At 65.5% G+C, this 55396-nt stretch carries 57 protein-coding genes (1 of these 57 running past the window's edge); 29 read left to right on the forward strand and 28 right to left on the reverse strand.

The features are described from left to right. Nucleotides 1–25 precede the first annotated feature (25 nt). Nucleotides 26–613, reverse strand: coding sequence for a cytochrome b (locus QX135_RS21235; RefSeq protein WP_315798815.1), 588 nt, complete (start codon nucleotides 611–613; stop codon nucleotides 26–28). Nucleotides 614–1190: 577 nt separating this feature from the next. On the opposite strand from QX135_RS21235, the gene QX135_RS21240 reads away from it, so the two are divergent. From QX135_RS21240 to QX135_RS21250, 3 genes are all read left to right on the forward strand, one after another. Next, on the forward strand, nucleotides 1191–2747 hold the full coding sequence (locus QX135_RS21240) for an ABC transporter substrate-binding protein (protein WP_315739440.1): 1557 nt from the start codon (nucleotides 1191–1193) through the stop codon (nucleotides 2745–2747). A 187-nt stretch (nucleotides 2748–2934) separates the two neighbouring features. After that, nucleotides 2935–3174, forward strand: coding sequence for a hypothetical protein (locus tag QX135_RS21245; protein ID WP_316182505.1), 240 nt, complete (start codon nucleotides 2935–2937; stop codon nucleotides 3172–3174). Between the two features lie 155 nt (nucleotides 3175–3329). Next, nucleotides 3330–3791, forward strand: a complete 462-nt coding sequence (locus QX135_RS21250) for a hypothetical protein (protein ID WP_315777505.1) — start codon at nucleotides 3330–3332, stop codon at nucleotides 3789–3791. 131 nt (nucleotides 3792–3922) lie between these two features. Here QX135_RS21250 and QX135_RS21255 read toward each other — a convergent pair whose 3' ends face one another. Then, nucleotides 3923–4549 (reverse strand): LysE family translocator, encoded by a 627-nt coding sequence (locus QX135_RS21255; RefSeq protein ID WP_316182503.1) that lies wholly within the window; start codon nucleotides 4547–4549, stop codon nucleotides 3923–3925. A 2235-nt stretch (nucleotides 4550–6784) separates the two neighbouring features. After that, on the reverse strand, nucleotides 6785–8764 hold the full coding sequence (locus tag QX135_RS21260) for a hypothetical protein (protein WP_316182501.1): 1980 nt from the start codon (nucleotides 8762–8764) through the stop codon (nucleotides 6785–6787). 240 nt (nucleotides 8765–9004) lie between these two features. Here QX135_RS21260 and QX135_RS21265 point away from each other — a divergent pair, with 240 nt between their 5' ends. Then, on the forward strand, nucleotides 9005–11317 hold the full coding sequence (locus QX135_RS21265; RefSeq protein ID WP_315755711.1) for an NADP-dependent malic enzyme: 2313 nt from the start codon (nucleotides 9005–9007) through the stop codon (nucleotides 11315–11317). A gap of 148 nt (nucleotides 11318–11465) precedes the next feature. After that, complete coding sequence (locus QX135_RS21270; protein ID WP_315774570.1) at nucleotides 11466–11921, forward strand: DoxX family protein; 456 nt, start codon at nucleotides 11466–11468, stop codon at nucleotides 11919–11921. A gap of 9 nt (nucleotides 11922–11930) precedes the next feature. Here QX135_RS21270 and QX135_RS21275 read toward each other — a convergent pair whose 3' ends face one another. The 4 genes from QX135_RS21275 to QX135_RS21290 form a co-directional block, all read right to left on the reverse strand. Continuing rightward, nucleotides 11931–12491, reverse strand: a complete 561-nt coding sequence (locus QX135_RS21275; protein ID WP_315813667.1) for a dihydrofolate reductase — start codon at nucleotides 12489–12491, stop codon at nucleotides 11931–11933. A 19-nt stretch (nucleotides 12492–12510) separates the two neighbouring features. After that, complete coding sequence (locus QX135_RS21280; RefSeq protein ID WP_315813668.1) at nucleotides 12511–13473, reverse strand: polysaccharide deacetylase family protein; 963 nt, start codon at nucleotides 13471–13473, stop codon at nucleotides 12511–12513. 161 nt (nucleotides 13474–13634) lie between these two features. Beyond that, nucleotides 13635–14210 (reverse strand): glutathione peroxidase, encoded by a 576-nt coding sequence (locus QX135_RS21285; protein WP_315813669.1) that lies wholly within the window; start codon nucleotides 14208–14210, stop codon nucleotides 13635–13637. Between the two features lie 155 nt (nucleotides 14211–14365). Continuing rightward, entirely contained in the window at nucleotides 14366–16153 is a 1788-nt protein-coding gene (locus QX135_RS21290) for a L,D-transpeptidase (RefSeq protein WP_315813670.1), read from the reverse strand. A gap of 226 nt (nucleotides 16154–16379) precedes the next feature. Between QX135_RS21290 and QX135_RS21295 the strand changes: the two genes are divergently transcribed. Continuing rightward, complete coding sequence (locus QX135_RS21295; RefSeq protein WP_315741115.1) at nucleotides 16380–16931, forward strand: CreA family protein; 552 nt, start codon at nucleotides 16380–16382, stop codon at nucleotides 16929–16931. On the opposite strand, the gene QX135_RS21300 is transcribed toward QX135_RS21295, so the two are convergent. After that, entirely contained in the window at nucleotides 16921–17130 is a 210-nt protein-coding gene (locus QX135_RS21300; protein ID WP_315741116.1) for a hypothetical protein, read from the reverse strand. The two genes, QX135_RS21295 and QX135_RS21300, sit on opposite strands and share 11 nt — an antisense overlap. Before the next feature lie 376 nt (nucleotides 17131–17506). Here QX135_RS21300 and QX135_RS21305 point away from each other — a divergent pair, with 376 nt between their 5' ends. Both QX135_RS21305 and QX135_RS21310 read left to right on the forward strand, forming a co-directional pair. After that, entirely contained in the window at nucleotides 17507–17899 is a 393-nt protein-coding gene (locus tag QX135_RS21305) for a hypothetical protein (RefSeq protein ID WP_409999382.1), read from the forward strand. A gap of 339 nt (nucleotides 17900–18238) precedes the next feature. Further along, the gene (locus tag QX135_RS21310) at nucleotides 18239–18625 is read left to right on the forward strand and encodes a hypothetical protein (RefSeq protein ID WP_316234264.1); all 387 of its coding nucleotides are present in this window, start codon (nucleotides 18239–18241) and stop codon (nucleotides 18623–18625) included. A gap of 141 nt (nucleotides 18626–18766) precedes the next feature. On the opposite strand, the gene QX135_RS21315 is transcribed toward QX135_RS21310, so the two are convergent. Continuing rightward, nucleotides 18767–20488 carry a type I secretion system permease/ATPase gene (locus QX135_RS21315; protein ID WP_315813672.1) on the reverse strand — a complete coding sequence of 574 codons (1722 nt, stop codon included), beginning with the start codon at nucleotides 20486–20488 and terminating at the stop codon, nucleotides 18767–18769. 126 nt (nucleotides 20489–20614) lie between these two features. Between QX135_RS21315 and QX135_RS21320 the strand changes: the two genes are divergently transcribed. Beyond that, nucleotides 20615–22351 (forward strand): adenylate/guanylate cyclase domain-containing protein, encoded by a 1737-nt coding sequence (locus QX135_RS21320; protein WP_315813673.1) that lies wholly within the window; start codon nucleotides 20615–20617, stop codon nucleotides 22349–22351. Between the two features lie 11 nt (nucleotides 22352–22362). On the opposite strand, the gene QX135_RS21325 is transcribed toward QX135_RS21320, so the two are convergent. The 3 genes from QX135_RS21325 to QX135_RS21335 all read right to left on the reverse strand — a co-directional run bounded on the left by QX135_RS21325 (nucleotide 22363) and on the right by QX135_RS21335 (nucleotide 24243). Further along, a complete protein-coding gene (locus tag QX135_RS21325; protein WP_315813674.1) occupies nucleotides 22363–23709 on the reverse strand; it encodes an HlyD family type I secretion periplasmic adaptor subunit in 1347 nt (448 codons plus the stop codon). A 112-nt stretch (nucleotides 23710–23821) separates the two neighbouring features. Continuing rightward, nucleotides 23822–24091, reverse strand: coding sequence for a DUF6719 family protein (locus QX135_RS21330; RefSeq protein ID WP_315772245.1), 270 nt, complete (start codon nucleotides 24089–24091; stop codon nucleotides 23822–23824). After that, nucleotides 24091–24243 (reverse strand): hypothetical protein, encoded by a 153-nt coding sequence (locus QX135_RS21335; RefSeq protein WP_315712328.1) that lies wholly within the window; start codon nucleotides 24241–24243, stop codon nucleotides 24091–24093. Before QX135_RS21335 ends, QX135_RS21330 begins: the two co-directional genes overlap by 1 nt. A gap of 146 nt (nucleotides 24244–24389) precedes the next feature. Here QX135_RS21335 and QX135_RS21340 point away from each other — a divergent pair, with 146 nt between their 5' ends. The 3 genes from QX135_RS21340 (at nucleotide 24390) to QX135_RS21350 (ending at nucleotide 26978) form a co-directional block, all read left to right on the forward strand. Further along, nucleotides 24390–25670: an ArgE/DapE family deacylase gene (locus QX135_RS21340; protein ID WP_315813675.1), complete on the forward strand. Its 1281-nt coding sequence runs from the start codon at nucleotides 24390–24392 to the stop codon at nucleotides 25668–25670. A 126-nt stretch (nucleotides 25671–25796) separates the two neighbouring features. Next, a complete protein-coding gene (locus QX135_RS21345) occupies nucleotides 25797–26195 on the forward strand; it encodes a PaaI family thioesterase (protein WP_315755696.1) in 399 nt (132 codons plus the stop codon). Between the two features lie 126 nt (nucleotides 26196–26321). Continuing rightward, entirely contained in the window at nucleotides 26322–26978 is a 657-nt protein-coding gene (locus QX135_RS21350) for an N-acetyltransferase family protein (protein ID WP_409998061.1), read from the forward strand. A gap of 98 nt (nucleotides 26979–27076) precedes the next feature. On the opposite strand, the gene QX135_RS21355 is transcribed toward QX135_RS21350, so the two are convergent. From QX135_RS21355 to QX135_RS21365, 3 genes are all read right to left on the reverse strand, one after another. Further along, the gene (locus QX135_RS21355; RefSeq protein ID WP_172109527.1) at nucleotides 27077–27382 is read right to left on the reverse strand and encodes a hypothetical protein; all 306 of its coding nucleotides are present in this window, start codon (nucleotides 27380–27382) and stop codon (nucleotides 27077–27079) included. Nucleotides 27383–27459: 77 nt separating this feature from the next. Beyond that, nucleotides 27460–28158: a DUF2161 domain-containing phosphodiesterase gene (locus tag QX135_RS21360; RefSeq protein ID WP_315741125.1), complete on the reverse strand. Its 699-nt coding sequence runs from the start codon at nucleotides 28156–28158 to the stop codon at nucleotides 27460–27462. Between the two features lie 95 nt (nucleotides 28159–28253). Next, nucleotides 28254–28934 carry an SDR family oxidoreductase gene (locus QX135_RS21365; RefSeq protein WP_315755694.1) on the reverse strand — a complete coding sequence of 227 codons (681 nt, stop codon included), beginning with the start codon at nucleotides 28932–28934 and terminating at the stop codon, nucleotides 28254–28256. Between the two features lie 71 nt (nucleotides 28935–29005). Between QX135_RS21365 and QX135_RS21370 the strand changes: the two genes are divergently transcribed. Further along, nucleotides 29006–29764, forward strand: coding sequence for an SGNH/GDSL hydrolase family protein (locus tag QX135_RS21370; protein ID WP_315772240.1), 759 nt, complete (start codon nucleotides 29006–29008; stop codon nucleotides 29762–29764). Between the two features lie 91 nt (nucleotides 29765–29855). Next, nucleotides 29856–30074, forward strand: coding sequence for a hypothetical protein (locus QX135_RS21375; protein WP_012044361.1), 219 nt, complete (start codon nucleotides 29856–29858; stop codon nucleotides 30072–30074). Nucleotides 30075–30105: 31 nt separating this feature from the next. Here QX135_RS21375 and QX135_RS21380 read toward each other — a convergent pair whose 3' ends face one another. Together QX135_RS21380 and QX135_RS21385 are read right to left on the reverse strand one after the other, a co-directional pair. After that, nucleotides 30106–30849, reverse strand: coding sequence for a tyrosine-protein phosphatase (locus QX135_RS21380; RefSeq protein ID WP_315741127.1), 744 nt, complete (start codon nucleotides 30847–30849; stop codon nucleotides 30106–30108). A 263-nt stretch (nucleotides 30850–31112) separates the two neighbouring features. Then, nucleotides 31113–31307: a DUF2735 domain-containing protein gene (locus QX135_RS21385; protein WP_315741128.1), complete on the reverse strand. Its 195-nt coding sequence runs from the start codon at nucleotides 31305–31307 to the stop codon at nucleotides 31113–31115. 544 nt (nucleotides 31308–31851) lie between these two features. Between QX135_RS21385 and QX135_RS21390 the strand changes: the two genes are divergently transcribed. From QX135_RS21390 to QX135_RS21400, 3 genes are all read left to right on the forward strand, one after another. Further along, nucleotides 31852–32886: a glutamine synthetase beta-grasp domain-containing protein gene (locus QX135_RS21390; RefSeq protein ID WP_315712320.1), complete on the forward strand. Its 1035-nt coding sequence runs from the start codon at nucleotides 31852–31854 to the stop codon at nucleotides 32884–32886. A 188-nt stretch (nucleotides 32887–33074) separates the two neighbouring features. Further along, the gene (locus tag QX135_RS21395) at nucleotides 33075–33533 is read left to right on the forward strand and encodes a hypothetical protein (RefSeq protein ID WP_316180178.1); all 459 of its coding nucleotides are present in this window, start codon (nucleotides 33075–33077) and stop codon (nucleotides 33531–33533) included. A gap of 102 nt (nucleotides 33534–33635) precedes the next feature. Then, nucleotides 33636–35258 (forward strand): ABC-F family ATP-binding cassette domain-containing protein, encoded by a 1623-nt coding sequence (locus QX135_RS21400; RefSeq protein WP_315774584.1) that lies wholly within the window; start codon nucleotides 33636–33638, stop codon nucleotides 35256–35258. A gap of 58 nt (nucleotides 35259–35316) precedes the next feature. On the opposite strand, the gene QX135_RS21405 is transcribed toward QX135_RS21400, so the two are convergent. From QX135_RS21405 to QX135_RS21415, 3 genes are all read right to left on the reverse strand, one after another. Then, nucleotides 35317–36312: a DUF3592 domain-containing protein gene (locus tag QX135_RS21405; protein ID WP_315741130.1), complete on the reverse strand. Its 996-nt coding sequence runs from the start codon at nucleotides 36310–36312 to the stop codon at nucleotides 35317–35319. Between the two features lie 193 nt (nucleotides 36313–36505). Next, the gene (locus QX135_RS21410; protein WP_315741131.1) at nucleotides 36506–36751 is read right to left on the reverse strand and encodes a hypothetical protein; all 246 of its coding nucleotides are present in this window, start codon (nucleotides 36749–36751) and stop codon (nucleotides 36506–36508) included. Between the two features lie 168 nt (nucleotides 36752–36919). After that, nucleotides 36920–37354: a DUF1810 domain-containing protein gene (locus QX135_RS21415; protein WP_315741132.1), complete on the reverse strand. Its 435-nt coding sequence runs from the start codon at nucleotides 37352–37354 to the stop codon at nucleotides 36920–36922. A gap of 226 nt (nucleotides 37355–37580) precedes the next feature. Here QX135_RS21415 and QX135_RS21420 point away from each other — a divergent pair, with 226 nt between their 5' ends. After that, nucleotides 37581–38624 (forward strand): DUF2778 domain-containing protein, encoded by a 1044-nt coding sequence (locus QX135_RS21420; RefSeq protein WP_315741164.1) that lies wholly within the window; start codon nucleotides 37581–37583, stop codon nucleotides 38622–38624. Between the two features lie 66 nt (nucleotides 38625–38690). Next, on the forward strand, nucleotides 38691–38948 hold the full coding sequence (locus tag QX135_RS21425) for a hypothetical protein (RefSeq protein WP_315712312.1): 258 nt from the start codon (nucleotides 38691–38693) through the stop codon (nucleotides 38946–38948). A 1235-nt stretch (nucleotides 38949–40183) separates the two neighbouring features. On the opposite strand, the gene QX135_RS21430 is transcribed toward QX135_RS21425, so the two are convergent. Next, entirely contained in the window at nucleotides 40184–40642 is a 459-nt protein-coding gene (locus QX135_RS21430; protein WP_315741133.1) for a hypothetical protein, read from the reverse strand. 363 nt (nucleotides 40643–41005) lie between these two features. On the opposite strand from QX135_RS21430, the gene QX135_RS21435 reads away from it, so the two are divergent. The 6 genes from QX135_RS21435 (at nucleotide 41006) to QX135_RS21465 (ending at nucleotide 47234) form a co-directional block, all read left to right on the forward strand. After that, on the forward strand, nucleotides 41006–41242 hold the full coding sequence (locus tag QX135_RS21435; protein WP_315712310.1) for a hypothetical protein: 237 nt from the start codon (nucleotides 41006–41008) through the stop codon (nucleotides 41240–41242). 129 nt (nucleotides 41243–41371) lie between these two features. Continuing rightward, nucleotides 41372–41962: an NAD(P)H-dependent oxidoreductase gene (locus QX135_RS21440; RefSeq protein ID WP_315798487.1), complete on the forward strand. Its 591-nt coding sequence runs from the start codon at nucleotides 41372–41374 to the stop codon at nucleotides 41960–41962. A gap of 699 nt (nucleotides 41963–42661) precedes the next feature. Continuing rightward, the gene (locus tag QX135_RS21450) at nucleotides 42662–43549 is read left to right on the forward strand and encodes a LysR substrate-binding domain-containing protein (protein WP_316180172.1); all 888 of its coding nucleotides are present in this window, start codon (nucleotides 42662–42664) and stop codon (nucleotides 43547–43549) included. 121 nt (nucleotides 43550–43670) lie between these two features. Continuing rightward, nucleotides 43671–44972 (forward strand): 4-aminobutyrate--2-oxoglutarate transaminase, encoded by a 1302-nt coding sequence (gene gabT / locus QX135_RS21455; protein ID WP_316180170.1) that lies wholly within the window; start codon nucleotides 43671–43673, stop codon nucleotides 44970–44972. Between the two features lie 40 nt (nucleotides 44973–45012). Beyond that, a complete protein-coding gene (locus QX135_RS21460; protein ID WP_316180169.1) occupies nucleotides 45013–46311 on the forward strand; it encodes an ArgE/DapE family deacylase in 1299 nt (432 codons plus the stop codon). After that, nucleotides 46308–47234, forward strand: coding sequence for a glyoxylate/hydroxypyruvate reductase A (locus QX135_RS21465; RefSeq protein ID WP_316180195.1), 927 nt, complete (start codon nucleotides 46308–46310; stop codon nucleotides 47232–47234). The genes QX135_RS21460 and QX135_RS21465 overlap by 4 nt, the downstream gene beginning before the upstream one ends. A gap of 13 nt (nucleotides 47235–47247) precedes the next feature. On the opposite strand, the gene QX135_RS21470 is transcribed toward QX135_RS21465, so the two are convergent. Then, nucleotides 47248–47631, reverse strand: a complete 384-nt coding sequence (locus QX135_RS21470; RefSeq protein ID WP_316180168.1) for a hypothetical protein — start codon at nucleotides 47629–47631, stop codon at nucleotides 47248–47250. A gap of 141 nt (nucleotides 47632–47772) precedes the next feature. After that, nucleotides 47773–48006 (reverse strand): DUF6894 family protein, encoded by a 234-nt coding sequence (locus QX135_RS21475; RefSeq protein ID WP_315741140.1) that lies wholly within the window; start codon nucleotides 48004–48006, stop codon nucleotides 47773–47775. Between the two features lie 208 nt (nucleotides 48007–48214). Here QX135_RS21475 and QX135_RS21480 point away from each other — a divergent pair, with 208 nt between their 5' ends. From QX135_RS21480 to QX135_RS21495, 4 genes are all read left to right on the forward strand, one after another. Continuing rightward, nucleotides 48215–48397: a hypothetical protein gene (locus QX135_RS21480; RefSeq protein ID WP_315775288.1), complete on the forward strand. Its 183-nt coding sequence runs from the start codon at nucleotides 48215–48217 to the stop codon at nucleotides 48395–48397. Nucleotides 48398–48618: 221 nt separating this feature from the next. Next, nucleotides 48619–49503 carry a hypothetical protein gene (locus QX135_RS21485; RefSeq protein WP_315741141.1) on the forward strand — a complete coding sequence of 295 codons (885 nt, stop codon included), beginning with the start codon at nucleotides 48619–48621 and terminating at the stop codon, nucleotides 49501–49503. Continuing rightward, on the forward strand, nucleotides 49493–49882 hold the full coding sequence (locus QX135_RS21490) for a cytochrome C (protein ID WP_315813683.1): 390 nt from the start codon (nucleotides 49493–49495) through the stop codon (nucleotides 49880–49882). Before QX135_RS21485 ends, QX135_RS21490 begins: the two co-directional genes overlap by 11 nt. 282 nt (nucleotides 49883–50164) lie before the next feature. Beyond that, nucleotides 50165–51001 (forward strand): HD domain-containing protein, encoded by an 837-nt coding sequence (locus tag QX135_RS21495; RefSeq protein ID WP_315741143.1) that lies wholly within the window; start codon nucleotides 50165–50167, stop codon nucleotides 50999–51001. A 9-nt stretch (nucleotides 51002–51010) separates the two neighbouring features. Here the strand turns inward: QX135_RS21495 and QX135_RS21500 are convergent, their stop codons facing one another. From QX135_RS21500 to QX135_RS21520, 5 genes are all read right to left on the reverse strand, one after another. After that, nucleotides 51011–51685: an HAD family hydrolase gene (locus QX135_RS21500; RefSeq protein WP_316159888.1), complete on the reverse strand. Its 675-nt coding sequence runs from the start codon at nucleotides 51683–51685 to the stop codon at nucleotides 51011–51013. Between the two features lie 200 nt (nucleotides 51686–51885). Then, on the reverse strand, nucleotides 51886–52293 hold the full coding sequence (locus tag QX135_RS21505) for a hypothetical protein (protein WP_315741145.1): 408 nt from the start codon (nucleotides 52291–52293) through the stop codon (nucleotides 51886–51888). 107 nt (nucleotides 52294–52400) lie between these two features. Beyond that, complete coding sequence (locus QX135_RS21510) at nucleotides 52401–52607, reverse strand: hypothetical protein (protein WP_315712292.1); 207 nt, start codon at nucleotides 52605–52607, stop codon at nucleotides 52401–52403. Between the two features lie 133 nt (nucleotides 52608–52740). Next, nucleotides 52741–53631, reverse strand: a complete 891-nt coding sequence (locus QX135_RS21515) for a hypothetical protein (RefSeq protein ID WP_315780539.1) — start codon at nucleotides 53629–53631, stop codon at nucleotides 52741–52743. A 522-nt stretch (nucleotides 53632–54153) separates the two neighbouring features. Beyond that, nucleotides 54154–55396: the 3' portion of a PAS domain S-box protein gene (locus QX135_RS21520; protein ID WP_315741147.1), read on the reverse strand. The gene runs 824 nt beyond the window's last position; the window shows 1243 of its 2067 coding nt (coding positions 825–2067); its start codon lies beyond the right edge, outside the window; the stop codon is at nucleotides 54154–54156.

Genomic DNA, 55396 nt, shown 5'->3' on the forward strand with positions numbered 1-55396 from the left:
GCGGTCGTCACGGGTCGCGCATCGTTCACGCGGCCGAACGGCCCGGCAGCATCCGTGTCAGGACGCCGTCGCGGCGGACGACGTGATGAAACAGCGCGGCCGCGACGTGCAGGGCCACCACGATCCACGCGATCCATTTGCCGACGACATGGTGGATTGCGTCGACCGGCGGCTCGAACGCCTCCCAGGTGATCCCCCAGCGCGTCTCGATCCAGCCGAATAGCGCCGTCTCACGGAAGTTCGGCAGCGCGAACGCTCCGAAGTCGGTGGCGGCATCGGTGCCGATATAGCCGGTCAGCGGCATCAGGATCAGCAGCACGTACAATCCCCAATGCGCCGCGTGCGCGAGCCACGCCTCGGCATGTGATGCATGCGGCTGATCGGGCTGAACGTTGACGAGCCGCCACAGCAGGCGAGGCAGGACGGACAGGCCGACGATCATGCCCAGCACCCAATGGACGTTGAGCACGGGCAAGGCGTCCGGGGACGTGTCATCCATGAACCAGATGACATAGTACACGACGGCATAGGCCGCGATGAAGGCCGCGGCGCCGGTCCAGTGGAAGAGCTTGGCGATCGCACCGAACTCCATCGTCGTATTCTTCCATGGCATCACGAACCTCTTCCCACCGCTATGAGCTGCGATCTGCTGCTATCGCCAAAATCGGCAGCGAGCCAGCGATGGGCCGGCGGGTCAGGACGCTTCTCCCGTCAATTCAGTCTCACCTCGTCGTTATCGGATGCTGAGCTGCGGCATGTCGTCGCCGGTGACTCGAGACTGCGGCGCAAGATGACCCAGCCTTGAAGGCGTCGCCCGGCATTTGATGGTCTCGCGTTAATGCTGGTTAAGACTGCGAACAACTTCATCCGGGCGTCCGATGGCGTCCAGGCGACTCCGGAGGCGCCTCGCGCATCGCGCTGAGCTCTTCGACCGGCCGGTGAAGCCGGTCGCCATGCCCCGCGGCAAACTGTTGATTCTGAGAACTAATCGTTCGTGCCGCCTGTTAGTTCGGCGGGTTGCGCGACGCGGCGCGAAACACGATCGAGCGGTGCGCCCCGCTATGAGTTCCAGGCGACCGCGATCGGCCGAATGGATATTGCGGTGTCATGCAACCTGTCTTTAATAGGAAGCCTGTCTGACTCATGGTGTGAACTTAGCCAACCAATCACAAGAAGACGGATAGTTCAAAATGACCGTTCGCTGGTGTGCGCTCCTTCTCGGAACCTGCTTCTTCGTCCCTGCCGCCTCCGCTGCTCCCATTTCCCCCGATGTCGTTCGTGATCTCGCCGCCCGCGTCGGTCCGGTCGTCGGCCAGGCCGCGACGTGCCGCGAGATCGCCCAGGGGCGCGTCCAGACCATCATCGATCAGTTCAGCGAAGTGATCCGCCAGGGCTCTTCGAACGGCGGCGAGCGCGATGGGCTCATTCGCACCTTCAACAGCTACATCGCCGAGGGCCGCGGCCGGGTCGCGTCCTCGCAGGTGAGCTGTCAGACCGCAGAACGCCAATTGGCGGAGCTGGAGCGGTCGCTCAGCCAGCAGCAGTCGGCGGCTCCGTCGCTGTCCTTCGCGCTGGCGCCCTCGACCGCAGCCGCGTCGACGCAGCCCACGGCCAACCTGCCGCCTCCGCTTCCGCACGGCGTCAGCGACACCGAGATCCGGTTCGGCACCGTCATCCCGTTCTCCGGAGTCCGCAAGGAGTCCGCGCGCCAGATGAAGCTCGGCATCGAGACCGCCTTCAATCGCGCCAACGACGCCGGCGGGATCAACGGCCGCAAGCTGCGGCTGATCGCTGCCGACGACGGCTATGATCCCACGCGGACGCTGGGTGCGATGACGCAGCTCTACGAGAAGGACCAGGTGTTCGGCTATATCGGCAACATGGGCACCGCCAACAACGCGGTGGCGATCCCCTACGCGCTGGAGCGCCGCGCGCTGTTCTTCGCGCCCTACAGCGGCTCCGCCGTCGTCCGCCGCGATCCGCCCGACCGCTACGTCTTCAACTATCGTGCGAGCTATGCCGAAGAGACCGCGGCGATCGTGCGCTACCTGATGAAGGTCAAGCGCATCCCGGCGAAGCAGATCGCCGTATTCGCGCAGAACGACGCCTATGGCGACGACGGCGCCAACGGCGTCGCCAAGGCATTCCGCGCGCTCGGCATCACCGATCCGATCATCCGCTACGGCTTCCCGCGCGGCTCGCTCGACGTCGACGAGGCCGTCGGCAAGCTGAAGGCGCAGACCAAGCCACCGATCAAGGCCGTGATCATGATCGCGACCGACCGCGCGGCGGCGAAATTCATCGAGAAGACCCACGAGGCGGTTCCAGGGCTGATCTACGCCAACATCTCGGCGGTCGGATCGTCGTCGCTCGCCGCCGAGCTGAAGCTGCTCGGCTCGAAATACACCAACGGCGTCATCGTCACGCAGGGCGTTCCATCGGTCGCCGGCTATTCGAGCCTGGTGCTCGACTACAAGACCGCGCTGGAAAAGTACTTCCCCGGCGAGGCGCCGGACTACACCTCGCTCGAGGGCTTCATCTCGGCGAGCATCCTGATCCAGGCGCTGAAGCAGACAACGCCGCTCGAGACCGAGCGACTGGTCGACACGCTGGAGTCGATGCAGAGCATCGACCTCGGGCTCGGCAGCAAGCTCTCCTTCGGACGCGCCGAGCACCAGGCCTCGCACAAGATCTGGGGCACCGCGCTCGACGAGACCGGCACCTACCAGGCGATCGAGCTGGAATGACGGGCGGGGGGCGGCACGACGCAGCCGAGCTTGTCGTCCCCCGTCAGCGCCGCAGTGCAAACGACGTCCCCCCGGCCGGCTTGCGGCCGGCCGGGCGACACGGATCCGACCTCGAGACCATGGTGAGCCGGAACTGTTCGACGGATACTTCATTGACTTGCAGGCGCAACAACCGTGAGCGACCGCAATGTCCATGCGATCACAGATTTCGGCGATGGTCTTCATGATGGTTCAGGCCGTGCTGTTCGGTGCGGGAGTTCTGACGATTCTTCTCACGCCGCTCAGCAATCACGCGATGCTCGCAATGCCGGTCATGATTGCCCTGAGCGTGGTGCTGTCAGCCATTGTCTCGTGGCAGATCGCACCGCGGCTGCGCGCGCGATATTGGCGCCGGCGTGGAATCAACCACGACCTGATCTCGGGCTGACGCCAGAGAGCAACCAGCGACCGCCCTGCTCAGCCTCCCAGCTCTCTTCTGCGTCCGGTTGTCATCTGCTCTGCGGTGCAGCATCGAAAGAACAGGTGTCGTTCGAACCAACGCTGACCCGCACGGTTAGACAGCCTTCTCTTGGAGGATGAACCATGCGCGTTCCGACAGCAGCGACCGTCCTATTGATATCCTCTTGTCTCCTCTCCGCGGGAGCGTCCGCTCAGCAGGCCGACAGCACGCCGGGAGCCGGCCAAACCCAGGCCGTTCCGGTGCAGCCGGAACGTACGCCCCAGCAGTCGGACCGGGCTCGTGAACGCGAGCGCCAGAGTGCCGAAGACACGCGGGTGAACCGCGACTGGACGGCACAGCAGCGCGACGACGACCGCATGGGCATGGATCGCATGGACATGGATCGGATGCGCCAGCACCGCATGGGCCGGATGATGGATCAGGACATGGATCATCGCACCACGGGCCGAAACGCGCGAATGCAGCGCGATGATGACGACATGGATCGTCGCGCGCGCAGCTCCGAGGGGGATCGGCCCTACCGGCGCGTCAAGATCTGCTACGAATACGAGAATGGCGACGAGCTCTGCCGCTATCGCGACTAGCCCGGCAGGGGGTGGCCGCAAAGCGGCGTCGGCTCGTGTGCGCGGGCACGGCCACGCCGGCACGCCGCGGCAACGTGTATGCAACGTGACTTGGCGCCCAACGTGACTTGGCGCCAATGCCAGCCTGGTCGTCAGCTCGTGCGCCGCGCCAGCAACAGCGCGCCACCGAGGCCGCACATGACGGCGCCGGACGCCTGCCGCATCCGCATCACGAGGCTCGGCCGGTGGGCGAGACGATGCCGCGCCTTGGCGGCCCAGAACGTCACGACCAGGTCGACGCTGGTGTTGAGCGTTACCGAGATCAGCCCGAGCACGACGAACTGCGCGCCGACGTGCCCTGCAGGATCGACGAATTGCGGAATGAAGGCGAGGAAGAACGCCGCCGTCTTCGGGTTCAGCGCCTCGACAATGATGCCCTCGCGAAACGCGCGCCGGCTGCCGGTCGGCGTCACCTCGGCCGGCTGGGTGACCCGGGCCTCACGCCAGGTCTTGATGCCGAGCCAGATGAGATAGAAAGCACCGGCGATCTTCAGTGCGGTGAACGCTTCCGCGCTCGCCATCATCAGCGCGGACAGCCCGACCGCGCCGGCGAACACGTGCACGAGGCCACCGAGCCCGAGCCCCACGCTGGACGCCAGCCCCTCGCTCTGCCCGCCGGCTAGCGTGCGCGCCACGATGTAGAAGATGCCGGGGCCGGGCGTCAGCGCGACGACGAGGGCGGCGGAGAGGAACAAGAGGAAGGTGTGCAGGTTGGGCATGCGGCGAATTTCGTGTTACGCCAAGGTCGTGCCTTTTAGGCCAGTTCGACGAGCGGGCGAAGTAGCCCGACGGGGTTTGCTGCTATCGAGGCGGTCTGAGACTGTAGACGGCCCCAAACTACCATCTTCTTTCTATAACACCTCGGATCAAAAGAGCCACGCTGCCTCCTATTGATATCTCACTCGAAGACCTGGCGGCAGCCGGCGCCAGCGCTTCTATCGCGGAGCTGTCACGCTTGGCCTGAAAATACGTTAGGTCAACTTGTAGGCGCGCTTGGTGGTTGTCTGCGTTCTCGGCTACGAGATAAGCTTGCGCCGAAGCCACCGGATCGACGGGCAGGTCCATCCGCCGGGACACCTTTATGAACATAACCAGTAGCGGTCTGAACTACACGTCAGCGTCCTTTGCTCTTGTAGCTGCAGCGTTGTGGCTTTGGTCTGCAAGGATTCCCACTCCGAAATCCGTCCGTCAAATCGACTTCGGCCACATAGCGGCTAACCTCGATAGTGATGTCGAGCCAGAACAGGCGGACGACCTGCAGAAGCTCGCGCTTGCCCTCACCCGGCAGAGCAGACTGAGTTCGGCCGCGGCAACGGCAGCGGCCGTAGCAGCGTTGTTTCAGGCTGCCGCGACTTACCTGGCGGTTGGTCCGTAGGCTCCGGTCGGAGGCAGTTAAAGAGCGATTCCGGTGGACATCCGGTGGACTGTCAGACCTTAAATGAGCCGCGTGCTAAGGTAGATTAGAGAGGCTGAGACAACTGCACGCCATGGGAAAGTCCAAAGGGCCAAGAGTAAAGCCGCGCCCCAAGCAGCCAGATCCCCCGAAAAGCGAGCCGCCGAAACCATCACGTAATTGGCTAAGGCTCTGGGCGAGGCTCAAAAAGGTTTGGAAGCTCCTCGCCGGGGCGGTGGCCGCCGTCTCGGGCGTGCTTGGCATTTACTCCCAGACCATTCCCGAAATCGAACTGCAAGGTCCGGACACGTTACCGTTCGCACTTCCGTATGTTGTCAGGAACCCCAGTTGGCTGCTCAGCATGACCGACGTCGTTCTCTCGTGCAGCCCCAGCCCTGGTGGCTCGCTGCAGATCGGTAATATCATTCTGAACAACAAAACGGATGGCGACATCAAGTTTCAGGATGCCGTGCGCCCCGTGGACATGCGGCCTGGACAGAAATGGTTCTTCCGATGTCCGATCACCAACGCTACTGGGAGTCAGTTTAGAGGTACGATCCATCCACTAGTTGAGTATCGTACTCTCGGGATCCGGAGGACACACGTCGGTCTAGACCAAACGTGGTTTTCGGACGCCAATCCGCCCAGATGGGTTCAAGGCCAAGCACCGCCTCGCTAGATGTCAGTCGTTGACTATTGAGTGATATCCTGCGTCTCTCTGTGGCCGACGGGCAATCCCCGCATCCCCGCCATGCGCAAACTGCCCGTCGTGTTAGTTTGTCGCAATCATTCCGCTTGCACCGTCGGGCAAATCGCCTTCACATTTCCGGCCATCCCGCCTCGATGAAGAGGGACGGTTCGCGGTCGTCACGAGACGTGAGGCGGGGAGGCGGTGGCCGCAGTCTGTCGCAACGCGTGTGAGCGCGCGGACGAACGGCGGGTTGCGGGCGGTCAAGTCGCGTGGTCCTGACACCCCGATGCTGGTGTCAAGCTCGCGCCGATGCCTTCCGGCATTGCGCGAATGACGGGGGCAAACAAGCCGGTCCCCGGGGAGAGCGCGAAGCAGCCGAAAAGCCCACCGCGCAGGGAATGCCGGATGATCGGCAGCACCTGTGGTACCTGCCGCCTGCATTTTTTTTCGCAGGCGGGCCATGGGTGAGGCCTTCACCCGGCATTCCCTGCGCCCTCTTCGAATGGCAGAGGGCCGAACGACCGGACGAACTCGGGCGGAGAAAGCCGCGAGATCGTGGAGGCGCGGGTTGAGTTCATGCGCATGAATCGGCGACATGGTGAGAGCGGACGTCATGGGTCCCGCGCGGTCCTCACCGTCGGCGCCGATGTCAGCCCATGCGGAATCCCTCCGTCGTCATTCCGGGGCGCGCGCAGCGCGAGCCCGGAATCCATACTCCCGAACAGTAGTTGGTGAAGAATGTCGTGCGTTCAGGCGTCTCGATCCTCGCGCAGAGTCGTGACTATGGACTCCGAGCTCGCGCTGCGCGTGCCCCGGAATGACGGAGGAGAGAGGCGGGTACTCGCTCCTCCTTCCACGTCACGGCTCAAGTTACGGCGCGGTCTGCGCCTCGATCTTGAACTGCGCCAGCGCGCTCGGCGGGTCGATGGCGATGAGCTGGGCTAGCTGCAGGGCCGGGACCTTGGCGCGCGGCGAGAGCTTCAGCGTGAAGGTCTGGTGCGGCCGCTCGACGAAGCGGCTGATGGCATCGACGGCACCGGCGACATCGATGTTGTCGGCCGCGACCTGCGCGCCGATTGCCTTGATGCTGTCGACCAGCGCCTTGCGCGCGGCGTCCCGCGTGATCGAATGACCGCGCGCATAATTGGCGACGAGCACGTCGACCGCGCCGAGATCGCGCAGGGTCAATTCCAGCCCGCTGGCCTCGATCTGCGCCGCGGCCGTCGTCGCCTGCTGCAGGTCGATGGTGAACACGTCGCGCGGCACCTGCGACAGCGACATGCTGGCCGAGGCTGCGATGAGGTTGCTGACCTCGAGCTTGAACGGTTGAAGCGCGAACGCGCCCGAGCTCTCGGTCCAGCCGAGGCCGAGATCGGCGTCGAAAGCGGCGGTGTCGATGCCGGCGACCAGAAGCGGCAGCAAGGCCGGATTGGACGCATCGAGCGGTCCTGCCATCTTGGCGACCAGGTGTGCCTGGGTCGGGATGGGACCGACGAACTGGCCCCAGTCGAGGCTGAAATTGTCGATCTGGACCGGCTTGGTGCTCGCCTTGTAGGACGTCGTCAGCGCCTTCAGCTCGATGCCGCCGATCAGCTTGAACAGCGCCAGGGCTTCGGCCGGACCTGGCTTGGCTCCCGGTACGGCGAATTTGGCGGTGTGGCGCAGCAGGCCGCCCATGTCGAAGCGCTTCACGGCGAAGCGGCCGAGCTTGACCGGTCCGTTCGGGGTCCGGCCGTCGAAGCCCTCGAACGCGACGTCGCCCTTGCCGTCGTCGAGGTCGAACCGCGTCAGCGCGACCTTGACCGGGCCGTCGGGCGTCTCGACCGCCAGGCCTTTGACCTCGACGTTCTTGAACAGGACGCCGTCATAGATGCTGGCCACCTTGTCGATGAGGTCCGGCGTCATGGCGCTCGTTCGCGGCGAGGTCGGCGTCAAGGCGGCGACCAGCGCCGGCAGTTGAATGCGCGACGGCCGCACGCCGAACTGGTCCATCGTGAGGCTGTCGATGTGCATGCGCATGCCGAGATCGGACGTGATCTCGTAGAGGCCTGCCCCGGCGACGCCGCTCAGGCGGACGACACGATCGTCGGTGGCGGACTCGGGCGCGAGCAGAGCGACGATGGCGTTGACGTCGATGTCCTTGGTCACGACGTCGAGCATGCGGCCGCGCACCGTCTCGACCTTGCCGTTCGGCGGTTGCGCCGCGGTGCTGAAGGTGACCTCCTGGATCTTGTAGTTGCCGATGCGGCCGCCCTTGATGTCGTCCACCACCAGCCCGGAATAGCCGAACTCGGTCGGCCCGACCGAGGGGCCGCCTTCCATCGTGCCGGTGACCCGCGGCACCGTGGCCGAGGTGGCGCTGATGGTGGCGAGCTGTTGGGCGAGCGCGCGGGAGGTCTCGAGCATGCCGGCGCCGGCCGGGAGCGCGGCGAACCGCGCCGGGCCGGCATAATCCTTCACCAGCAGTTGCGGCAGCTTGTAGCTCAGCCGGAGCGGCGACGGGCCGGGGATCTGGCCGGCCATGGCGATGTCGCTGATCTCGATGCTGGCGGCCGTGACATGCTCGGAATCAGGCTGGCTCAGCCCGGTCGCGGTGATGGTGCCGAGCGTGACGCTGGCCGGCGGCTGGGCGGCGGCCGATTCGAGCTTGACGTCGGCGATGGTCAACTTGCGGCTCCACAGGTCGAAGGCGACCTTGCCATGGGTGGCCGTGGCGCCGCTCTGCCGGATCTGGGCAAAGCTGGCCTCGACCTCGCGCTCGGCGCGGCTCTGGGCGTACCAGGGCACGCCGACGAAGCCGGCGACGGCCAGCGCGGCAGCCGTGAGAATTCCGATCAGGATACGGGTCATTTGATGTGCTCCGCCCAAGGCTTAGGCAGCAAGTGATGATGGTCTCAATGAAATCGATGGAGTAGGGATGTGCTTCTGCGAACTGGGGAATCGCTGGCCCGGGATGCCGGCGAACATGGTTTCGGATGTTGCATGAAAGCCGCCCAACGTGCATCACATGCACTTCCACCGGCCGGAAAAACCGACGTCTGACCGAGACTCAAGAGACCAAAAATCCGGGTCGGAAACGCTGGAGCACGTATGTCGTCGTCCTATTCTGAAGATCTTCGTTCCGCAGCCCTGGCCTATCACCGGCTGCCACGGCCGGGCAAGCTGGAGATCCAGGCTACCAAGCCGCTCGCCAACCAGCGCGACCTGGCGCTGGCCTATTCGCCGGGCGTTGCCGCCGCCTGCACCGAGATCGCCAACAGCCCGGCCGAGGCCGCCACGCTGACCGCGCGCGCCAATCTGGTCGCCGTCGTCTCCAACGGTACCGCCGTGCTCGGCCTCGGCAATATTGGCCCGCTGGCGTCCAAGCCGGTGATGGAGGGCAAGGCGGTCCTGTTCAAGAAATTCGCCGGCATCGACGTATTCGACATCGAGATCGCGGCCGACACGATCGATCGGGTGGTCGAGACGGTCGCGGCGCTGGAGCCGACCTTCGGCGGCATCAACCTCGAGGACATCAAGGGACCGGAGTGCTTCGAGATCGAGGCGCGGCTCAAGGAGCGCATGAAGATCCCGGTCTTCCATGACGACCAGCACGGCACCGCGATCATCGTCGGCGCCGCGATCAAGAATGCGCTGTCGCTGGCCGGCAAGCAACTCTCCGAGGTCAAGATCGTGACGTCGGGCGCCGGCGCCGCCGCGATCGCCTGCCTCAATCTGCTGGTCTCGATGGGCGCGCAGCGCAAGAACATCTGGGTCTGCGACATCGACGGCGTCGTCCATGAGGGCCGCAACACGTTGATGGACCCCTGGAAGGCGGTCTATGCGCAGAAGACCGACAAGCGGACCCTGGCCGAGGTGATCGGCGGCGCGGATATCTTCCTCGGGCTGTCCGCCGGCGGCGTGCTGAAGCCGGAGCTGCTCAAGCAGATGGCCGAGAAACCGCTGATCATGGCGCTGGCCAATCCCAACCCGGAGATCATGCCGGAGGAGGCGCGCGCGGCGCGGCCGGACGCGATGATCTGCACCGGGCGCTCGGACTTCCCGAACCAAGTCAACAACGTTCTCTGCTTCCCGTTCATCTTCCGCGGCGCGCTCGACGTCGGCGCCACCGCCATCAACGAGGCGATGAAGCAGGCGGCGGTCGACGCGATCGCGCAGCTTGCCCAGGACCCGCCGTCGGACGCGGTCAGCCGCGGCTTCGACACCGGCGAGACGCAGGGTTTTGGTCCGGGTTCGCTGATCCCCTCGCCATTCGATCCGCGCCTGATCCTGCGCATTGCGCCGGCGGTGGCGAAGGCGGCGATGGAGTCCGGCGTCGCGACGCGGCCGATCACCAATTTCGACGAGTACACCGCGCTGCTGGAACGTTTTGCGTTCCGCTCCGGCCTGGTCATGAAGCCGGTGTTCGCCAAGGCGAAGACGCAGCCGGTCCGCGTGATCTATGCCGAGGGCGAGGACGAGCGTGTGCTGCGCGCCACCCAGGTGGTGCTGGAGGAGAAGCTGGCGCGGCCGATCCTGGTCGGTCGTCCCAGCGTGGTCGAGGCCCGCATCAAGCGCTTCGGCCTGTCGATCAAGGCCGGGCGTGATTTCGACCTGATCAACCCCGAGGACGATCCGCGCTACCGCTCTTATGTGCAGAGCTACATCGAGATCGCGGGACGGCGCGGCGTGACGCCGGATGCGGCGCGCACGGTGGTGCGTACCAACGCCACGGTCATCGCGGCGCTCGCGGTCGTCAGGGGCGAGGCGGATGCGATGATCTGCGGCGTCGAGGGGCGCTACATGAGCCATCTGCGCCACGTCCGTGAGATCATCGGCTTCATGCCGGGGGTCAGTGACTACGCGGCGCTGGCGCTCACCATCACCAGCAAGGGCGCCTATTTCATCGGCGATACCCAGGTGCGGCCGGATCCCACGGCCGAAGAGCTCGCCGAGATGGCGTCGCTCGCGGCCAACCACGTCACGCGATTCAACATCAAGCCGAAGATTGCCTTCGTCTCGCATTCCGATTTCGGTGGCTACGACACCGAGTCCTCGCGCAAGATGCGGCAGGCGACGGCATTGCTGAAGCAGCATCGTCCCGACCTCGAGGCCGACGGCGAGATGCAGGGCGACACCGCGCTGTCGGCGACCGCGCGCAAGGCGATCCTGCCGCATTCGGATCTCGAAGGCTCGGCCAATGTCCTGATCATGCCGAATCTCGACGCCGCCAACGTCGCCTATCAAATGATCAAGGTGCTGGCGGATGCGGTCCCGGTGGGGCCGATCCTGATCGGCCCGGCGCGCCCGGCGCACATCCTGACGCCGTCGGTGACGGCGCGCGGCATTCTCAACATGACGGCGGTGGCCGCGGTCGAAGCCCAGGAACGGGCGGGGAGGGCGCAGCCGACGCTGTTTGCGTGACGTTGTTGGCGTGATCGAAGTGTGGCGGAATTCGTCCGGTTTCGGTCGTATTCCGCCCGCCTTTATTGTTGAAAAGCGTTCGCGACGTCACATATCCGGCCCGGTGGGCCGACGACACATCGTTTGAAGTTGATCCGTGAGGGCGAGAATGCCGGGTTTCATTACATTCGGGCGCGTTCTGTTCGCCGTGATCTTCATCTACACGGGCGCGACCAAGCTGTTCGGCATTCCCGCCACCGCCGATCTCATCGCCGCCAAGGTCACGATTCCCACGATGCTCGCGCCCTATGCGGCGCAGCTCGAGGCCGCTGCCAGGATGCCGATGCCGCAGATCCTGGCGATCGCGGCCGGCGCGTTCGAGGTGCTCGCCGGCGTGATGATCGCGCTCAATTTTCTCGGGCGTTTCTTCGCGGCTCTGATGATCGTGTTCGTCGGCGCGACCATCTTCTACTTCCATGACTTCTGGAACCAGGCCCCGCCCGACAACGCCAAGACCCTGATCGACGCGCTGAAGAACCTGTCGATCATCGGCGCGCTGTTCATGATCTTCGGCTACGGCAAGGGTCCGAAGGCACCGGAGCAGAGCGCGTATGGAGACATCTAGAGGGGAGCCTCAAGCGGTGCGTTTCCAGGCGGTCACGCTGACGTCGTGGACGGGATCGAGCATCAGCTGATTGGCGGGCGTGTAGCCGTGGGCCGTCAGCACCTGCTGCGGCGAACGGTCGGGACCGATGCCGGGAAAGCACGGCGCGCCGCCGGGCAGGGAGACGTGGGGCGCGAGCGACAGGAAGAAGGTCTCGTAGCGGTCCATGAACATCTCGAACACGACGGGGCCGCCGATCACCGCCACCGTGCCAGAGCCGACGCCCGCGGCTTCACAGGCGGCTTCGAACGAGGCACCCGCCGGATTCCAAAGGGTGGAGAGCGGCTTTTCCGGATCCGGCGCCAGCCCCGCGACCTTGCCGGTCACGACGATGCGCCGGCGCTTCGGCGAATTCGGCTGGTCCTCATAGGAGTTGCGGCCGTGGACGATCAGATCGGCGCCATCGAGGGCCTGGGAAAAGAATGCGGCGTCGCCGGGAAATTTCAGGGCGGGCGGCATCGCATTGCTCGCGTCGGCCAACATCCCGTCGGCCGACACGATCACGTAACCTTCGAGACGAAGCTTGGTCACTGACGAAAGGAATCCTGTCTCATTCGGACACTGTCGTCACAACGCTCGAGACCGGCCGTTGGCTCACCGTCGGCAGCTTCGCGACCTTGCTGAGCTGCTCGTCATATTGCGGCAGCGACTGCACCGGCGCCTTGGCGCGCATCGCGACCACCTTGTAGCCGCCGGCCTTCAGGCGGCGCAGCAGCTCGGGCAGGGCCTCGGCGGTGTGCTTGTGGAAGTCGTGCATCAGGATGATGCCCTTGCCGAGCTTGTCGAGCTTCTTGAAGGTGACGTCGATCACCGCCTGCGCATTGCGCGCCTTGAAGTCGAACGAGTCGAGATCGCAGGAGAAGATGCCGATGTTGCGGGTGCCGAGATAGGTCACGATCTCCGGCGGATGCTGCAATGCCGGGAAGCGGAAGAACGGCGCCGGCGAATTGCCGCCGAGCGCCCATTTCACGGCGCTGATGCCGAGCTCGATCTCTTCCTTGCGTTGATCCTCGGTCAGCTTCTTGTTGGTCAGCGCCGCGTGCGACCAGGTGTGCGTGCCGACCGTGTGGCCGGCATTGTAGACCTGCTTCAGGATCTCCGGATAATAGGTCGCATGCTTGCCGATGATGAAGAAGATGCCGGTGGTGCACTGGTCGGCAAGCGCCTTGAGCACGCTGGGCGTGTTCTCCGGCCATGGGCCGTCGTCGAACGTCAGGACCACTTCATGATCCTTGAGGAAGTCGAGGTCCTTGAAGTGCTCGAAGCCGAATCCCGGACCGCCCGTCGTGTCGATCTCGACGGTGCGGCCGACGCCGAGCGCATCGGGGTTCATGCAGGGTGCGCGCGGCGGCTGCGTCTGGGCGGCCACGGCGGGAACAGGGGCCGGTGCGGGACCAGCAGCAGCCGGGGTCGGCGCCGCCGCCGTGCGCTGCGCCTGCGACCAGGCCGCGCCAGACGTCAACAGCGAAGCCGCCAAAGAACTCGCGAACACCAATCCTGCTGCAATCCGCATCGTGTTTCCTCGGGGTTGTTGCAACGGGAGCGCCAGCGTCGAGAGTCGCTCCGTCATCCGGTTGGGGATACTAGCCCAGCTGCCGGATGGGCGCCAAAAGGAAACGAGGCAAAAACACGGGGGAAGTTGCCGGCTTCCGCCGCATTCCTGCCGAGTGTTGCTCAGCCGTCCGCCAGCAGCCGGGCGACCGCGGTCTTGACCCGCGTATCCGTCGGCTCGACCGAGGAGGCGAACACGTCGGTGATGTAGCCGTCACGGCCGATCAGATATTTGTGAAAGTTCCAGCGCGGCGTCTCCTTGGGCCGCGCCTCGGCGGCCCAGCGGTAGAATGGGTGGGCGTTGGAACCGGTGACCACCGCTTTTGCGGTCATCGGGAAGGTGACGCCGTACTCCTTGTTGGCCAGCTCGGCGATGTCGCCCGCGATGCCGGGCTCCTGGTTGAAGTCGTTGGAGGGGACTGCGATGATCGCTAGCCCGCGCTGATGGAACTCGCTCCACAGCTTCTGGAGGCCGGTGTATTGCGGGGTATAGCCGCACTGGGAGGCCGTGTTGACCACCAGCACCGGCTTGCCCGCGAAATCGGCGAGCCGGATCGGCTCACCGGCCAGCGCGGGGAAGGAGAAGCGATAGGCGGTCATCTTGCTCACCGCATTGTCGGCATGAGCAGCCTGCGACGTGAGCGTCGCGCCCGACAACGAGGCGCCGATGCCGAGAACAACCATCCTGCGATCGATCATTGTGAATCTCCCTGAGCAGAGCCAGCCCCGTCAGCATGAATGTGCCCGCGCTCGACCGGCCGCTGCTTGAACGGCCGCGACGTGGCGCTGGATCAGACTGCGTTCCGGCACGGGATACCCCTGCCGTGGGGCGGAAAGAGGGACGTCGTCGGTCGTCAGCGCAGCGAAAGGATGAACTCCGTGCCCTCGCCGGTTTCGCCCTGGTTGATGCCTTGATCGGAGACGATCAGCGAACTTCCGGTCGACAGGGCTTCGCCGAGCCACGCCATGACGTCGGCGGGAATGGTGATGCGATCGAGCGCCTCGGCTGCGCTGCTCAGCGGAACGACCTGTTTCAGCTCGGCATCGGCGCCCGCGGACCTCTTACCGCGCCGGGCCGCCTTGGCCGCGACATCGGTCGCCGCGGCGCTCCGCGCCGAGGAGGGCAGCGAGACGACCGACCAGCGCATCGTCGCCGGATCGGCCTTGTCAGCCGTCGCGGTGAACACGTGGGTGCCGAGCGGCTTGTCGCCCGGTGCGATGGTGACGGGGGTGTTGAACACCGGAGCGAAGTTCTGCCGCACGTACAGCTTCGAATCCTTGCGGCTGATGAAGATCGCGATCTGGCTGTTGCGCTTCAACTCGGGCTTGGGCGCAATCGGCTTGTCCGGTGCGGCAACACGCGACTGATCCTTGGCGAGATCGTTGGGGTCGACTGGCTTCGCCGGTGCCTCTGCCGCCGGTGTGGGCGGCGGCGCAGGCTGGTCCGCGATCGCGGCGTCGGCAGGCTTGGACTCAGCCGACTTGGAATCAGCAGGCTTGAGCTCGGTTGAACCGGTGGCTTCGGCATTCGCCGACGCCGCAGCCGGCCTCTCGATAGCCGGAGCGGCCACCTGCGCAGCAGTCGTGGGCTGCCTCGCCGGAGCTACTTCGCTGGGGGCAGACTTGGCCTCGTCCTGCTCCTCGATCCTGACCCCGGCCGGGGCGCCTGGCTTGGCCTCTGCGTCGGCGGTCGCGTGCTCAATCATGGTCTCGGCGACACTGGGCTTCAGATCGGCAGCATCGCTCCGAACCTCCGCCGCGGGTGAACGCGGTGGTTCGGCGCTTGGCGAAGCGTCCGAGATCTTCGGTGGCAGCCCATTGGCGTTGGTGGCATCGGCGGTCCGCACCTGGCCCGACGCGGTTGGCGATCCTTCGAAGCGGGGGCTCTCGGCATGACCGATCGTGGCGCGCAGATCCGTCGTCGCGACTGTGATCGCGGTGGTGATGGCGGTGCCCTTGTCCGACTTGATCGCTGCGGGCGCAGTCGCATTGGGTTGCACCGATGCGCTCGGCTGCGGCGCCTTCAGTGCAGCGAGCATCGGATGCGAGAAACTCGCAGGAGCCACCTCGCTCGGCGTGACCAGGACCCGGGATCCCATCCGCGTCCAGCCATAGATGCGGGTTGCAAAGCTTGCCGGCATGCGGATGCAGCCATGCGACGCCGGGTAGCCCGGCAGCACGCCCGCGTGGAGCGCGACGCCGGACCAGGTGATGCGCTGCATGAACGGCATCGGGGCGCCGCTGTAGATGTTGGAGCGATGGTATCTCTGCTTCTGAATGACGCTGAACACGCCCATCGGCGTGGAATGCCCCTTCATGCCGGTCGAGACGGGTGCCTCCGCGAACAGGCCGTTTGCGTCGTAGACCTTCAGCTGCTGCTTGTTGATCGACACCGCGATCGTGAGCGGCGCTTGCGGCTTGGCAGCCTCCTTCTCGGTCTTGGTCAGCGTCTCAAGGTGGCGCGCCTTGGGCTTGCGCGGAGCGGCCGGGCGTACGGTCGGAGCAATGGTGATGGGCTGCGCGTCGTTCCAGTAGTAATAAGACGCTGCGCCAGCCTGTGAGGTCACTGCTATGGCAAGCGGGACTGAAACGATTGCTGCACAATAGAACCGCCCCCTGGCGGCTGCACGAACGCAGAGCATTCCGGCAAATCCTCAAGAACCATCTGGTCTTTAGTGTCGCAGACGGAGTCTGCGTTCACCAGCTTGGGCTTCTGCCCTGCGTGATTTCGTTCCAATCGTAGCAGAAAAGCCTCACATCCCGTTAAACGGGGTAGTGGAAGGTCAGGGGCTGGAGCGCCTTCCTTGCAGGCATTTGTGTCCCTACATGGGCGGTATGCCGAGCATCGGCGGTATAACGGAGACCGACATGTCGTTCAGAGCCACCAAACGGTTTGATCTGTGGCTGAAAACCCTCGTTTGCCTACTGCTTATCGGATTGTCCTCGCCTGTGATCTCAGCATACGCCGCAGACGAGCCGGATCTGATCTTCCGTCGGTCGACCGTGTTCAAACTGCTCAGCCCGAATGACAAGCTCGCGACCTATGGCGTTGATGATCCAGAGGTAGAGGGCGTCGCCTGCCACTTCACGGTGCCGCAGAAGGGCGGCTATGCCGGTTGGCTGGGCCTGGCCGAGGAAGTCTCCGACATCTCGCTCGCATGCCGGCAGATCGGCCCGATCAGGTTCAAACGCAAGCTCGAACAGGCCGACGACATGTTCCGGCAGCGACGGTCGCTGTTCTTCAAGAAGATGCAGATCGTTCGCGGCTGCGACGCCAAGCGCAACGTGCTCGTCTACATGGTTTACTCAGACAGGCTGATCGAGGGATCGCCGAAGAACTCGACCTCCTCCGTTCCGGTCATGCCTTGGGGCAAAGCCGACGACGGCGTGGTCCAGAAGTGCGGCGATTTCATTCAATAAGGGACCTGCCAAGAGACGATCGGCTGCCGAAAGCCTTGCCGGGCAATTTGTGCTTGGCAGGATCGTGGCAGCCGATCAGCCGCACCAGGCTCTGTGGCGTCGAGCCGGCGTAGCTCTCGGTTCGCTGCTGCGCCATCGGTGCAGCCAGGGAGCTGCGGCGTGATACCTTCGGTTTGGGTGTGTGCGAGCGCTTGTCCATGGTGACCCTGAGGGAGCAACGTCGTCTCCCAACGCGCCGCGCGCTGCTGGGTTGCCGTGGTGAGCTGGGAGGTTCTCCCTGCCGGCCACAGTTAACGTAAGGTCGTTAAGAAGCTCGCCATCGGCAGAAATGGCGGCTGCCCCGGAGGGCGCTGGCTCGCCCAAGGCAAGTGAAACATTCTTCTGCTTGGGGTTTTAGATCACTCTCGTTTTGATTGTATTTTGTGTCGTCGGGTCGGTCGCGATGAAACGAAGCGGCGGGGCCATGAAACCATTTTGGGCCTGTGCCGCAGGCCGCTTGAAACGTGAAGCGGATATGAAACCAATGCTGGCGTCAGCGACATGCGAATCGTGTCGTCCGGGCCCGCGTGGATGACATGACGAAAAACGAATACCAGCGGTCCACCATGCGTTTTCGACTGGGTGCTGCGGCGCTTGCCGTGCTGTCGTGCCTCTTCTGGTCCTCCGTCGAGGCGCGGATAACGACCCGATTGCCCGATCTGCGCAGCGAGTTCGTACGGCAATGTGCGCCTCATATGCTTGACCGGTGGGCGCATCCTGAAGCTGTCTGCTCCTGCCTGCATGATCATGCGGCCGCGATGGTGGAGGATGCCGACTTGCGAGAGGCGCTGCTGCGCGGCATCAGTGAGACCGGCGTGCCGACCATCGAGACCGATTGGGTGCCCGCGCCGAAGCAGGCCGAGATCGGTCCTACGTTCACCAAGATCGCGAAGCCTGCCCTGCAGTGCATGTTCGATCCGGCCAGCTGATCAGCCGCCGGACCTGACGTCGATCGGCGTCCATCGTCCGGCGGTGCTGGTTGTCAGTCCAGGCCATACTGCGACATCAATGACTGCACCTCCGGCCGGCGCATGATGCGCGAGATCCGCGTGCTGATGGCGTCGTCGTCGCTGTGCCTCGACGATCTCGCACTCGGCTTGGGAGCAGGGCGGGCCGCTGACGCATCGGCACTCGTCGGCTGATGCCGCGCAAGTGCAGTCTTTTCGGCGGATGGCAAGGTCGTCGCTTTCGTCCGCGTCGTCTGCGTGGGCGCCGCGGCCGTCAGACCGGGCTGGGTCGGCGCGGCAGCAGGAGCGACTGCGGGGACGATGGCCGGTGAAGCTGCGGTCGTGGCGGGCGGCGTCGCGGTCGGTGCCACAGGGCGTGTTTCAGTGGTGGCCGCCACGGGCGGAGTTGCGAGCACGGCATTCGACGCCTTGGCAGCTTCAGCAACGGGCGCGGCGGCCGTGAGCGAGTTGGTACGCGATTGCAACAAAGCCCCCTCAGGTGCCGGGACGGGCACGGCCGATGCGGTGAGCGTCGATGCTGGCGCCGAGATCGGCGTCGGCGGCTCGATTACCGGAAGCGGGGCTGCGATGGAAGCACCGCCCGAGGCGGCGGACTCGCTGACGATCCTTTCACTGCTGTCCGGCGCCGGCTGCTTGATGTCGCCGGGGACGTTGAGAGCTTGGGTTTGCGCGTGGGCCAGCATCTGACGCGCGGTCATCGGTGTCTCCGCTGAAGCCGACATCGGCAGCAGGACGGCGGTCGCGAGCGCCAGCTGGAGTGTCCGTGCGTGCGATGTGAACTTGATCATGGCTGGCTCCTTGCGGTGTGCGATCTGCATTGGGGTCCGTTCAGGCCGCGGCGCTGGCCGTCGCCCGGTCGTGGGCGACGACGACACGCTGGCCGCGCATCTTGGCGATCACCTCGTCGCGCGGGCCGAACGCCAGCGTCTTGCCGAAGGCCATCACCATGATGCGGTCAACATGCGCCAAAAGCTGCGGCCGGTGCGTGACGACGATCACGGTTCGGCCGGCGGCCTTCGCCTGGGCCATGGCCTGCGCCAACGCCCGCTCGCCGTCCTCGTCGAGGTTCGAGTTCGGCTCGTCGAGGATCAAGAGCCGTGGATCGCCGTACAGCGCGCGGGCCAGGCCGACGCGCTGGCGCATGCCTCCGGACAACGCCACGCCGCCTTCGCCGATCGGAGTGTCGTAGCCGTTGGGCAGGCGCAGGATCACCTCATGCGCGCCGGCGGCCTTGGCGGCAGCGACGACGGCGGCCTCATCCACCTTCGCAAGCCGGGCGATGTTGTCGGCGACGGTGCCTGCGAACAGTTCGATGTCCTGTGGCAGGTAGCCGATATGCTTGCCGAGCCGGTTTGGGTCCCACTGGCTGTAGGCGGCGCCGTCGATGCGGATCACACCTTCGCGCAGCGGCCAGACGCCGGCCATGGCGCGCGCCATACTCGACTTGCCGCTGGCGGAGGCGCCGACGATCGCGAGACTCTCGCCGGCCTTGAGCGAAAAGCTGACGCCCTTGACCGAGGGACGGCCCGCCGCCGGTGGCCACACCACGGCGTTCTCGACGTCGATGTCGCCGCGTGGCGTCGGTAGTGCGGTCGGCGCAGCCGTGACCGGCAGCGCCTGGAACAGGTCCTCCAGCCTGCGATAGGCGGAGCGGAATGCGATGATGCGCTTCCACTGGCCGACGACCTGCTCGACCGGGGCCAGCGCGCGGCCCATGATGATGGAGGTCGCCATCATCGCGCCGGGCGAGATCTGCTGCTCAATCGCGAGCCACGCGCCGATGCACAGCAGCGAGGTCTGCACCGCCATACGCGCGAACTTGGTCACGGAATGCATCGCCGCGCCGCGCTCGACGAGGGTGCTGTGGGCATCGACCATCGCCGACTGACGGCAACTCCAGCGGTCCAGGACGATGTCGCCCATGCCGAGGCCGCGCACGACCTCGCCATTGCGCAGCGCCGCCGCGACGAAGCGCGAGGCCTCGTTGGCCAGCGCATTGGTGCGCTCGACGCTGGCGCGCGTGTAGAATTCGGTGAGCAGCGCCAGCGAGAACAGCACTGTCGCGCCGAGCAAAGAGAGGATGCCGAGATAGGCATGCTGCAGAAAGCACAGCGCGACGAACACCGGCGTCCACGGCAAATCGCAGGCGATGGCGGCGGTGCCGCTGGAGATGCAGTCGCGGATGGTCTCGGCGTCACGGATGATCTGCTGGCCGAAGCGATGCCGCGGCGACAGCTCCGCCTTCATCATCGTCTCGAACAGCGGGTGGCGCAGCGTGCCTTCGAACTGCACGCCGGCCCGGGCCAGCACGCCGGAGCGTGCGAATTCCAGGACGCCGTACAGCACGAGGAAAACACCGACAATGAGCGTCAGCATGACCAGCGTGCCGAGATTGCGGCTGGTGAGGACGCGGTCGTAGACCTGCATGGAATAGAGGGGCGAGGCGAGCATGCTCGCATTGATGAAGAGGCTGAGCACGAAGGTCGCGGTGAGCGCGGGAAAGCAGGCGCGGAGCGCGGTTCCCAGCGGGCTTCGGGTGGTGCTCGTCATGTCGGATCCCCTTGCGATGGTGCTGGAGAACTTCGCCTGGGGCGCCCGTCGTCGACCGTGATTGACCTCACATAGCTCGAGGCTGATCTGCCAGCGCTTGAGTTGGCCGGTTGCAGCCGCTACCGGATGGATCAGCCGTGCTCAGATTTCGCAGCTTGCCTGAATCACAGTGACCTCATGCCTGCCGTAACGTCCCAGAACATCCGGCTCGTGTCGGGCCTCGTCCTGTTTGCGTTCGCCGCGACGCATTTTCTCAACCATGCGGTGGGTCTGTTCAGCCTCGAGGCGATGGACGAGGTGCAGGAATGGCGGCTGGTCGTCACCCGATCGTGGCCGGGGATGATCGTGCTGGCGGCGGCATTGCTCGCGCATGCCGCGCTTGCGTTCGTCAAGACGGTTCAGCGCGGCACGTGGCGGCTGTCCTCGTGGGAGTTTGTTCAGATCGCCACGGGATTTGCGATCCCGCTATTGTTGCTGCCGCACGTCATCGAGACCCACATGGCTCATGCGCTGTTCGGCGTTCAGGATGGCTACCTCTATGCGCTGGCGTTGATGTGGCCCAAGGCGGCCTGGATTCAGACCGCTCTGCTGCTGCTGGTCTGGATCCACGGCTGCGTCGGCCTGCATCACTGGCTGAAATTCCGGAGCTGGTACCGCCTCGTCCAGCCGCTGCTGTTTGTCCTCGCCGTCGCGGTGCCGATGGCGGCGCTGATGGGTTTCGTGGTGTCCGGGCGTGCCGTCGCCGCGTTGCTCAGCAATCCCGGCATGGCCGAGCAGATGCGCCAGGTCACCCATTGGCCGAGCGAACTCGACGGGAGGTGGATCGCCTTGCTGCAAATTTCGGCGCAGATCGCAGTCGTCGCGCTGCTCGTTGCAGGCGTGACGATCATCGTGTTCCGCCACGTCGCGTCGCTCGCGGCGCCGAAGATCGTCATTGCCTTCACGGGTGGCGCGACGGTGCGGGCCGCGGTCGGTCCGACGCTGCTGGAGATCATCGGCAGCAACGATCTTTCGCAGCGGTCCGAGTGCGGTGGCCGTGCCCGCTGCGGTCTTTGTCGCGTCCGGGTTGATGAAGGTGCGGAGACGCTGGCACCGCCCGGCCACGCGGAGCGCGTCATGCTCGCCAACTTGGCGGCTCCGGCGAATGTGCGGCTGGCCTGCCAGATTCGCCCGGTGGCGCCGCTGACGATCACGCGTCTCCTCGGCGGCGCTCAAGCGGAGAGGGCGCCCCTCGTCGACCACCTTCCCGCCGAGCGCCGTGCGGTATGCCTGGTCCACGTCCGCGTCCGTCCGCTTACGGCCATTGCGCGCGACCGGCTGCCCTCCGACCTCGGGTTCATGATGAACGAGATCTTCGGCGCCATTGGCAGGGCGATCGAAGCCCATTCCGGGCGCATCGATCGCTTTCTCGGCAATGGCGTGCTCGCCGTCTTCGGCGAGGAGCAGGGAGCAGAACAAGGCTGCCGCGATGCGCTGCAGGCGATCGGTGCCATGGACGTGGTCATGGACCGCGTCAACGAAAAGATCGCCGCGGAGATCGGTCGGCCCGTCGAGTTGACGATTGGTGCTCACCTTGGCGACATCGTCGTCGGGCAACTGACCCTTGGACGCACGTCGCAGGTGGCTGTGCTCGGGCTCGGGACGGAGTGGCCGGCGCGTCTGGCTGAATTGGCGGAGACCAGAGGTTGGCAGCTCGCGATGTCCGGGGGCGTGGCGACTGCAGCCGGCCTTGCTGATCTGGATGGAGCGATACGTGAGAGGCTTGCCGATCCGGAGCAGGGCAGCGAGCTGGACGCCATCGGCGTGCGGCGTGCCCGCGACCTTGCTGTCGTCGCGGGCGCGCCACCGGTGCCGTCGGCCTAGGTGCTCTCGGCTCATTTCTCACGGAACGTCTTGGCGAGCGTGTTGAGCAGCGGCCCGACCAGATATTCGAGCACGGTGCGCTCTCCCGTGGAGATGATGACGTCGGCCTGCATGCCCGGCAGAATCTTCTCGGCGATCTCGGGCGGGATGGTCGAATAGTCGATCACGACCCGCGCCGAGTAGTAGCTCTGCTTGTTCGCCTCGTCCGACATCGCATCCGCCGAGACGCTCGAGACCTTGCCGAAGATCGTCGGCGTCGTGCGCGAGGAGAAATTGGAGAAGCGCACCTCGGCCCTCTGGCCGATGGCGACGCTCTCGATGTCGCGCGGCGAGACGTGCGCCATCACGTCGACGCCTTCGCCGACCGGGACGATCTCGGCGAGCGTATCGCCGGGCTTCACGACGGCGCCCACGGTGTGGACTTTCATGTTCATGACGATGCCGTCGCGCTCGGCGCGGATGTCGACCCGGCGCAGCACGTCCTCGGCGATGACGAGCTTCTCGCGCAGGTCCGACAGCTTGGCACGGGTGCCGTCGAGCTGCTGGCCGACTTCGGTCAGATATTTCTGCAGCGTCTGATCGATCTGCAGGCGCGATTGCGCCGCCGTCTGCGTCAGCCGCGCCACGTCGGCCTGCGCCTGGCCGAGATCGCCTTCGACGCGGGCGCGCTCGCGTTCCAGTTCGAGGAACTTGTTGCGCGGATAGTAGCCTGCGGCGACCGCCGGGCGCACATTGTTCATCTGCGTCTCGAAGCTTGCGAGCTGCGCGGAGAGCGCGGCGCGCTGGCGGTCGCGGCCGGCGAGCTCCTGCTGCTGCTGGGCGATCTGGGAATTGAGGATGTTGATCTGGCTGATCAGGCCATTGCGGCGCTCGATGAACAGCCGCTGCTGGTCGGCGATGGCAAGCGCCGCCTCCGGCACGTTCTGGCGGTTGAGCAGCGCGTCGGGAAACGTGATCATCCGCGCATTGCCGCGCTCGGCGAGCAGGCGCGCTTCCTCGGCGAGTGCGGCATCCATCTGCTTGCGCAGGAGATCCGTGTTGGCCTGTGCCTCGGTCGGCTGCAGCCGGAACAGCAGGTCGCCGCGATGCACGGCGTGAGTCTCCTTGGCCAGGATGTCCCGGATGATTCCGCCCTCACGGTGCTGGACGACCTTGTGATCGCCGGAGACGGACACGGTGCCCGGTGCGATCGCCGCGCGATCGAGGGGGGCGTAGGCGGCCCATACGCCGAAGCCGCCGAACACCAGCGCCACCGAGAGATAGCCGAGCAGGGCGTAGCGGCTGAAATCGGCCTTGACCGGCTGCGGCCGGTCGGCCGGTTCGAAGAAGCCGTGATCCTGCACCGCTGACATCGACATGCTGCGTCCCCGCTTGTCCACGGGCAGGAGCATCATCGATGCGCGGCTACGGGACTGTGCGGAAGGTCACGCGCCGGAGGTCGGCGGCGAGAGCCGCATCAAACGAGATCAGCTACTTCTTCTTCGGCCCGAAGCGCGGCACGCATTTCGTGGTGCGGACAATACCGGTTTCGGCCATCTTGGAGCCGGAGACCTCCTTCACCTGGCCAGCGGGGCAGGTGCCGTCATCGACCAGGACGCGCTGGCCAAGCCGGAGATCGGTGACGTCCTGCTCGCGCCCGACATATTGCGCCTGCGCGGGTGCGGCAACCAAAAGCAAGAGACCGAGGACGCCGAGAGGGCGGGCTGCGACATTCGCGAACGAGGAGATTTGAGAACGCATCACTTTCCTTCGATCTTCAGGCCGTTGGGCCCAATATTGATCTGGACACCCTCCGGCTGCTTCTTGGCCTGATAGAAATTGTAGCCGAGCACGATGATCGCCGCGCTGAGAATGCCGAGGAGGAAATAAAGGATATTGCGGTGATCCGACATGCCAAATTCCAAAGTATGTTGCGGTCATTTTCGTATGCGCGAATGTACGGGCGGCCTTGCGATTCTGAAAGCAGCGGCGAATCCGGTGCAACTCTGCATGAGATTGTGATTTGCTGCAGTCATCGGCAATTGGAACCTCGACAGGCATGATCACCCAGGACATTACGCAGCGCATCGTCGACGCCGTTGATGCCGACTTCGACCGGCAGCTTGCGACCACGAGCGACTTCGTCGCCATCCCCTCGACCCGCGGCGCCGAAGGGCCGTGCCAGGACATGTTCAGCGATCTCCTGCGCTCGCGCGGCTACGAGGTCGACGACTGGCACATCGATCTGGACGATCTCAAGGAGATGCGCGGCTACGGCCCGATCGAGCACGATTTCTCGAGAGCACGCAGCGTGGTCGGAACCTACCGGCCGGCGACGTCGGCCGGGCGGTCGCTGATCCTGCAGGGGCATTGCGACGTGGTGCCGGCCGGTCCGCTCGACATGTGGGAGACGCCGCCGTTCTCGCCGGTGATCCGCGACGGCCGGATGTATGGCCGCGGCGCCTGCGATATGAAGTCCGGCACCATCGGCGCGCTCTATGCGCTCGATGCCATCAAGGCTGCCGGCTTCAAGCCGACGGCGCGCATTCACATCCAATCCGTCATCGAGGAGGAGAGCACCGGCGTCGGCGCGCTGTCGACCCTGCAGCGCGGCTACCGCGCGGATGCCTGCTTCATCCCGGAGCCGACCAGCGGCAAGATGGTGCGTTCTCAGGTGGGCGTGATCTGGTTCCGCCTGAAGGTGCGCGGCTTCCCGGCGCATGTGTTCGAGGCCGGCGTCGGCGCCAATGCGATCCAGGCGAGCTATCATCTGATCCATGCGTTGGAGAAGCTCGAGGCAGACTGGAACAAGCGCGCCAAGAGCGACCGTCATTTCAAGACGCTCAATCATCCGATCAACTTCAATCCGGGCATCATCAAAGGCGGCGACTGGGCCTCGAGCGTGCCGGCCTGGTGCGACGTCGATTGCCGCATCGCCATCCTGCCGGGCTGGTCGGTCAAGGACTGCCAGAACGAGATCCTCGCCTGCGTCGCCGCGGCCTCACGTGATCATCGCTTTCTCTCCAACAATCCGCCGGTCGTCGAGTGGTCGGGCTTCCTGTCCGAAGGCTACGAATTGACCAATTCCGCCGAGCCGGAGGCGGCGTTCGGCAAGGCATTCACCGCCGTCTACGGCGGCGAGGTCCAGGATCTCGTCTTCACGGCGCTGACGGATACCCGCTTCTACGGGCTCAACTACAACATCCCCAGCCTCTGCTTCGGCGCGACCGGCGCCGCGATGCACGGCTTCAACGAATATGTCGAGCTCGACTCGTTGCGCCAGGCCACCAAGACCATGGCGCTGTTCATCGCGGAGTGGTGCGGGATCGAGAAGGCCTGAGCGGCGGCACGATCGGACCGAAGCAATGACCTTTCAGGTCATTGCTTCGGGTTCGAAGCCCGGCGCATCCAGATGCGGCGCTCGACTCGCGGAGACGGGGCGTCCGATCAAACGGGAAGGGAAGGCATGACGCCACTCGACAAGATCAATTCGCTGAAGATGCCGTTCGCGGACTTGAAGGGCGTCACCTTCACCGAGGCCAGCGCCGATCGCGTCGTGGCGCAGATGCAGGTGCGGCCGGATCTCTGCACCCTGCATCACACCATCCATGGCGGCGCCGTCATGGCGCTGGCGGATTCGGTCGGCGCGGCCGCGACCGTGATCAACCTGCCGCAGGATGCCAAGGGCACCACGACGATCGAGAGCAAGACCAACTTCATCGGCGGCGCCAAGGAGGGGACTGTGGTGACGGCAACCGCCACGCCCGTGCATCGCGGCCGCCGCACCCAGGTATGGCAGACCCGGGTGGAAACCGAGGACGGGCGTCTGGTCGCGATCGTGACCCAGACTCAGCTCGTGCTGTGATGATTCGTACACAAACGAATCGTTAACTCACGCCATCCTTGCATGGCCGCATGTTCTCTCCGTAGAGCATGGGGCTTGAAATGAATGTTGCGATGCACAATATAGCTCCTGTCTAGGGAAAGACGTCTGTGCGAGGGCTCTCGAGAGGAGTCTCAGGCAGTGTCACAGGTAGATACTTTTCGTCCCCGGCCGGGCTTCGGCTATGTGCGGACGCTCAGCCAGCACGAGGAACTGCCGTTGCTGCGCGATCATCTGTTGCGGCTCGATGCGGAAAGCCGGCACGATCGATTCAACGGCTTCCTCGATGACAGTTTCATCGAGCGCTACGCGGCCCGCTGTGCGGCCGACGGCACGATCGTCGTCGCCTACATGGAAAACGGCCTGGTGCGCGGCGCCGCCGAGTTGCATCCGCCGGAGCAGTCCGAGGATGGGCTTCCGGAGATTGCGTTCAGCGTGGAGGCTTGCGTGCGTCGCCGTGGGGTCGGCAGCCTGCTGTTCCAGCGCGTGATCTCGGAGGCGCGGTGGAAGGGCTATCGCAAGCTTCGCGTGACGACCGGATCGCAGAACCATGCGATGCGGGCGCTGGCAGCCAAGTTCGGTGCGCATCTGGCGTTCCGTCACGGCGAATCGACCGGCACGATCGATCTGACCGAGCAGCCCCAGGATGAGCTGGCGAAGCTCGTGATCGAAGCACCCATCGCGGCAGCGCGGGCGTTCTTTACCCTCAATCGCGCCTGCTGGAAGCTCGTGACCCGGATGTACGGCGACAAGCGCGCCGCCTGAGCCGAGCCGTTGCTGCGACGACAAAGGCGCGACAGCGATCACCGCTGCCGCGCCTTTTCGTTTGATTGCATTGGCCGATGCGCCCCGGAGGGCGGCGTTCAGGTGCCGGTGCGCTTGTCGAAATTGAAGCGGCGCACGGTACGGCGCTCGACCACGACGGCACGCTGCTGCGTGCCCTGATCGGCCGTGATGACGCGCGTGTTGGTGCGCGCGGCAACGCGGACTGCCTTCTTGACCTCAGGGAGCACCTGCTCGAGCGGCAGACCCATCAGCGCCGACGCGATCTCGGCCTGGGCCTGGACGTCGTCGGTGATCCCTGACGCAGCGAAGATCGCCTCCTCCAGAGTCGGGGGATCACGCCTGACGCGACGCGGACCGTACTTGGTGTTCCAATCTTCGCTCATGGGGGCCTCGTGAATCGTCCCGGATACCTAGAAGCAGGATTGTTGCATTGCAATATATATTCCGCGAGGCAGCCCAGCTATGCGTTCACCATGTCGCGATCGGGCAACGCTGCCTGCGTCATGTGGATATCCTGGGGCCAGCGGCGCAAGGCCGCGAGCCCGGCTTTCGTGAGGACATAGACGCCGCGCTCGGCGCGGTCGAACCAGCCATAGACGTTACGCTGCAAGATCTTCGGCGCATCCGGAATGTCCGCGCGGAGGTCGCGGACGCGTCTCGGCCCGTCCGACAGCGCCGAAGCGCAGGCCAGCGCCTGCTGCCGATAGGCCGTCATGATGGGTGCGCGGGTCGAGCCGCCCGCGACGGGGTCGCCCTTGCGCCGCTGATGCTCGATCACAAGACGCGAACGCTTCTTGGGATTCTTGCGCGGCGCGGTGGTGGGCGGCTGCACCAGCACTTCGATGTCTCCGGCTGAGGTCACGGTCAGCATGCCGAAGCCGAGCCGGCGGCACAGATTGCGATAGCGTGCGTCGCTCTCGCGGCCCTTGCCGCGTGCCGACAGCTTCGCCGCGATCCAGACCTCGTCGCAGGCACCGGCCCGGTCGACCGCCTGCAGCAGCAGTTCCAAGTTGAAGACCTGCTTCAGCTCGCAGACGACCACCACCGGCGGGTCGTCGCCCTTGAGCGCCACCACGTCACAGCCGCCGACTTCCCCTTTGACCGAGAAGCCGAGGTTTTCGAGGAAGCGTTTGACGGGAAGGTAGAGCGCGGTTTCCAAGGGGCCGTCCGATGTGTGCGACTCAGAGCGCGCGCGAGTCTAGCCCGCCGAGTCCCGTGATGTCAGCGCCAAGTCGGGGTAACCGGCTGACTTCGCTACACCCGGCCGATAACCGGTATCAGTGCGCCGGTCACACCGCTCGCGGCGTCGCTGGCTAGAAACAGAATGACCTCTGCGAGTTCCTGCGGCGTCACCCATTTGTCGAAATCGGCCTTGGGCATGCTGGCGCGGTTGGCCGGCGTATCGATCGTCGACGGCAGGACGGCGTTGACGGTGATCTTGCCCTTCCATTCGGCCGCGAGCGCTTCCGTCAGGCGATGCACTCCCGACTTGGAGGCCGCATAGGGGCCCATGCCGGCACTGGCCTGGAGCGCGCCCATGGCCCCGATGTTGACGATGCGGCCCGTGCTGGAGCGGACGAGATGCGGTATAGCCGCGCGCGATGCGTGCAGCGCGGTCATCAGGTTTCGCGCATGCATCGTCTCCCAGACGGAATCGTCGCCATCGGCAGTCGTCTCGAACGCGAACGCGCCGGCGATGTTGATCAGCGCATCCAGAGTGCCGAAGTGGGCGGCGACGGAGTCGATCGCGACCTTTGCCTGCTCGGGGTCGGAGAGATCGACGCCTCCGAGCTCGATGCGGTCGTCACTCGCCGGGATTTCGGCCTGGGCATGGTCGATCCCGGCCACATGTGCGCCCCGTGCGAGCGCGAGATCGGCCACGCTGCGCCCGAGCGCCCCTTGCGCACCCGTTATGACAATCACTGCTCCGTTCATTCCGTCCCTGGTCTCCGTTGACGCGCCCCACAGCGCCGCTTGCTATACTATGATCCTGCCGATGAGTTGCAATGGCCGGGCGGCCGGGGCATGGAATTGCAATCAGAAGGCGTGGTTCGTCAGAGGTGACCATGACCGCGACAGGCTCTCTCGAATTTCCTGACGTCCCCACCAGTTTTTCTTGTCCAATCAAACGTTTCAGACAGAGTCTGGATGCGCAGCGCAAGACCCGGATCGTGGCGCTGGGCTCATCTTCCACCGCGGGCACCAACGGAATCATCGCTTTTCCGGCCCGGATCGAGCAGTCGCTGCGCAAGGCCAATTTCGGCTGCATGATCGACGTCCTCAATCGGGGTGTGGGCGGACAGGAATCCCCGGACCAGCTCTCGCGCTTCGAATGCGACGTGATTGCGGAGCAGCCCTCGCTCGTCATCTGGCAGGTCGGCACCAACGCCGCCTACAGACCCGAGGTCTACAGTCCCGATGACGTCGAGGCGGCGCTGCGCGTCGGCGTTCGATGGCTGACGGCGCTGTCCATCGACGTCATCGTGATCGACCTGCAGTACACGGCTGCGATCGTGACGGTGCCGAACAGGCTGGCGCGTGCCGAGGACATTCAGCGACGGATCGAGAAGGTCACGTCTGCGGCCAACGTCAACCTCTTCGGGCGCTGGAATTTGATGAAGAGCTGGTATGAGGCCGGCCAGATTCCGTTGTCGGCGCTCGACGACGGGCACGGTGACCGCTTGCATGTGAGCGAAGCCGCCACCGCGAAGATCAGCGACGTTTTGGCCAGCGCCATCCTGACGGTGCCGGTTGCGCTGGCCTGATCGATAAAATTTGCCGGACTTTCGTAAGTGGATTGCCAGCGCAGCCCGCTAGCCTGTCGCTATGCCGCTTGAGGGGCGTTGGAGCTTTGACATGATGAGACATCTGCCGGACCATGGTTTGCCGCTGGTGCAACTGAAGGAGCAGCGGCGGGATCTGGTGGTCGCCCTGCAGAACCGGGCAGGTCCGGTGACCGGTTGGGAATTGATGCAGATCGCGGCGGTTCAGCAGGCGATTTCCGCATTCGAGGAGGTGATTGCCGATCTCGACGCAATGGAAGCCGCCGAGACAGCCGATATCGAAGCGGCCTGATCGGGCTCAAGCGTATTCGCGCCACACCGACTTACGGCGTGAGATAGCGCTCCTGTAACGTCTTCCGCGCTGCGTCGTCGATGCCGAGACCGTCGCGCAGGTAGGTGTCGACGTCGCCGAAGTCATCACGCATGGCGTCGAACGCAGCTGCGAGGAACGACGCCTGGACCATCCCGATCGTCTGGACGACATCAGCGGGAAGATCTGGGTGAGCCGCGGTCTCGCGACGATAGAGCTGGTTCGTGAGCAGGTAGTCTTCCAGGATGACGTCATCCGCAACGTCGAGCGCGTGTAGGACCAGCGCGCAGGCCACACCGGTGCGGTCCTTGCCGGCCGTGCAATGGATCACCAACGGGACGTCCTCATTGAGAACATGCTGGAACAGCGCGCGGAAGCGCGGCGTGTAGTTGCGGATGTAGTTGCGGTAGGACTCGCGCATCAGCTCCAAGGCATGGTCGGTCGTGAGCTGTCCTCGTGTCGCCAGGGCCCGCAGCGCCGGCACGACGCTCGGCTCGATCGGCACGGAGTGCACGGTGATCTCGGCGATCGTGCAGAGGCCGGCCGCGCGCTCGTTGCGACCGCGTAAATCGAACGCTGCGCGAATGCCGAGCTCCCGCAGGACCGCGACGTCGGGCTCGGTCAGCTGTCCGAGATGGTTCGACCGAAACAGCCGCCGCCATCGCACGTGCCGGCCATCCCTGCTGGGATATCCGCCGAGATCTCTGAAGTTGCTGGCGCCGTGAAGGCCGAGATGGCGAAGTGGATAGGCGGACATCGTCTTGTTCTAGGGGACGCGGGCTTCGATGTGAAACGCTGTTTCATCGACGGACGCGACGCCGCAGGCACAGCCCTTCGACAGGACAGGGAAGACCATGAAACGGGTCACGACGGCGGCTTGTTTAACCCGGCAGGTCGAGTCCGCCGGCGACCGTCAGGAGCGGCGAGAGACATGCAGACGGCAGCGCAAGAAAAAGGGCCGGAACCTTGTCGGTCCGACCCTTCAGCAAAGGCGTGATGGCGTCACGGTACGGACTGACATCAGCGATCCCACGCCGGCTTGGCTTCCTGGATCGCCTCGTCATGATACCAGCTGCCGCTATAGATCGTCGGCTGGATCGACGGCGCGATCAGCGGCGCGGGCGATGATCCGGATTGGCGGGGCGCAAGACCCGCTCGCCCTCCGCGCGGAAATTGGTAGATCCTGGCGGATCCCTCGTCCACATTTGTGTCCATTCCTCAGTCTCCTTCCAGCGGGCCACACATCAGGTTGCGCCCGACTCGTTGTCTTGTGGTGACCAGTCTCGATATCAGTGCTGCCCGGAGGGAATGCAACATGATCAAAACGAAATCACATGTTGCGCGTTTTACAGGCATTTTTTCTTGTGCTCCCTCCGCAGCAACGTGCCGCTGACCAACACTTGGGCTGGACCAAAGGTTGCGAAGCGGAGCTCAAGTCTTTTCGAAAATGTCCGGGAGGTGCTGACGGCTTGTTCGGCCTCTCTTGCGCATCGCCGCAAATGCTAAGGAATCAAGCGGGTTTTCGACAGGCTCTTTTCTCCGCCATGCGCTCCGTGCAATCCCGGTCGCGCTGCTTTGCCGCACCCCTGACGTGCAAAATCCGCCGCCGGCTCCGCCCCGATTGGTCTCCGTCCACGCGACGGGACGTCGCGGGATTTGGCACGTTCCATGCTTAAGAGTGCGCTGGCCGATCGTGGCCGGGTAAGCGGGGAGCCTTCGATTGCTGGGCTCCCACCTTTCGATAAGACAGAGAGGCTCAATGACGAAATACAAGCTCGAGTACATCTGGCTCGACGGCTACAAGCCGGTGCCGAATTTGCGCGGCAAGACACAGATCAAGGAATTTTCCTCTTTTCCGACCCTGGAACAGCTGCCTCTTTGGGGCTTCGACGGCTCGTCGACGATGCAGGCCGAAGGCCATAGCTCCGACTGCGTGTTGAAGCCGGTTGCCGTGTATCCCGACGCCGCCCGCACCAACGGTGTGCTGGTGATGTGCGAAGTGATGATGCCGGACGGCAAGACCCCGCATCCGTCGAACGCCCGCGCCACCATCCTGGACGATCCAGACGCGTGGTTCGGCTTTGAGCAGGAGTACTTCTTCTATAAGGACGGCCGTCCGCTCGGCTTCCCGGAATACGGCTATCCGGCCCCGCAGGGCCCGTACTACACCGGCGTCGGCTTCAAGAACGTCGGCGACGTCGCCCGCAAGATCGTCGAAGAGCATCTCGACCTCTGCCTCGCGGCCGGCATCAACCACGAAGGCATCAACGCCGAGGTGGCGAAGGGCCAGTGGGAATTCCAGGTGTTCGGCAAGGGCTCGCGCACGGCTGCTGACCAGATGTGGATGGCCCGCTATCTGATGCTGCGCCTGACCGAAAAGTACGGCATCGACATCGAGTTCCACTGCAAACCGCTCGGCGACACCGACTGGAACGGTTCGGGCATGCACTGCAACTTCTCGACCAAGTACATGCGCGAAGTCGGCGGCAAGGAGTATTTCGAGAAGCTGATGGACGCCTTCAAGGAAGCTCGTGCCGACCACATCGCGGTGTACGGTCCGGACAACCACATGCGCCTGACCGGCAAGCACGAGACCGCCTCGATCGACACCTTCAGCTGGGGTGTGGCCGACCGCGGCGCCTCGATTCGCGTGCCGCATTCCTTCGTGAACAACGCCTACAAGGGCTATCTGGAAGACCGCCGTCCGAACTCCCAGGGCGACCCCTACCAGATCGCGTCTCAGGTCCTGAAGACGATCGCGATGGTTCCGACCGGCGCGAAAGCCGCAGCCTAAGACGCCGAACACAACACCCCGGGGCCGGGGGCTGATATGATGATCCGCCGAGGCAGCCGCTTCGGCGGATCATTCGTCTGGCGGGCTCGAACGATCGGAGGCGGCCTTGGCCTTGATCAATCGCAAGTCCGGTTTCGATCGCAGCGGTATGTCTTCCCGTAGCGGTTTGTTTGGAAGCGGGGCATGGAATGAGCTATCGCAAGTGGGTTTCAGGCGTTCTGGTCGCCTGTTCGGCCATCTCCCTGGCTGCAGCGCAGTCGCAGTCCAATGCAGAACAATATCTGCCGCGGCTCGGTGACATCATGAATCTGATTCAGGTCAGACACGCGAAGCTCTGGTTCGCGGGACAGTCCAAGAATTGGGATCTCGCGTCCTATGAGCTTGCCCAGTTGAGGCAGAGCTTGACTGACGCTGCGGTCTTCTATTCAGGCCTGCCGGTGGACAACGTCACCACGCTCGGCCAGCCGATCCAGTCGATCTCGGACGCCATAGCCGCCAAGGATGGCAAGCGCTTCGCTTCCGCCGTGACCGAATTGACGTCGGGATGCAACGCATGCCACGCGTCGATGGATCGGGGCTACGTCGCGATCCGCATTCCGACCGACAAGCCGTTCGGCAACCAGGATTTTCGGCCTCAAGGCCGCTGACCGGCTCCGCTCGAGGCGTGAGTTGCGCTGCAAAATTGCGCCTTCCGCCGGCGGCGCGCATCGACTAAGAGCGGCGGCAACCTGTCCACCGCCTGAGCCCTCATGATCCGCCTCGATAACGTCTCCAAGCAAGTCGGCCACCAGATTCTCTTCATCGAAGCCTCCGCCGCCCTTCAGCGCGGCGAGAAGATCGGCTTGGTCGGTCCGAACGGGGCCGGCAAGACGACGCTGTTCCGGATGATCTCAGGCCGCGAGCAGCCCGACGAGGGGCAGGTCTCGATCGATCGCGGCGTCTCGATCGGCTATTTCAACCAGGATGTCGGCGAGATGTCCGGTCGCAGCGCGGTGGCGGAGGTCATGGACGGCGCCGGGCCGGTGTCGTCGGTGGCGGCCGAGCTCAAGGAGCTCGAGGCCGGCATGGCTGATCCGGACCGTGCCGACGAGATGGACGACATCATCGCGCGCTATGGCGAGGTGCTGGCGCGGTTCGAGGAGCTCGACGGCTACGCGCTCGACAGCCGCGCCCGCGAGGCGCTGGCTGGCCTCGGCTTCTCCGAGGAGATGATGGACAAGGACGTCGGCCTGTTGTCCGGCGGCTGGAAGATGCGCGTCGCGCTGGCGCGCATTCTCCTGATGCGGCCCGACGTGATGCTGCTCGACGAGCCGTCCAACCATCTCGATCTCGAGAGCCTGATCTGGCTGGAGCATTTCCTCAAGGGCTACGAGGGCGCGCTGCTGATGACCTCGCACGACCGCGAGTTCATCAACCGGATCATCAACAAGGTGATCGAGATCGACGCCGGCCAGCTCACGACCTATTCCGGCGACTACGATTTCTACGAGCAGCAGCGGGCGTTGAACGAGAAGCAGCAGCAGGCGCAATATGAGCGCCAGCAGGCGATGCTCGCCAAGGAGATCAAGTTCATCGAGCGTTTCAAGGCGCGGGCCTCGCACGCGGCGCAGGTGCAGAGCCGGGTCAAGAAGCTCGACAAGATCGAGCGGGTCGAGCCGCCGAAGCGGCGCCAGACCGTGGCGTTCGACTTTCTGCCCGCGCCGCGTTCGGGCGAGGATGTGGTGGCGCTGAAGAACGTGTCCAAGAGCTATGGCAGCCGCCGCATCTACGACGGGCTGGACTTCATGATCCGGCGCCGCGAGCGCTGGTGCGTGATGGGCGTCAACGGCGCCGGCAAGTCGACTTTGCTGAAGCTGGTTGCCGGCACCGCCGAGCCCGATGACGGCTCGGTGGCGATCGGGGGCAGCGTCAAGATGGGCTACTTCGCCCAGCATGCGATGGACCTGCTGGACGGCGACGAAACCGTGTTCGAGTCGCTCGAGCATTCGTTTCCGCAAGCTGGTCAAGGCTCGCTGCGGGCGCTGGCCGGCTGCTTCGGCTTCTCCGGCGACGACGTCGAAAAGAGATGTCGGGTGCTGTCGGGGGGCGAGAAGGCGCGGCTCGTGATGGCGAAGATGCTCTACGATCCGCCGAACTTCCTGGTGCTGGACGAGCCGACCAACCATCTGGACATGGCGACCAAGGAGATGCTGATCGCGGCCCTGTCGAGCTTCGAGGGCACCATGCTGTTCGTCTCGCACGACCGTCATTTCCTCGCCGCGCTCTCCAACCGCGTGCTCGAGCTGACCCCTGACGGCCTCCATCAGTATGGCGGCGGCTATACCGAGTATGTCGCCCGCAGCGGCCACGAAGCGCCGGGCCTGCGCAGCTGACGACGCGGCCATACTCGTCGTTCGTGCTCTGCTTGCGCTTTGTTCGCATCATCCCAAGCTAGCTCATCTGGACGTGGGTGAAGACGAACAGGAACAGCGCGCCGATCGCGATCACGAAGATGCCGACCCAGAGCGGCGCCGTGACGCCGCTCTTGTTTGTGGGATCGAGCACGGCCGTCTCGGGTTGTAACGGATCGTAGTAGACGGTGACGTCGGTGTTGACCGGGTATTTGGCGGCGACGGCTTCAGCGCTCGACCTGTCGGAATGCAGCGCGGTCCAGCCCCAGTTCCAATGCGTGCTGTGGAAAGAGCGACCATTCACCGTGTAGCTGTATTCGATCGTGACCCGGAAACGCTCCTCTTCCGTTTCTCGTCCGCGATCGTCCTCACGTCGTGTGATCTCCATCGTCACGCCGGAGCGCGTGATGCGCCCCGGCGCAGTCGGCCAGGAGCGGCTCGCTAGGCGCTCCTGCCGCAGCTTCCAATAGGAGGCGAGTGCGACGGCTCCGAAGCCGAACAGGGCGAACGGCATCAGGAAGGCGAACAACGGCACGCCAGCCTCGGTCGTGAGCACCTTGCCGGCGAGCGAATGCGCCACCAACACGGCGGTCACGGCCGACAGCACGACGAACAGCGCCACAAGCGCCGCCGTGCCGCTGGCATTGGTGGGCTCGAGCACCGATTGCGAGGGGCGTTTCGGATCGTAAAAAACGCGAACCTTCGCGCCTTGCGGATATTTGCCGGCGATCTCGTCGGCTTGCAGGCGCGTGACGCGGCTCGGGCTGCCGAAACGGATGCGGCGACCTTCGTAGCTCTTGCCCAACACCTCGTAACGGTAGCGGATGTCAGGCTTGGCATCGGTGTCATCTGCGGACCGATGCGTCGCCGCGACAGACACCGCCGAGGCCACGATCTCCCCCTCGACGACCGGCCAGTCGCGGCCGCCGCTGGTCTTCTTGCGCTGAAGCCAGAGTCCGTAGCCGGAATTGAGGGCGAGAAAGCCGAAGATGCCGGCGGCGACACGGGTCCAGAGCAGGGCGGATGCGGTGAGCATGATGATCTCGCATGGGCCCGCCAGGGCGGGCGACATGCAGTGGTGTCCTGCGGGTTCCCCTCGGTTCAACAGTGTGCCGGTCCTACGACGCGGGGAGGCGAGCACCTCGATGTCGAACGGCTTGGACCCCGCCGGCATGGCTTGCCCCGCCAAGCATCATGGCGGGGCGCCAGTGTCGTCAGCCGCCAGCGCGTCAGCCGCCGGCCTCGCACTTCTTCATGAAGCTGGTCTTGGCCGCGCCGGAGAGCTTCTTGCCGTCGGAGCCGACCGCCTTGGTTTCGCAGGTCTCGGCCATGCACTTCTTCATGAACGAGGTCTTGGCGGCGCCGGCCAGCACTTTGCCGTCCTTGCCCACGGCCTTGGTCTCACAGCTGTCTTGGGCGAAGGCAGATCCGGCGGCGAAGGTCGCGAGCGCGGCAATCAGGAAAAACTTCTTCATGAGTGTGTCTCCTTGGGACAAACAACGCGGCGGATGGGAGCCGCAAATCTTGGCGCGATCAAGTTTCCTGTTCGGGCTTGTCACCCGAAATCCGGCCGCACGGCAGAGCTGGTTCATTGCCGTGTCGGCCGGATGAGGCCGAGATGCGCGTCTGCGGTAACCGTGTGCTCATGCGGTGCGGTGCTGCAGAAACGCGAGCGTCGCCGGGTCCCGCGCACCGTCGCAATAGCGATCGAGCGCCCGAGCGAAGATCCCGTTCGGGCTGATCGAATCGAACAGCGTCATGCAGGAGCGGAATTTGGCATCGTCCGGGACACCCAGAATGTCGCGCAGCGACTTGCCCTGCACCGCGAGCACCAGACGGGTGCATTCGAGCAGTCGCGGGCCGAGCAGGGGATGCGTCAGATAGGCCTCGGCCTCGGCACGGGAGCGGATCGCGTAGCGCTGGGCCATGGCGGAGTGGCCGAGCCCTTCGACCTGCGGAAACACGAACCACATCCAGTGGCTTTGCTTGGCGCCGGCCGCAAGTTCGGCGGTCACACGCGAATAAATCGAATTCTGTGCGTCGACAAATCGGCCGAGAGCATCACAATCCGCCTTCATTGGCTGCTCCAAATATTTGAATGATCGAGGTAATTTCTTGTTCTGGGAAGACATGGCGGCGCCAGGGCGGGCCCAATCCCCCGGAGGCGCCGTGGCACTCCGGGCTGGCGTTTGTCTAGATTATGCCGCACTCTTGCCATCCTATGTCATGACGGGTCGAATCGTACCCCTTGGGGTCGGGCACCTTTCCCGGGTGGTCCGAAAAAGGGGGTATATCGGGGACGTGATGGCTTCCAGTGAAGCAAGCGTAGACGTTCTGTTGTCGCAAGGCCGCTTCGGGCGCTCCGAAGCGATCGCATTCGTGCTTGCAGCACTTGCGATCGCGGCGGGCGCGGCTGCATGGGTCGGCGCCAACAGCGAGGAGACGTCGCTTGCGACCGCGGCGCTGCCGGCCGCCGGCGCGCCGTCCATCACCTTCGAGACACGTTTCGCGCCGGCCTCTGCCTCGGCCACGGCCTATTCGGAAAAAGACGCGATTCGCGCGCTCGACCGTTTCGCCCTTCGCGGCGCGATCGACCGCCAACTGCTCGATGCCCGGGCCGCGCTGGTCAAGGGCATGGAAGCGCGCGATTCGGGCGGACGCGACCCCAGCAACAGCGATTGGCGGCCGATGCTGACGGAGGGCAATACCGTCACGATGCCTGCACCGGGCGTGCCGCTGCCACGACCGCGCCCGTCCGTCGCCAACCTGCCGACCAGCCTGGTTTCGGCCAGTGCGCCTGAAGCCGTCGGACGCGTCGACGATCGCTCCATCCTGCAGAAGCTGTCCGACCTGTTGCCGAGCCCGACCAAGTTCGCCTCGCTCGGTCCGGATAGCGGCATCGTGCGCTCCGGGATCGATCTCGGCGCGCTCGGCTATGACAAGACCGCCGTGTACGACATCAAGGCCAGGATGGTGTATCTGCCGTCCGGCATCGGGCTCGAGGCCCATTCCGGCATGGGCAGCCTGCGCGACGACCCCGAGCACGTCAATCAGCGCATGGTTGGCGCGACCCCACCCGCCACCTATGACCTGAAGCCGCGCGAAAAACCGTTTCACGGCGTGCGCGCCCTGCGCATGAACGTGGTGGAAGGATCGACCCTGGGCCGGAGCGGATTGCTGACCCACCCCTATATGCTGGGTCCGGAGGGTGATTCGAACGGCTGCGTCTCGATCAAGAATTACGATCGCTTCCTGAAGGCGTATGATGACGGCGAGTTCAACCGACTCGTTGTCGTCGTCGGGCTCGAGGCTGGCACCCCGACGCGGACCGCGCAAAAGACCGAGTGACGTTTTGTTGCTGGGCCTCGGCGCGACCTCGGCGGTGACGCCCGTCGCATCTTCCGGAAGGTCCCCATGATTGATCCCGCAAACTCGGAAACGCGTCTGCGTACTACCTTCAACATCAAGGTGAACGGCAAGCCGGTCGTGATTTCGACGGTCGGGCAGGCCCATCAGTTTCTCACCAGCCTCAATGCCGTCGAGTGGATGGAGTTCAAGTCGCTGCACGACCAGGCCATGGCCGCGCTGCAGGCCGCGGCCGACAACGCGATCATGACGGTGCAGGCCACCAACGCCGTGCGCACGCTGTTCGTGAGCGCGAAGCTGTTGTGATGCAGACGATGACGCGTTTGAGACAACGACCTCGCGCGGCCTTCCGGGCCGAGAATTCCTGCTCGGCGTCATCGCCCGGCTCGGCCGGGCGATCCAGTATTCCGGGACGGCAGTGATCGACCCAAAGGCCGCGGCGTACTGGATGCCCCGCCTGCGCGGGGCATGACGACCGTGAGATGGGCCATGACCTCGCTCCACCGTCATGCCGGGGCGCGCGGAGCGCGAGCCCGGCATCCATAATCCAGAGCGGGCATGTGAGGCATGCTGGTCACTCCATCTCGTTTCATAAGTTCTGCTGCGGCATATGGATCCGGACTCGCGCTCCGCGCGCCCCGGAGTGACGACGTGTGTGTTGAGGCGCCTCGCGAACAAGCGCCTCCCGCCATCCGCCATCATCCACCCATGATCTCGCGATCTCGCGACGCATCCTGCGTCCGAGTGATTCCATTCGTCTTGCCCTCCGCACGGCAGAGGGCGCGGGGAATGCCGGGATGCTGGCCGCAACCCATGGCCCGCCTGCAGAAAAAAAGCAGGCGGCAGTCACCACAGGTTCCGCCGGGCAACCGGCATTCCCCGCGCGATGATCTTAACGGCTGCTTCGCGCGCTCCCCGGTGCGCCGGGCTTTCTGGTCACCGTGCACGACAACGCGCTTTGGGCGCGCCACCGTGGGGGCATCAGCGTCGGGATGCCAGGACCACGCGACTTGACCGTACGCGACATCAGCGTTCGTCGGCGCAAAGATGCGCTGCGCTGCCATCGCGTCCACCGCTCCTCCCGCTCCACGTCCGTGACGACCGCGATACGCCCCTCTTGCGAGCGAGAGATGGCACGACAAAAGCACTGAATCCGATTTAGGAAAAGCGGAATATCTCTGACGATGGGACTGGACAGGCCAAATCAGCTTGATGGGCCTGCCGAAAATCGCTTCTGCGCGCACCGCCGTTGTTGCCGATTCAGGCCGTGGAGGCGACGCCGCCGGATGGAAATGCGCTTTGATTTGCCCGGCGGGCAGGCGGTTCTTCGTTCCAATGATCGTTGTTCGATCGAAAGCCGCGCTGCGAACATGTTTGTTACTCGCCGGTCGCGCGAGGAAGCGACGGCGCGCCGAAGCACACTCGGTCCGCACCACAGCCGTCCCACATCGTTGCTCGGCAGGGCTCGGATCAGGCTGCCGCTGGAGCGGTTCTACGACGGCGACGACTGAAGCCGGCGATGCTGCGGCGCGGCGGCGATATCAGTCGGCCATCTCGGCGGCGTCGAGTGCGATCTCCTCGCGCTCGGCCTTCTCGGCCGTCGGAGCGTTGGCGGTCTCGGCCGTTTCGAAATCGTCCTCGGCGATCTCCTGGACCGCAGCTTCCTGGACCTCGGCCGTCTCGACCTGCTCGGCGGCGAGTTCGGCGGCCACGATGGCCTCCGGCTCGGCGTCGTCATTGGCCGGCGTCGAGAAGAGGTTGGGGGCTGGGATGGTGGTGGGCACCACCGGCCGCTGCTTGGCCTTATACCAGGACGAGAATTTCTGCGAGATGCCAGCTTCGAACTCGGCGAGCGGCAGGCTGTTGCCGTCCTCGTCGGTGATGACGACCTGCCAGCCTTCCGCCTCCATCACCTGTGCGTTGGCGAGAACGATGAGGGCGCTTTCGCGCTGCTTGCGGATTGTCTGCTGCTCCCGCTCAGCCACCATCGTGTACGCCATGAACCTGACTCCCACACCTAAACTCGGGACACGTGATGGTCCGAAGCACCATCAGCACGCCGCCACTACGCCGTGAGAGTGTGAGCGCGGCTGGGCCGGATTGCGTTCGCCTAATGACAATTTGGCGGCGTCTCACGGGGTCCGGCAGCGCAAAAGGAGTCGAAGATGCAACAGGCCGCAAAATTGTGGTGCAGGAACGAGAGCGCTTGTTGAAGGCGCGCCGCGACGTGTCATCATTTGATTCTGCGGCGGCAACTGCTTCGCGACATCAGCGAAAGCAGCGGGTGAACCGGACAAACAGCGGGCGAATTGGGGACGGCGATGCGAACTCATCTGTTCAGGATGCGGAATTGGAATGTGGCAATGGCAGGGCTTGCGCTGGCGATGGTCGCCAGCCCGCGCGCGGGCCATGCCTTCACGGAGGACGACCAGCGGCGGCTGTGCACCGGCGACGTGTTCCGGCTGTGCTCGTCCGAGATTCCCGATCGCGACCGCATCATTGCCTGCATGATGAAGCAGCGCGCCAGCCTCAGCGACGGTTGCCGCAGCGTGTTCGGCCGGCCATCCGAGCGCTCCGCTTCGGCCACGGTGACGCGCTGAGCGTGCCACGCCTCGTTTCCGCCAACCACGCGCCGCCGGTCGATCGATCCGCGGCGTGACCATAATGACCTCGATGGCAGTGCGGCGTGGTAGTCTGGCGCGGATCGTCCGGCCAGGAGTTGACGCGCCATGAGCTTCCGCATCCTCGTCCTCTACGGCTCCTATCGCTCCGACCGGATGGGCATCCGGCTCGCGCAATTCGTCGTGGACGGGTTGCGCGCCAAGGACCAGGACGTCGAGCTGATCGACGCCAGGGCGGTCGGCCTCCCGATGCTCGACCGCATGTACAAGGAATATCCGCCCGGCCAGGCGCCAGCGGCCATGGCCGAGCTTGCGGCCAAGATCCGTGCCGCCGACGGCTTCGTGTTCGTCACCGGCGAATATAATTGGGGCATGCAGCCGGGACTGAAGAACCTCACCGACCACTTTCTCGAGGAATGGTTCTGGCGTCCGGCGGCGATCGCGAGCTATTCCGCCGGCCGGCTCTCCGGGGCACGCGCCGCCACCGCGTGGCACGGCACGTTGTCGGAGATGGGGATGGTGGTGGTGTCGAGCACGCTTGCCGTCGGCCCGATCGGTCAGGCGCTATCTGCCGACGGCAAGCCGACCGGCGATTCCGGCCAGGCGCTGGAGCGCGCGTTTCCGCGCTTTGCCGACGATCTGTTGTGGTGGGTCGAGGCGGGCAGGGAGCAGCGGGCGCGCAGGGCGCCGCCCTACTGAGCGCGGCACCAGCGCAGGCCGGAGCGCAGGCGCTCCGGCTCTCGTGCCAAGTCCGCTAACCACAAGTCCGCTAACGTTGTTCCGCGCTGCCGGCCCCGTTGGTGACCGCGCGCTGACGCGCCGGCGCGCTTGCGCCCTGGCCCTGACAGGGCCGCTCCATCCATGTCCCGTCGGGAGCCTGCTGGTAGGCGCGGCACGGCAGGGACGATGTGGCCTGATCATCTGGTTTGGGCGTCTGGGAGCTTTTCGCCAGTGCGGGGGCGGCCGTCGCGACGAGGGCTGCCAACGAACCGACGGAGATCATTTGGCTGATCCGCATCTTGGGGGTTCTCCTGCTCGAAGCACTGCCGATTCAAAGTCGAATTGTGGAAACTTTTTGGCAAATAGCGGACTGCCATGGCCGCAGGCTTAAGGATCGTTTGCGACGCGGCCTGCCACGTTAAGACGTCCGCGGAGGTCGCTCCCGCGAGTGTGGCTTTCTCTGGGCTGGCGTTGCGCCGATGCTGACGGTAAGAGCGGCATGACGCGCGCAAGCGCCCTCGTGACCGCGATGCGGCGCTCCGCCCGGAGCGCCTCGTGCGGTCAACGGACGCCGCCAAGGCAGCCGGCGCTCCGACATCAGCCGCGCGACAGACGGATCGTGGCGGTTCCCGCTTGAGGGCGGGGAGGGGGATCGCGCAGGCTGAGAACTGTGCGAGCATGACGAGACCTCGATTGCCCTCCCTGATCGCGCTGCGTGCCTTCGAGGCCGTCGGCCGCAAGGGCAGCGTGCGCGCCGCAGGCGACGAGCTCGCCGTCAGCCACACCGTGGTCTCGCGTCATCTGCAGAATCTGCAACGCAGCCTGGGCGTGGCGCTGGTGCGTGCCGAGGGGCGGGGCCTCGCGCTGACCGAGGCCGGGCGCCAGTTTCATGCCGAGGTCAGCCAGGCCTTCGACATCATCGCCCGCGCGACAATTTCGGTGCGGCCCGCAGCGCGTCCGACCCTGAACATCTGGTGCATTCCAGGCCTCGCCAATCGCCGCCTGCTGGCGCGGCTGCCCGAGCTGAGCGGCCCGCCGCGCAACTGGGACATCAATCTGCAGCCGACGCTGGCGCACCCCGACCTGCAGCGCGGCGAAGCGGATGCGGAGATCGTCTATGCCGAGGCGATCGACCGGGGCGGCGGCGTGGTCGCCGAGGAGCTGGTGCGCCCACGTGTATTCCCGGTCGCAAGCCCGGCCTATCTGGCAAGGTTTCCGGCGATCGCGACACTCCCGGGCCTCGCCAGGGCCTCGCTGATCCACGAGGAGTCCACCGCGCAATGGGAGCAATGGTTCGAGCTGGCGGGGTATCGGGAGCCGGTCACGTTGCGCGGCCAGCGGCTGTGGCACGCGCATCTCGCCATCGAAGCCGCCCGCTTCGGCCAGGGCGTCGCGCTCGCCAACGAGGTGCTGGTCGCCGATGATCTGCGCAGCGGTGCGCTGGTCGAGGTGATCCCCTCGGCACTCCACATGGGAGCCTATCAGCTCGTCGCGCTCCGGGAGCGCTGGGACGAGCCCGCGATCGTGGCGCTGCGGGCGTGGCTGAAGCAGGTGCTCGCCGCGTAGCCGCGCGCTCATCCCGCTGGGTCTGGTGCATTGCAGGCACTTGTCATCGGGAACAAGCTGATTGATCGCGACGGCTCTCGGCGTAGCCTTCTGCTCGATTTTTCCCACGAGGAGTTGAGCCATGGCTGTAATTTCGGCTGCAATTTCGGCTGCGAACGAAGACCTGCTGGCGCGACGACACGAGGCCGTCGTCAGGGGCGTGAGCTATGCGACGCCGCTGTTTGCCGACCGCGCCCTCAACAGCGAGGTGTGGGACGTCGAGGGCAAGCGCTATGTCGACTTTGCCGGCGGCATCGCGGTGCTCAACACCGGCCACTGCCATCCGCATGTCGTTGCCGCGATCCGCGCGCAGCTCGACCGCTTCACCCACACCTGCTTCCAGGTGCTGCAATACGAGCCGTATGTGCGGCTGAGCGAACGGCTCAACGCGCTGGCGCCGATTTCGGGGCCGGCCAAGTCGATCCTGCTGACGACCGGCGCGGAGGCGACCGAGAACGCGATCAAGATCGCGCGCGCGGCCACGGGGCGCAGCGGCATCATCGCCTTCACCGGCGCCTTCCACGGCCGCACCGCGCTCGCCAACGCCATGACCGGCAAGGTGATGCCGTACAAGAAGCATTTCGGACCGCCGCTGCCCGGGGTCTGGCACGCGCCGTTCCCGATCGCCGGCAGCAGCGTGTCGGTCGAGGACACGCTGTCCTACATCAACTTCATCTTCAAGGCCGACATCGACGCCTCGCAGGTCGCGGCCATCATCATCGAGCCGGTGCAGGGCGAGGGCGGTTTCCACCAGGCGCCGCCGGACCTGATGCGGGGCCTGCGCCGGATCTGCGACGCCCATGGCATCGTGCTGATCGCAGACGAGGTGCAGACCGGCTTCGGCCGCACCGGCAAGATGTTCGCGATGGAGCACTACGACGTGCAGCCGGACCTGATCTGCGTCGCCAAGAGTCTCGCCGGCGGCATGCCGCTGTCCGGCGTGATCGGACGTGCCGCGATCATGGACGCCGCGGAGCCGGGCGGCCTCGGCGGCACCTATGGCGGCAATCCGCTGGCCTGCGCGGCGGCGCTCGCCGTGCTCGACGTGTTCGAGCAGGAGAAGCTGCTCGACCGCGCCAATGCGATCGGCGACCGATTGCGCGCGGCGATCGAGCGCTTCTCGCGCGCCAACAACCTGGTTCCGGTTTCCGGGCCGCGCGGTCCTGGCGCGATGGTTGCATTCGATATCCTGAAGCAGCGCGGCAGCGACGAGCCGGATTCCGAGATGACCAAGCGCGTGACCCGCGTCGCACACGAAAACGGACTGATCCTGTTGTCCTGCGGCGTCACCGCGAGCACCATCCGCATTCTGGTGCCGCTGACCGCGTCCGACGAGATCGTGGACGAAGGGCTCGCGATCCTGGAGAAGTGCCTGGCCGCCTGACGCGCGGCCGAGGTGAATGGGAAGGCTGGAGGTTTGAGACGTGACTGACGCTGCGGCGGCTGTGCCGAATGATGTGATGGAGCGGCTCGCCGCCGCTGTCGATGCCAACTTCGCCAAGCAGGTCGCCTTCCTGCAGCAACTCGTCCAGTTCCGCAGCCTGCGCGGCGAAGAGGCGCCGGTGCAGGACTGGCTGGCCGGCGAGTTCGCGACCCGCGGCTATCAGGTCGACCGCTTCAGCCTTGAAGACGTCGACCTGATGCGCCATCCCAAGGCGGCGCCGATGGACAGCATCGCACTCGACGGCTCCAAGCAGGTGGTGGCGACGCTGGACGGCGCGGGCAAGGGCCGCAGCCTGATCCTGCAGGGCCACATCGACGTCGTGCCCGAGGGCCCGACCGATCTCTGGAACGATCCGCCCTATGAGGCGATCGTGCGTGACGGCTGGATGATCGGCCGCGGCGCGCAGGACATGAAGGCCGGTGTCTCCGCGATGATCTTCGCGCTTGATGCCATCAAGGGCGCCGGCTTCGTGCCGGACGGGCGCATCCATCTGGAGACCGTGACCGAGGAGGAGAGCACGGGCAACGGCGCGCTCTCGACTCTGATGCGCGGCTATACGGCCGACGCCTGCCTGATCCCGGAGCCGACCGGCCACACGCTGACCCGCGCGCAGGTCGGCGCGATCTGGTTCCGGCTGCGCGTGCGCGGCACGCCGGTGCATGTCGCCTATGCCGAGACCGGCACCAATGCGATCCTCTCGGCGATGCATCTGATCCGCGCCTTCCAGGAGCACACGAAAGAGATCAACGCGCGTGCCAAGTCGAACGCCTGGTTCGCTGCGGTCAAGGATCCGATCAAGTTCAACGTCGGCATCATCAAGGGCGGCGACTGGGCGAGCTCGACGCCGGCCTGGTGCGACCTCGATTGCCGGCTCGGCGTGCTGCCGGGCGAGACGCCGGCGCAGGCCATGGCCGGCATCGAGCAGTGTCTCGCGAAGGCGCAGGCCGCAGACAGCTTCCTGTCGGAGAATCCGGTCGAGCTGGTGTGGAGCGGCTTCCAGGCCGATCCTGCGGTGTGCGAGCCCGGCAGCGCCGCCGAGGCGGCGCTGGCCGAGGTACATGCACGGGTATTCGAGAAGCCGCTCGACGTGCGGCTCTCTACGGCGGTCAACGACACCCGCTACTATCAGGTCGACTATGGCATCCCGGCGCTGTGCTACGGGCCCTATGGCATCGGTCCGCACGCGTTCGACGAGCGCGTCGATCTCGACAGCGTGCGCAAGACCACGCTGTCCATTGCGATGTTCGTCGCGCAATGGTGCGGACTGCGGCCGGCATGATCACGGTCGCGCTTCTCAGCCGTCCCGGACTGATGGATCCGATGCAGGCGCTGCTCGCGCGCGAGCTGCCGGGCGTGACCGTCGCGTCATGGCCGGAGTCGGCGGCACGCGATGCCGAGCTTGCGGTGTGCTGGAAGCCGGAGCCCGGCGCGCTCGCGACGATGCCGAAGCTGAAGCTGATCCATTCGATCGCGGCGGGCGTCGACAACATCCTGTCCGATCCGACCGTGCCGGATGTGCCGCTGTGCCGGATCGTCGATCCCGATATCTCCGCGGCCATGACCGAGTTCGTGCTGTGGGGGACGCTGTATTTCCACCGCGACTTCGATCGCGTGGTCAGCAATGCGCGCAACGGCGTGTGGCGTCGGTACGAGCAGCGTGCCGCGAAGGACCGTCGGGTCGGCATTCTCGGGCTCGGCGAACTCGGCTCCGCGGCGGCGATCCGTCTGGTCGAGCTGGGCTTCGCGGTGAGCGCGTGGTCGCGCTCGCCCAAGGCGCTTGCCGGCGTGCGGACCTATAGCGGCGCCGATGCGCTCGACGACTTCCTGGGTGAGACGGAGATCCTGGTCTCGCTGCTGCCGCTGACGGCCTCGACCGTGGGCCTGCTCAATGCCGGGCGCCTGGGCCGGCTGCCCAAGGGTGCCGCGCTGATCCTGTGCAGCCGCGGCGAGCATCTGGTGACGGAGGATCTGGTCGCGCTGCTCCGCAGCGGCCATCTGCGCGGCGCCGTGCTCGACGTCTTCGAGCATGAGCCATTGCCCGCGGACCATGCGCTGTGGCGCGATCCGGGCGTGCTGGTGACGCCGCACATGGCGGCGATCGCCTCCTGGCAGGTGATCGCGCAGCAGGTGGCGGAGAATGCGCGGCGTCTGCTGCGCGGAGAGACGTTGCTGAACGTCGTCGATCGCGCCCGCGGCTACTGATTTACCAGCGGGTCTACTCGAGTGTCTGCACCGGCGGCGCCACCGGGCCGCGCGGCGCCAGCGGAGCGACAGCAATGGTCCGTGCAGGCGGTGGTGCGCTGCGCGGCGCCGCCTGCGGCTGCTGCTGAGGCTCGGTCATCGCAGCCTGGCTGTCCCTGACTGGACGCCGGACCTGCTGCGACCGGGCTGCACGCGAGCGGCGGAAGCCCCAGGAGCGCGCGATCGAAGGACCTGCGGTATAGCCGACGACGGCGCCGGCAACGGCTCCCACCGGTCCGAATACGACGGCGCCCGACAAGGCCCCCAGCGCGGCATCGCCGCCGCGGTGCTCGTCGGCCATCGCCGCCGATGCCGTCAGTGTCAGCGCCAAGGCCGCGGTCGTCAGCAGTCTGGTCATGAGATGTCCCCTCCGTCGCATCAGCGCCGAAATGGCGGACAAATGTGGCGATAAGAATGCGAGGAGCGGAACCTGTGAGGGAGCCAGTAACCCTAATGCGGACACAATGTCTCAGCGCCGCGGCAGGGCGCGCAGCTCCGTTCAATGCATCGGGCCGAGCACCGACGCGAACGGCATGGCGATGATTTCCTCGCCGAGATCGTCGGAAATGTGCAGCACCCAGTCGCGCCAATCCTCGTCGCTTTCGGAGGAGATCAGCGAATGCATGACGCGCTCGGCGTGATCACAGGCCTCGGCGAGATCGATGACCGCGGTTCCACGCCGATCGACGAGGAACTCATCGGGATTGGAGCAGTGGAAGAAGACCTGCGTCATGTCCGTCTCCTCAAATCGCCATCCGGCGAATCTCAGTCAGAAGTAACAGTGCGGCGGCGTGCGCGAAATCGGATTGATCACGTAAGGTAAATTACGGGGCGCAGTCTGAACCGGTGGAACCGGACGTGCGGTGATCCAGCTCACGGAACGCATCGGTGTAGAGAAAGTTGTCGCGGACCATTCGATCCGGCGACAGGAGCTCGACATGATGTCTGAAGTCCAGATCCACGCGATCGCCCGGCAGATGCTCGAGGTGCACGGCGCCTCGGCTGTCGCACAAGCTGCGCAGAAGGCGCAGCAATGCGAGGCCAGTGGCGAGGCCGAGGAGGCCCGCGAATGGCGCCACATCTCGGACGCCATGAGGATGATGCGCGGTCCCCATCAGAGCTGACATCGGATCCCAATTTTAGAATATGCCGCGCGTTCCGGCGGCCTCGCTCGACTCTGCCCGGCCGCAGCCGGCGGTGGATACGTTTCGTCAAGGGGAACGTGTGCCGCATCTCATCCTGGTTTCCGACCCATTTTCCACGCAAGAATCGGGCAACATGATTCGGCAGTGGATTCGCCGCTGACCAACGTTGCCGGCGCGCCCGCCGTCCAGGGATTATTGCCATGGTCTTTTTCAAGCGTGAGCTGAGCCCCGTCGAGATCTTCGAGCGTGCGCTGAAGGACAAGCAGGCCGCGCGGCGGCGGCTGACGGATCGTCTCCGGGTGGCCGAGGCGGCGCTGGACGAGAAGCGCGTCGCCGCGGAGCGGCTCGCCAAGGCGGGCGCCAGCAACGGGCAGCTCGATCGTGCCGAATCGAAGATGCAGGCGGTCGAGCAGAAGGCCAAGGCGCTGCGCGCATCGGTCGCCGAATGCGACGAGCAGATCATCCTGGCGGAGCGCGCCTTCGCCGACGCGGTGGCACAGCGCGACCGCGACCGCGCCGCCAACGACATCGAGGCCGTCGCCACCGCAATCGAGCAGGCGGTTCCTCGCTTCGAGATCGGTGCGGCGGCGCTCGTCGATGCGGTCACGCGCGGCCGTGCGGCGCTGAGCGAGGCCAGCCGCTTCGCGTCCGATGTCGATGACATCCGACGCGAGGTGCTGTCCGCCGCGGAGCTGATCTGCTGGGAGCTGCGCGCGGCCGCGAGCCGCACGCGGGCCGGCAACATCAATGTGGCCCTGCTGGCGCCGCCCGAGGTGAGGCAACTGCCTGCGCCCGAGACCGACCGTCAGATGATCTACACGCTGAGTCCGCTGACCTGGCGTGAGGGTGAGGAGGTGAAGCGCGTCGCCGCGTTCACCATGACCGCGCTGCCGAAGGCCCTGCTGCCGCTGGCGCTCGCGCATCAGCACGTCGACTATCTCAACGCGCGCCGGGTGCAGACGCTGATGCACGTCCATGGCGGCGGACAGCAGCAGAGCGAGCCGATGCCGGACGATCCGGCGCTGGTCGATCTCGATGCGCTGGGTGTGCAGGCGGAGGAAAGCCCGCGGGCTGATGTCGCCTGAGCGTGTCCACGCGCGCGGGCGCGCCGGGGCGCGGCTGGGGTTTGTTGGATCGGCCGCGCTGCTGCTGATTGTCATCAGCAGTGCACAGGCGGAAGATCTCGATGCCGGCAAATCCGGCGCGCGGCTGTTTGCGGACAGCTGCGCCACCTGTCATCGCTCGGCACGTGGGCTCGCCAAGGGGCGCTTTCGCCTGACGCTCTATTTGTTCCTGCAGAAGCACTACACCAGCAGCGACGACTCCGCGTCGGCCTTGAGCACCTATCTGCAGTCGGTCGATGCGCCGGCGGCCGCGCCGGCCCGCCGTTCCCCTGCGCGGCGACCGGCCTATCGCGGTGAGACACGACCGCCACGGCCGCCGCTGCCGGTGCGGGGACGTTAGCGATCGACCTCGATCGCGTCAGATTCAGTCGCTTGGCCCGCAGTTTTCCGGTGTGTGCTCGTCCGGGTGTGGCCGATATCCGCAACCTGGGCTATGCTCGTCGGTCAAGGTGCTCGAACGCTCCGGGGGGCCGATCTCGCGCGTGTCCGTGCGAAGCTGGCCGTCCTGAGCCGTGTCGTCCTGACGTCTCAGTCGTGCCGCGAGCCGCGCTATCGTGATTGTGTTTTCGGGCGTTATGTCTTTTGACGTTGTGTTTGGGCTGTCTGAGGCGGGGCAGCGGCGATGATGACCTTACCGGAGCTCGCGGCAGCGGCGTTGGAGCGTTTCCTCAGCTCCTATATGCGACGCCGTTTCGGATCGTCTCATACCCAGTTGACGGAGATGCTTCCGGCGGCTGCGCGCATCGCGCTGGAATGCATCGGCAACAGCGATGCGTTGTATCACAACGTCGAGCACACCTTGCTGGTCACGCTGGCCGGCCACGAGATCCTGCGCGGCCGCGCGCTGCACAGCCACATGACGGCGGACGACTACGTCCACGTCATCTTGGCCTGCCTGCTCCACGACATCGGCTATGTCCGCGGCTTGTTCAGGGAAGACGACGTCGACGGCTTCGTCATCGATCGCGGCGGCCGCAAGATCTGCCTGCCGCGCGGCGCCTCCGACGCCAGCCTGATGCCGTATCACGTCGACCGCTCGAAGCTGTACGTGATCAACCGCATCGAAGGCATGGCGCCGCTGGACAAGGATCGCATCGCCCGCGCCATCGAGGGCACGCGCTTTCCGCCGCTCGCCGGCCAGCAGTTCGACGAGGAGCAGTCGATCGTGCGCGCCGCCGACCTGATCGGACAGCTCGGCGACCCCAACTACATCCGCAAGGCCAACGCGCTGTATTACGAGTTCGAGGAGGTCGGCATCAACCGGCAGCTCGGCTATGAGTCACCGGCCGATATCGTCAACCGCTATCCGCAGTTCTATTGGAACAGCGTCGCCCCGCACATCCAGACCGAGATCCGCTATCTCAACATGACATCGACGGGGCGCCAGTGGATCGCCAACCTCTATGCCAACGTGTTCCGCGCCGAACGCGACATCTCGCTGTCGGGCCCGCAGAGTTGACCGGCTGAGTTAGCGCCGGCCGCCGACCTCGTCGATGTGGCCGAGCAGGTCGGCCGGATCCTCGTAGACGCGGATGGCGCCGGACTGGCGCAGTTCCTCCGAACCATAGCCGCCGCTCAACAGGCCGACGCCGAGCGCCCGGCAGCGGGTTGCGGCGAGCATGTCCCAGATGCTGTCGCCGATCACGACCGCGCGCTCGACCGGCGCGTCGAGGCGGGCGGCGGCGGCGAGAAACAGATCGGGATCAGGCTTGGCGTAGCGGACCTCGTCGCGTGTCACGACAGCGTTGGTCTTGGGATCGACGCCGAGCGCGGCGAGATTGACGGCCGCCGTTTCCATTCTCCCGCTGGTCGCGATCGCCCAGGGGATGCCGGCATCGGTCAAGAAGCCGAGCAGCTCGCGTGCGCCGGGCAGGGGCCGGACCTGGCCTCCGAGCTTCTGATAGGCCGCGGCATGCGCTTTCCGCAGCCGCTCGATCCGATCGGGCTCGATGGCAAAACCCGTCTCACGCAGCAGCTGGTTGGTGAACAGGCCGCCGCTCATGCCGATCTTGCGGTGGATGCGCCAGACCGAGAGCTCGATGTTCTCGGCATCCAGCGCCGTCTTCCAGGCGAGCACATGCTGATAGACGCTGTCGACGAGCGTGCCGTCGAGGTCGAACAGGAAAGCGGTTTCGATGCGCATGGCTCGCTCCGGGCTGGATGTCTGCTGCGTAGCTGCAAGGCCAAGCGGCAGCGGTCATCCGGGTTCCTGCCCGACGCGGGGCTGTGCCGTGCCCGCTATGGCGGTGCGCAGACCGACGAACGGCGCGTCGTTCGGCCATGGCCGGCAAACGTGCCGTGCGGTCTTTCCGCTCCGTCGGCAGCCCCCAGGCCGCTCCGGGGTCAGCCCTTGGGACGGATGAAGCCGGCCAGCGTCTTCTTCTGCTCCTCGCACCAGTTCGTCATGCCGAGGCGGCGCTGATCCATATCGATGGCCTGCGTGGCGACGGCCACCTCCGCCATCAGATCGTCGTCCTGCTTCTCGCCCATCTTGCCGCCGGTGTGCATGTAGGCGATCGCCTTGCGCACCTTCTCGGTCGTGCCGTCAGGCATCTTCATGTCCTGCGCCTTCTGGACCAGATCCTGATAGACGACATCGACGCCGGGACATTCGACCTTGGTGGCGAACGCCTCCAGCACCATGGTCGTATACATATGGCGTGGCTCGGCGCTGCCCGGTGTCAGGGCCGCCAGCAATGCCGCAGTGGTCAATGCCGCAAGGGTTGACGTGTAAAGCAGACCGTTTCGCATCCTCTGGCTACCTCCCGCTTGTTTTCGGCGAGGCTAGCCTGTGGGCGACGCGCGGGCAACAACGAGCGCAGTGCAGCACGCGCGAAATGATCGAAGGGGCCGGCCGGCTATTTGTTCAGCCGCCGCTCCTGCTCCTTGAGCAGAACGTCGAGCTCCTCGCTCTGCTGCGCGAGGCGGTCGGCGTTGCGCTCCTCGTCGGCCGCACCCGATTGCGAAGCGGCCTGCTCGGTGATCTGGCGGATGTTGTCGCGCAGGATCGCGATGCGGTCTGCGAGGTCGGAGGCGGACAGGACGGTCGGATCGGTCAGGCTCATGAACCCCTCGGTGATGCGCATTGTCAGGCGCAGTTCCTTAGCTCGGAAAGCCGCGTCGCGACAAGTAGATCGACGACATCGATCACCGCCATGTCGATCGGCGCGGACCAGCGCGGGCGCCTGTGCGGATCCCTCAGCGCACAGGCATTGGCGGACGCACCACGGGCTGGTCCGGATCGACCGGCGCCGACGGCAGCGGCATCGGAGCAGGCGGCGGAGGAGCCATGCCGGCTGCGGCCGGCGGCGGCGTGCGCGGCCGGTGCACAGCTGCTGCACCAGGCAGTGCTGGGGTCACGGCCGCGGTCGCAGGGCGTGGGGCCGGGCGCGGCCGGATCGTCTGCTCGATGGCGCGCGGATCGAACGACCGTGCTTCCGCGGTCCGCTCGCTCGACCGCTCGGCGGGCCTGTCGCTGGGCTTGGCCTCGGCGACCCGCGCCATGTCGCGGACCATCTGCTCCTGCCCGGCCTTCAACTGTGCGAGGCTCGTCTTCAGCTCGCCGATCTGCTGGCTCAAGGCAGCGAGGTCGTGGGCCATCGATTGCAGCAACTGCTCCTGCGATGCGGTCGCGCCAACCGCGCTCGTTGCGTGCTCCTGCGCCTCAGCCGGCGCTTCGGCGGCCGTCTGCTGGGGCGCGGTCGCGGCTGGCTGTGCCGCGGCGTCCTTGTCGGCGTTGGATGCCAGCGTGATCCGCGGCATCCAATGCGCGATCATCTCCTGGGCTTGGTCTCCATAGCTCTGCCAGGCGGCCGCGGCGACCGCGCTGCCGACGGCGAACAGCACCGCCAGAATGGTGCGCACGGCCCAGGTGGCGAACGTGCTGCGCTCTCCGGTGACCGCGAGGTCGCTCGTCGCCTGCGTCCTGTAGTCAGGGTCGATCTTCGGCAAGGGGACATCCGGAGGCCGTTGCGAGCTGCGCCTGTCCGCTTCGGCGGCGGTGCGATCCGCGCGGGCCGCCAGCACGATCTCGGGATCGATCATGGCATGAGGCTGCTGATCGCCGTCTTTGGTCGTCGTTGCAAGCATTGACGCTCCGTCCTCCGTTGTCGTCCGCCTCGCAGGCGGCGCTCGGCTCTGTACCGATGTGTCGTCCTAACCAACGCCCTCGTGCACCAATGCTCCGCGTACTCACGCTGCATCGTACCTACGCTTCGTGACACCAACGTCGGAAGACGACGGCGCCACAGGACGCTCGGCCTCTCGGCCGCATCAGCACAGAACCTGGATACCGGTTGTCCCTCGTGCCCACGCACCTGCATGTTCACGGTGATTCATCTTGGCCAGAGCCGCATGCTCAGGAACGTCCCATCATCGTTCCGTCGCGTCGACGCTCGGCCGATTCCCAATCTCATCGACACTTGGTCATATCCGCCCAAACCAAGGCGAAGACATGGCGGTTGCGCGACCCATGCGACCTCCACCTCTGGCCGCAGGCGGAGCATACCCCGAATGCACCGCGAAGGCTATGCCGACGGCGTTTCTCCGCGCCGACGAGATCCCGGCCATTGTTGCCGACCGGTGCCGCGAAATGAAGCTTCGATCGGCCCGTCAACGCTTGAGAATGTCGTCGGTGGGCAGCCGGATCTCGCAGCAGAGGCCGCTCGGCTCGAAGCGCCGCACGACGCGGGCACCGACCTCGTACGGCAGCATCTGTTCCAGCAGCACGGTTCCAAAGCCCTGGCGCTGCGCACTCAGCGTGCGTCCGGACATGCCGGTCTCGGTCCAGTCGATGACCAGCCAGTCGACCGCGTCGTGCTTGTCGAGCCGCCATTCGATCCTGATGAAGCCCCGCGGCACCGTCAGCGCGCCATATTTCAGCGCATTGGTCGCGAGCTCGTGCATGGCAAGCCCGATGCTCTCGGCCGCCTTCGGCTTCAGCCGCACCTGGGGGCCCAACAGCGAGAATTGCCTGTCCTCGCGCGCGGCTCCGGCGCGCAGCTCATCGGCGATCAGCTCGGCCAGATCGAAACCGGCGAGGGGATCGCGCGTGACGACCGCCTGGATGCGCGACAGCGCCGTGATGCGGCCTTCGAGGTGACTGGCGAAATCCTCGACACTGTCGCTCGAGTCGCCCGTGCGGCGGATGATCGAGCGGATCACGGCGAGCATGTTGCGGACGCGGTGCTGCAACTCGGCGAGCAGCAGCTTCTGGTGCTCGGAGGCCGAGACCAGCGCCGTGATGTCCTGGGTGATGCCGCCGATGCGCTGCACCTGCCCCACCTCGTCGACCATGGGAAAACTACGGATGCGCAGCCAGCGCGTGACGCCGTCCGGCTGCCTGATGATACGGACGTCCAGGCTGTCGCGCTGGCCGCGCCGGGCGCGCTCCAGGCTCTCGAGGGCGCGGGGCCGGTCCTCCGGCAGCATGAGCTCGGTCCACGATGCGAGATGGTCGCCGCGGAGCACAGCGGTGCGCGGGACGCCATAGATCGTCTCGAATGCGGGGCTGAGATATTCCCATTGCAGGGTCTCGGCATCGCGGATCCACACCACGTCGGAGGACGCTTCGCCGAATTGGCGGAAGCGCGCCTCGCTGTCGCGCAGCGCGGCCTCGGTGCGCTTGCGGTCGTCGATGTTCATCACGAGCTCGACGAGGGTGCCGTCGCCGAGGTCACGGCCGGCGAACATCATCCAGGCGCGTTCGCCGTTCTTGCGAAAATACTGCTTCTCATAGGGACCGAGCCGGCCGGTCTGCCGCAGCAGCTCGATCTGGTCGCTCGAAGTGCGCATCCATTCCGGGGGGGTCAGGCTCTTCCAGGTCAGCTCGCCGCTGTTGATCTCCTGGCGCGAA

Source organism: Bradyrhizobium sp. SZCCHNR1098 (genome assembly GCF_032489375.1).
Taxonomy (GTDB): domain Bacteria; phylum Pseudomonadota; class Alphaproteobacteria; order Rhizobiales; family Xanthobacteraceae; genus Bradyrhizobium.

Coding starts and splice junctions, on each gene's coding strand:
- QX135_RS21285 (WP_315813669.1), bottom strand. CDS start 14,210: ATGATCGATCGCAGGATGGTTGTTCTCGGCATCGGCGCCTCGTTGTCG.
- QX135_RS21385 (WP_315741128.1), bottom strand. CDS start 31,307: ATGGACACAAATGTGGACGAGGGATCCGCCAGGATCTACCAATTTCCG.
- QX135_RS21325 (WP_315813674.1), bottom strand. CDS start 23,709: ATGTCGATGTCAGCGGTGCAGGATCACGGCTTCTTCGAACCGGCCGAC.
- QX135_RS21240 (WP_315739440.1), top strand. CDS start 1,191: ATGACCGTTCGCTGGTGTGCGCTCCTTCTCGGAACCTGCTTCTTCGTC.
- QX135_RS21420 (WP_315741164.1), top strand. CDS start 37,581: ATGGCTTCCAGTGAAGCAAGCGTAGACGTTCTGTTGTCGCAAGGCCGC.
- QX135_RS21310 (WP_316234264.1), top strand. CDS start 18,239: ATGGCCGGTGAAGCTGCGGTCGTGGCGGGCGGCGTCGCGGTCGGTGCC.
- QX135_RS21440 (WP_315798487.1), top strand. CDS start 41,372: ATGAGCTTCCGCATCCTCGTCCTCTACGGCTCCTATCGCTCCGACCGG.
- QX135_RS21430 (WP_315741133.1), bottom strand. CDS start 40,642: ATGGCGTACACGATGGTGGCTGAGCGGGAGCAGCAGACAATCCGCAAG.
- QX135_RS21235 (WP_315798815.1), bottom strand. CDS start 613: ATGCCATGGAAGAATACGACGATGGAGTTCGGTGCGATCGCCAAGCTC.
- QX135_RS21255 (WP_316182503.1), bottom strand. CDS start 4,549: ATGCCCAACCTGCACACCTTCCTCTTGTTCCTCTCCGCCGCCCTCGTC.
- QX135_RS21390 (WP_315712320.1), top strand. CDS start 31,852: ATGACGAAATACAAGCTCGAGTACATCTGGCTCGACGGCTACAAGCCG.
- QX135_RS21320 (WP_315813673.1), top strand. CDS start 20,615: ATGGATCAGCCGTGCTCAGATTTCGCAGCTTGCCTGAATCACAGTGAC.
- QX135_RS21470 (WP_316180168.1), bottom strand. CDS start 47,631: ATGACCAGACTGCTGACGACCGCGGCCTTGGCGCTGACACTGACGGCA.
- QX135_RS21415 (WP_315741132.1), bottom strand. CDS start 37,354: ATGAAGGCGGATTGTGATGCTCTCGGCCGATTTGTCGACGCACAGAAT.
- QX135_RS21330 (WP_315772245.1), bottom strand. CDS start 24,091: ATGCGTTCTCAAATCTCCTCGTTCGCGAATGTCGCAGCCCGCCCTCTC.
- QX135_RS21260 (WP_316182501.1), bottom strand. CDS start 8,764: ATGACCCGTATCCTGATCGGAATTCTCACGGCTGCCGCGCTGGCCGTC.
- QX135_RS21335 (WP_315712328.1), bottom strand. CDS start 24,243: ATGTCGGATCACCGCAATATCCTTTATTTCCTCCTCGGCATTCTCAGC.
- QX135_RS21250 (WP_315777505.1), top strand. CDS start 3,330: ATGCGCGTTCCGACAGCAGCGACCGTCCTATTGATATCCTCTTGTCTC.
- QX135_RS21305 (WP_409999382.1), top strand. CDS start 17,507: ATGACGAAAAACGAATACCAGCGGTCCACCATGCGTTTTCGACTGGGT.
- QX135_RS21485 (WP_315741141.1), top strand. CDS start 48,619: ATGGTCTTTTTCAAGCGTGAGCTGAGCCCCGTCGAGATCTTCGAGCGT.
- QX135_RS21505 (WP_315741145.1), bottom strand. CDS start 52,293: ATGCGAAACGGTCTGCTTTACACGTCAACCCTTGCGGCATTGACCACT.
- QX135_RS21355 (WP_172109527.1), bottom strand. CDS start 27,382: ATGAGCGAAGATTGGAACACCAAGTACGGTCCGCGTCGCGTCAGGCGT.
- QX135_RS21495 (WP_315741143.1), top strand. CDS start 50,165: ATGATGACCTTACCGGAGCTCGCGGCAGCGGCGTTGGAGCGTTTCCTC.
- QX135_RS21290 (WP_315813670.1), bottom strand. CDS start 16,153: ATGCTCTGCGTTCGTGCAGCCGCCAGGGGGCGGTTCTATTGTGCAGCA.
- QX135_RS21375 (WP_012044361.1), top strand. CDS start 29,856: ATGATGAGACATCTGCCGGACCATGGTTTGCCGCTGGTGCAACTGAAG.
- QX135_RS21465 (WP_316180195.1), top strand. CDS start 46,308: ATGATCACGGTCGCGCTTCTCAGCCGTCCCGGACTGATGGATCCGATG.
- QX135_RS21315 (WP_315813672.1), bottom strand. CDS start 20,488: ATGACGAGCACCACCCGAAGCCCGCTGGGAACCGCGCTCCGCGCCTGC.
- QX135_RS21340 (WP_315813675.1), top strand. CDS start 24,390: ATGATCACCCAGGACATTACGCAGCGCATCGTCGACGCCGTTGATGCC.
- QX135_RS21475 (WP_315741140.1), bottom strand. CDS start 48,006: ATGACGCAGGTCTTCTTCCACTGCTCCAATCCCGATGAGTTCCTCGTC.
- QX135_RS21265 (WP_315755711.1), top strand. CDS start 9,005: ATGTCGTCGTCCTATTCTGAAGATCTTCGTTCCGCAGCCCTGGCCTAT.
- QX135_RS21395 (WP_316180178.1), top strand. CDS start 33,075: ATGAGCTATCGCAAGTGGGTTTCAGGCGTTCTGGTCGCCTGTTCGGCC.
- QX135_RS21450 (WP_316180172.1), top strand. CDS start 42,662: ATGACGAGACCTCGATTGCCCTCCCTGATCGCGCTGCGTGCCTTCGAG.
- QX135_RS21515 (WP_315780539.1), bottom strand. CDS start 53,631: ATGCTTGCAACGACGACCAAAGACGGCGATCAGCAGCCTCATGCCATG.
- QX135_RS21490 (WP_315813683.1), top strand. CDS start 49,493: ATGTCGCCTGAGCGTGTCCACGCGCGCGGGCGCGCCGGGGCGCGGCTG.
- QX135_RS21480 (WP_315775288.1), top strand. CDS start 48,215: ATGTCTGAAGTCCAGATCCACGCGATCGCCCGGCAGATGCTCGAGGTG.
- QX135_RS21425 (WP_315712312.1), top strand. CDS start 38,691: ATGATTGATCCCGCAAACTCGGAAACGCGTCTGCGTACTACCTTCAAC.
- QX135_RS21400 (WP_315774584.1), top strand. CDS start 33,636: ATGATCCGCCTCGATAACGTCTCCAAGCAAGTCGGCCACCAGATTCTC.
- QX135_RS21500 (WP_316159888.1), bottom strand. CDS start 51,685: ATGCGCATCGAAACCGCTTTCCTGTTCGACCTCGACGGCACGCTCGTC.
- QX135_RS21365 (WP_315755694.1), bottom strand. CDS start 28,934: ATGAACGGAGCAGTGATTGTCATAACGGGTGCGCAAGGGGCGCTCGGG.
- QX135_RS21270 (WP_315774570.1), top strand. CDS start 11,466: ATGCCGGGTTTCATTACATTCGGGCGCGTTCTGTTCGCCGTGATCTTC.
- QX135_RS21370 (WP_315772240.1), top strand. CDS start 29,006: ATGGCCGGGCGGCCGGGGCATGGAATTGCAATCAGAAGGCGTGGTTCG.
- gabT (WP_316180170.1), top strand. CDS start 43,671: ATGGCTGTAATTTCGGCTGCAATTTCGGCTGCGAACGAAGACCTGCTG.
- QX135_RS21245 (WP_316182505.1), top strand. CDS start 2,935: ATGTCCATGCGATCACAGATTTCGGCGATGGTCTTCATGATGGTTCAG.
- QX135_RS21405 (WP_315741130.1), bottom strand. CDS start 36,312: ATGCTCACCGCATCCGCCCTGCTCTGGACCCGTGTCGCCGCCGGCATC.
- QX135_RS21295 (WP_315741115.1), top strand. CDS start 16,380: ATGTCGTTCAGAGCCACCAAACGGTTTGATCTGTGGCTGAAAACCCTC.
- QX135_RS21280 (WP_315813668.1), bottom strand. CDS start 13,473: ATGCGGATTGCAGCAGGATTGGTGTTCGCGAGTTCTTTGGCGGCTTCG.
- QX135_RS21410 (WP_315741131.1), bottom strand. CDS start 36,751: ATGAAGAAGTTTTTCCTGATTGCCGCGCTCGCGACCTTCGCCGCCGGA.
- QX135_RS21435 (WP_315712310.1), top strand. CDS start 41,006: ATGGCAGGGCTTGCGCTGGCGATGGTCGCCAGCCCGCGCGCGGGCCAT.
- QX135_RS21510 (WP_315712292.1), bottom strand. CDS start 52,607: ATGAGCCTGACCGATCCGACCGTCCTGTCCGCCTCCGACCTCGCAGAC.
- QX135_RS21380 (WP_315741127.1), bottom strand. CDS start 30,849: ATGTCCGCCTATCCACTTCGCCATCTCGGCCTTCACGGCGCCAGCAAC.
- QX135_RS21300 (WP_315741116.1), bottom strand. CDS start 17,130: ATGGACAAGCGCTCGCACACACCCAAACCGAAGGTATCACGCCGCAGC.
- QX135_RS21345 (WP_315755696.1), top strand. CDS start 25,797: ATGACGCCACTCGACAAGATCAATTCGCTGAAGATGCCGTTCGCGGAC.